The organism is Candidatus Zixiibacteriota bacterium (genome assembly GCA_040753875.1).
Taxonomy (GTDB): Bacteria; Zixibacteria; MSB-5A5; order GN15; family FEB-12; genus DATKJY01.
Window position 1 is genome coordinate 173,015 of the sequence record JBFMDV010000025.1, and the last position, 50,432, is coordinate 223,446.

The 50,432-nt window shown below is 57.0% G+C and carries 40 protein-coding genes (1 of these 40 cut by a window edge); 5 read left to right on the plus strand and 35 right to left on the minus strand.

Features of this window, described 5'->3' with window-relative positions; genetic code table 11:
* The 6 genes from AB1644_09770 to AB1644_09795 form a co-directional block, all read right to left on the minus strand.
* On the minus strand, positions 1-881 hold the 5' portion of the coding sequence (locus AB1644_09770) for a tetratricopeptide repeat protein (GenBank protein MEW6051331.1). The gene continues 949 nt to the left of window position 1, outside the view; only the first 881 of its 1,830 coding nucleotides appear in the window; the start codon lies at positions 879-881; its stop codon lies beyond the left edge, outside the window.
* On the minus strand, positions 878-4,276 hold the full coding sequence (locus tag AB1644_09775) for a DUF4175 family protein (GenBank protein ID MEW6051332.1): 3,399 nt from the start codon (positions 4,274-4,276) through the stop codon (positions 878-880). The genes AB1644_09770 and AB1644_09775 overlap by 4 nt, the downstream gene beginning before the upstream one ends.
* Positions 4,277-4,332: 56 nt before the next feature.
* Entirely contained in the window at positions 4,333-5,085 is a 753-nt protein-coding gene (locus AB1644_09780; protein ID MEW6051333.1) for a DUF4159 domain-containing protein, read from the minus strand.
* 121 nt (positions 5,086-5,206) lie between these two features.
* Positions 5,207-6,133, minus strand: a complete 927-nt coding sequence (gene secF / locus AB1644_09785) for a protein translocase subunit SecF (GenBank protein MEW6051334.1) — start codon at positions 6,131-6,133, stop codon at positions 5,207-5,209.
* A 15-nt stretch (positions 6,134-6,148) separates the two neighbouring features.
* A complete protein-coding gene (gene secD, locus AB1644_09790) occupies positions 6,149-7,867 on the minus strand; it encodes a protein translocase subunit SecD (GenBank protein ID MEW6051335.1) in 1,719 nt (572 codons plus the stop codon).
* Positions 7,868-7,961: 94 nt separating this feature from the next.
* A complete protein-coding gene (locus tag AB1644_09795; protein MEW6051336.1) occupies positions 7,962-8,408 on the minus strand; it encodes a hypothetical protein in 447 nt (148 codons plus the stop codon).
* A gap of 158 nt (positions 8,409-8,566) precedes the next feature.
* On the opposite strand from AB1644_09795, the gene AB1644_09800 reads away from it, so the two are divergent.
* Entirely contained in the window at positions 8,567-11,308 is a 2,742-nt protein-coding gene (locus tag AB1644_09800) for a pitrilysin family protein (protein MEW6051337.1), read from the plus strand.
* Positions 11,309-11,363: 55 nt separating this feature from the next.
* Here the strand turns inward: AB1644_09800 and AB1644_09805 are convergent, their stop codons facing one another.
* The 19 genes from AB1644_09805 to AB1644_09895 form a co-directional block, all read right to left on the minus strand.
* Entirely contained in the window at positions 11,364-12,740 is a 1,377-nt protein-coding gene (locus tag AB1644_09805; GenBank protein ID MEW6051338.1) for a sigma-54 dependent transcriptional regulator, read from the minus strand.
* Between the two features lie 19 nt (positions 12,741-12,759).
* On the minus strand, positions 12,760-15,033 hold the full coding sequence (locus AB1644_09810; protein ID MEW6051339.1) for a HAMP domain-containing sensor histidine kinase: 2,274 nt from the start codon (positions 15,031-15,033) through the stop codon (positions 12,760-12,762).
* An 85-nt stretch (positions 15,034-15,118) separates the two neighbouring features.
* On the minus strand, positions 15,119-16,330 hold the full coding sequence (locus AB1644_09815) for a sodium:calcium antiporter (GenBank protein ID MEW6051340.1): 1,212 nt from the start codon (positions 16,328-16,330) through the stop codon (positions 15,119-15,121).
* A 39-nt stretch (positions 16,331-16,369) separates the two neighbouring features.
* Positions 16,370-17,275 (minus strand): CBS domain-containing protein, encoded by a 906-nt coding sequence (locus tag AB1644_09820; protein ID MEW6051341.1) that lies wholly within the window; start codon positions 17,273-17,275, stop codon positions 16,370-16,372.
* Positions 17,262-17,924 carry a DUF502 domain-containing protein gene (locus tag AB1644_09825; GenBank protein MEW6051342.1) on the minus strand — a complete coding sequence of 221 codons (663 nt, stop codon included), beginning with the start codon at positions 17,922-17,924 and terminating at the stop codon, positions 17,262-17,264. The genes AB1644_09820 and AB1644_09825 overlap by 14 nt, the downstream gene beginning before the upstream one ends.
* A 72-nt stretch (positions 17,925-17,996) precedes the next feature.
* Positions 17,997-19,508: an NADH-quinone oxidoreductase subunit N gene (locus tag AB1644_09830; protein MEW6051343.1), complete on the minus strand. Its 1,512-nt coding sequence runs from the start codon at positions 19,506-19,508 to the stop codon at positions 17,997-17,999.
* Positions 19,509-19,512: 4 nt separating this feature from the next.
* Complete coding sequence (locus AB1644_09835) at positions 19,513-20,997, minus strand: NADH-quinone oxidoreductase subunit M (GenBank protein ID MEW6051344.1); 1,485 nt, start codon at positions 20,995-20,997, stop codon at positions 19,513-19,515.
* 28 nt (positions 20,998-21,025) lie between these two features.
* Positions 21,026-23,110 (minus strand): NADH-quinone oxidoreductase subunit L, encoded by a 2,085-nt coding sequence (gene nuoL, locus AB1644_09840; GenBank protein ID MEW6051345.1) that lies wholly within the window; start codon positions 23,108-23,110, stop codon positions 21,026-21,028.
* Positions 23,111-23,115: 5 nt separating this feature from the next.
* On the minus strand, positions 23,116-23,415 hold the full coding sequence (nuoK, locus tag AB1644_09845; GenBank protein ID MEW6051346.1) for an NADH-quinone oxidoreductase subunit NuoK: 300 nt from the start codon (positions 23,413-23,415) through the stop codon (positions 23,116-23,118).
* On the minus strand, positions 23,415-23,921 hold the full coding sequence (locus AB1644_09850) for an NADH-quinone oxidoreductase subunit J (protein ID MEW6051347.1): 507 nt from the start codon (positions 23,919-23,921) through the stop codon (positions 23,415-23,417). The genes nuoK and AB1644_09850 overlap by 1 nt, the downstream gene beginning before the upstream one ends.
* Positions 23,918-24,526, minus strand: coding sequence for an NADH-quinone oxidoreductase subunit I (locus AB1644_09855; protein ID MEW6051348.1), 609 nt, complete (start codon positions 24,524-24,526; stop codon positions 23,918-23,920). The genes AB1644_09850 and AB1644_09855 overlap by 4 nt, the downstream gene beginning before the upstream one ends.
* A gap of 1 nt (position 24,527) precedes the next feature.
* Positions 24,528-25,595: an NADH-quinone oxidoreductase subunit NuoH gene (nuoH, locus tag AB1644_09860; protein MEW6051349.1), complete on the minus strand. Its 1,068-nt coding sequence runs from the start codon at positions 25,593-25,595 to the stop codon at positions 24,528-24,530.
* Positions 25,595-26,698, minus strand: a complete 1,104-nt coding sequence (locus tag AB1644_09865; protein MEW6051350.1) for an NADH-quinone oxidoreductase subunit D — start codon at positions 26,696-26,698, stop codon at positions 25,595-25,597. Before AB1644_09865 ends, nuoH begins: the two co-directional genes overlap by 1 nt.
* Before the next feature lie 2 nt (positions 26,699-26,700).
* Complete coding sequence (locus AB1644_09870; GenBank protein MEW6051351.1) at positions 26,701-27,171, minus strand: NADH-quinone oxidoreductase subunit C; 471 nt, start codon at positions 27,169-27,171, stop codon at positions 26,701-26,703.
* A 1-nt stretch (position 27,172) separates the two neighbouring features.
* Positions 27,173-27,685, minus strand: a complete 513-nt coding sequence (locus tag AB1644_09875; GenBank protein MEW6051352.1) for an NADH-quinone oxidoreductase subunit B family protein — start codon at positions 27,683-27,685, stop codon at positions 27,173-27,175.
* Positions 27,676-28,029, minus strand: coding sequence for an NADH-quinone oxidoreductase subunit A (locus tag AB1644_09880; protein MEW6051353.1), 354 nt, complete (start codon positions 28,027-28,029; stop codon positions 27,676-27,678). Before AB1644_09880 ends, AB1644_09875 begins: the two co-directional genes overlap by 10 nt.
* Before the next feature lie 321 nt (positions 28,030-28,350).
* On the minus strand, positions 28,351-29,589 hold the full coding sequence (locus AB1644_09885) for a cytochrome c3 family protein (protein ID MEW6051354.1): 1,239 nt from the start codon (positions 29,587-29,589) through the stop codon (positions 28,351-28,353).
* A gap of 9 nt (positions 29,590-29,598) precedes the next feature.
* Positions 29,599-30,729 carry a cytochrome bc complex cytochrome b subunit gene (locus AB1644_09890; GenBank protein ID MEW6051355.1) on the minus strand — a complete coding sequence of 377 codons (1,131 nt, stop codon included), beginning with the start codon at positions 30,727-30,729 and terminating at the stop codon, positions 29,599-29,601.
* Positions 30,729-31,178, minus strand: a complete 450-nt coding sequence (locus AB1644_09895; protein ID MEW6051356.1) for a ubiquinol-cytochrome c reductase iron-sulfur subunit — start codon at positions 31,176-31,178, stop codon at positions 30,729-30,731. Before AB1644_09895 ends, AB1644_09890 begins: the two co-directional genes overlap by 1 nt.
* Before the next feature lie 160 nt (positions 31,179-31,338).
* On the opposite strand from AB1644_09895, the gene AB1644_09900 reads away from it, so the two are divergent.
* The 4 genes from AB1644_09900 to AB1644_09915 all read left to right on the plus strand — a co-directional run bounded on the left by AB1644_09900 (position 31,339) and on the right by AB1644_09915 (position 36,939).
* Positions 31,339-32,637, plus strand: a complete 1,299-nt coding sequence (locus AB1644_09900; GenBank protein ID MEW6051357.1) for an NAD(P)/FAD-dependent oxidoreductase — start codon at positions 31,339-31,341, stop codon at positions 32,635-32,637.
* Between the two features lie 507 nt (positions 32,638-33,144).
* A complete protein-coding gene (locus AB1644_09905) occupies positions 33,145-34,278 on the plus strand; it encodes a glycosyltransferase family 4 protein (protein ID MEW6051358.1) in 1,134 nt (377 codons plus the stop codon).
* 122 nt (positions 34,279-34,400) lie between these two features.
* Positions 34,401-35,624 carry a glycosyltransferase family 4 protein gene (locus AB1644_09910; protein MEW6051359.1) on the plus strand — a complete coding sequence of 408 codons (1,224 nt, stop codon included), beginning with the start codon at positions 34,401-34,403 and terminating at the stop codon, positions 35,622-35,624.
* A gap of 73 nt (positions 35,625-35,697) precedes the next feature.
* Positions 35,698-36,939, plus strand: coding sequence for a PD-(D/E)XK nuclease family protein (locus AB1644_09915; GenBank protein MEW6051360.1), 1,242 nt, complete (start codon positions 35,698-35,700; stop codon positions 36,937-36,939).
* Between the two features lie 357 nt (positions 36,940-37,296).
* Here the strand turns inward: AB1644_09915 and AB1644_09920 are convergent, their stop codons facing one another.
* The 10 genes from AB1644_09920 to AB1644_09965 form a co-directional block, all read right to left on the minus strand.
* Positions 37,297-38,019, minus strand: a complete 723-nt coding sequence (locus AB1644_09920) for a pseudouridine synthase (protein ID MEW6051361.1) — start codon at positions 38,017-38,019, stop codon at positions 37,297-37,299.
* A 54-nt stretch (positions 38,020-38,073) separates the two neighbouring features.
* Positions 38,074-38,889 (minus strand): SMC-Scp complex subunit ScpB, encoded by an 816-nt coding sequence (gene scpB, locus AB1644_09925; GenBank protein MEW6051362.1) that lies wholly within the window; start codon positions 38,887-38,889, stop codon positions 38,074-38,076.
* A 3-nt stretch (positions 38,890-38,892) separates the two neighbouring features.
* Complete coding sequence (locus tag AB1644_09930; GenBank protein ID MEW6051363.1) at positions 38,893-39,693, minus strand: segregation/condensation protein A; 801 nt, start codon at positions 39,691-39,693, stop codon at positions 38,893-38,895.
* Positions 39,690-40,721: a tryptophan--tRNA ligase gene (gene trpS, locus AB1644_09935; protein MEW6051364.1), complete on the minus strand. Its 1,032-nt coding sequence runs from the start codon at positions 40,719-40,721 to the stop codon at positions 39,690-39,692. The genes AB1644_09930 and trpS overlap by 4 nt, the downstream gene beginning before the upstream one ends.
* Before the next feature lie 302 nt (positions 40,722-41,023).
* Positions 41,024-41,542 (minus strand): HNH endonuclease, encoded by a 519-nt coding sequence (locus tag AB1644_09940; protein ID MEW6051365.1) that lies wholly within the window; start codon positions 41,540-41,542, stop codon positions 41,024-41,026.
* A 108-nt stretch (positions 41,543-41,650) separates the two neighbouring features.
* Positions 41,651-44,278 carry an ATP-binding protein gene (locus tag AB1644_09945; protein MEW6051366.1) on the minus strand — a complete coding sequence of 876 codons (2,628 nt, stop codon included), beginning with the start codon at positions 44,276-44,278 and terminating at the stop codon, positions 41,651-41,653.
* A 34-nt stretch (positions 44,279-44,312) separates the two neighbouring features.
* Positions 44,313-45,689, minus strand: coding sequence for a sigma-54 dependent transcriptional regulator (locus AB1644_09950; GenBank protein ID MEW6051367.1), 1,377 nt, complete (start codon positions 45,687-45,689; stop codon positions 44,313-44,315).
* A 647-nt stretch (positions 45,690-46,336) separates the two neighbouring features.
* Entirely contained in the window at positions 46,337-46,801 is a 465-nt protein-coding gene (locus AB1644_09955) for a hypothetical protein (protein ID MEW6051368.1), read from the minus strand.
* A gap of 213 nt (positions 46,802-47,014) precedes the next feature.
* A complete protein-coding gene (locus tag AB1644_09960; protein MEW6051369.1) occupies positions 47,015-47,683 on the minus strand; it encodes a thermonuclease family protein in 669 nt (222 codons plus the stop codon).
* Entirely contained in the window at positions 47,667-50,075 is a 2,409-nt protein-coding gene (locus AB1644_09965; GenBank protein ID MEW6051370.1) for an SMC family ATPase, read from the minus strand. Before AB1644_09965 ends, AB1644_09960 begins: the two co-directional genes overlap by 17 nt.
* Between the last annotated feature and the right edge of the window lie 357 nt (positions 50,076-50,432).

Consider the following 50,432-nt stretch of genomic DNA (forward strand, 5'->3'; position numbering starts at 1 on the left):
TACAGCTTCCGGTCGGAGCATTGGCGCATGAAATAATCGGGAGAGCCGCCAGTCAGCCCCTCGAGTGTGTCACGACGCAAGCAGTACTCGAAGGCGCGGTCAAACCGCCCGGAGCGAATATAGTAATCGGCGAGAAGTTTGACGGCCCGCGGCGCGCCACCGACCCTGGTGTGCTCGAGGAGGAGCTTCTCAACCTGAGGCGACGAATCCTCGAATTCCAACATTGCCAACAGGCGACGTTCCCCCTCCATGGCCTCGCGCGTGGTGTCTTCGGCCAGAAGCGGCAGAAATTCGTTTGCGGCATCATGGTATTTCTTCCGGCTTTCAAGCAGACTCCCTCGTTCAACCGCATACAGCAGCGGATTACCTCGAACCACTCGAACCGAATCAATCAACTGCAGCGCATCGTCCGGCAAGCCGTGACGGATCTGGCTCTGCACCAACATCAGCATCGTACTCTGATCCGTCGGGGACAAAAGTCCGATCGCCGCACGATACGCCGACCGGGCGGAATCGAGCTGCCCCTGTTCGGCCAGCACTTCGGCCAGATCGAGACGATAGCCAAATACGTTTGGATATCTCTCGACCAGCCGTCGGTCAAGAAGCTCCAGTTTGGCGTATCGTTTGAGCTGCTGATAGCAGTTGCGCAGAAGATTGGCAACATTCATGTCACCGGGATTGGTCTCGTACAGTGCTTCCAACATGAGGGCGGCGGCTTCAGGATTGCTTTGCCGCAGGAACGCTCGTGCCGCCGCCATCCGCTGTTCGGTCTCTGTCATTATAGGAGTCGCCGGTGGCTGGTCGGGCCGAGATTCCTGCGCCACGACCGGACGGCCAGCCAGCGCCGCGACCAGCACGATGGCTGCGAGAAACGGCGTCACTTCGCAGGAACCATTGGCTGAGGTTCGTTTGAAGGTGTGCTTTCGATCTGTAACAAGGCCCGGAAGTACGCTTTGATCTGCTCTTCGTACTGCGACGGATAGTCGTTGCCGAGGAACTGCCGGAGCCGGTCCTCGAAATGGGCCCGGTCGTTTAGCAGATCGGACGGAAGATTCGGGGGGATATACACCGGCTGCTCAGCGGCCGTGGTGGCTTTTCGCTGTTCGGTGAAATCCTTGCGTTGCAGCGAGCGGGAAGCCTCGAGCATACGCGAGTAGATATTCAACTGGCGGGCGGTGGTCTCTTCGCCCGCGCTGCCTGTCGCCAGGTCCTCTTCGACCTTCTTCATTTCCTTGGCAATATCGTCGAGCCGTCCCAGTACCTGTCGCGAGTTACCGAACTCTTGCGCCAGGTCCTCAAGCGACTTGCGGATCGCTCCTTGTTCGCCGGCCAACCGTTGGAGGCTTTCTCGCCCCGGCTGTGGATTGTTGCATTGCTTCTGTGTCTCCTGGTTCAGCATGTTCTGCTTGTCGCACATGCCTTCCATCTGGGAGATGTTCTTGTTGCAGTTCCCGCCCTTATTGCACTGGTTTTGCTGCTCCAGTGATTCCATCAGGCGTATCGAGGCGCGGTTGAGCTGTGACATGGCGTCGCGCTGCTCGCGTACGGCGTTCGGACCCCGCTGCTGGTCGAATTCCTGCATCGCCTGCGCCATGCTCTGGGTGGCTTGATCGACGATTGACCCGAGTTCAGCCGCGACAAACGGCGACTGCTTGCCGAGCTCGCTGATACTGTTTCTGAGGCCGCTGCACGAGGCCGATAGATCCTGCTGTTGCTGTGCCAGGTCACGCATCATCGATGATTGCGGACTCATGGCTGCGGCTTCCTTAAGCAGCTCCTCCTGTGATTTGGAGAGATAGTTGGCATCATCAATTGCCCGACGCATCGCCTGCTTCAGCTTCTCCTGGTCCCCTCCTTTGAAGGCCATCTGCTGGTTCTGCATCTCACCCAGCATTTCGCGCACGCGGGCGGCGGCTTCCTTGCCTTCCTGCTGAGCGCCGGATTTCTGCTTCTGGCTCAAGGCATCGGACATCTTTTGCATGTTCTGATCCGCCTGGTTCTTGCGGACCGCCTCAGCAAATTTCTGCGCCGCCTCGTTCTGCTCCAGTTTGGCCTCATTGATCAGCTTCTGGAGTTCCTCAGATGAATTCTTCAGCTCCTGCATAGCCTGCGTAACGGCATCTTCCTTTGGGGCCAAGGAAGGCAACTGCTCATTACGGGCGCTGTCGGTAGAACTGTTGGTCTGTTCCTGGCGCTGGAGTATCTGCTCGGCCTGGCGCACCATCGCTTCCATCTTCTGCTCGACCTGCATCCGCTTGAGAAGGGCCAACGTGCGTTCCAGCCGCTCCATCAGCTCCTGCTGCGACATCTGGAAATCCTTCATCGCCTGTTGGAGTTTCTGGGGATCCATGTTCTTGAGCGCATCCATCAGCTTCCGCTGCGCCTCTTTCATCTCGGGCGTCGCCACTTCCTCGAACAGCTTCTGAATCTGCGCCATTTTCTCCATGATCTCGCGGCTCATAAGGGAGTTTTCTTGCAGCTTCTCCAGCGAAGAATCCATCTTCTGAGCCATACGCTGGATGTTCTCCATCATCTCGGCGTTCTTGCCCGCAATGGACTCCAGCTCTTTTTGCTGCTGCCAGTCATTCTTCTTGGCGTCGCGGGACTGGCTGTCCAGTTTGCGGACCGCCGCTTTCAGCCGCTCCACCAGCTCTTTGCCCGTTTGCAGGAGCTGTTCCGTCTGATTTACCCGCTCGGAGTTGTCGCGGTCGGACTCTGCTATCAACTCCTCAAGCGAGGGGAGCCGCGCGATGAAGGACCGGGACTTGGTCACCTTGGGTCCGGAGATACGGTCGTTGTCCGCCACCTCGAAATAGTAGGTGACATAATCGCCGGGGAACAACGCCAATTGGTCCATGTCCCAGTTGAGTTCCACGTCCCCTTCGGTTTTAATCCGCTCGCTGTAATGGAGTACCGCCACGTGCTCCTCCGATGTGCGCCCCTGGGAAGAGACAGTAAACTTCATGACCAGTGAAGAAAAGCCGTAATCATCGGCAATGTGCACCTTCAGCGGGAGGATCATCTCATCGGTCAGGTTCGCATCGAATCCCGGCCGCAACACGTCGACGGTCGGGTACTCGTCAGGAATAGCGGTGACATAGTATTCAATTGGGTCTGGGTTCGTCTCCTGGAGTCGATCCAGAAGGCGCACGTGGTACGAGCGTGACTTGTCGACCACCAGTGAGCCATCGGCGTTCTTGCCGGCGACCGCCAGTAGCTGGCGACTGGAATCGGAGAACGTCAGTTCCACCCGTTCGACCGGCAGATTGGTTTCCACTTTCAGATTGACACGCGTGCCCACGACGGCAGAAAATGAGCCGTTGTTTTCCGAAATAGTCTGCGGCGAAAGTCCGGTGTAGCTCGGATAGAACAGCGATAGGGAGATGTTGTTAACTCTCGGGCGGTCCACGACATCCACTCGCTGCACGTCGGTCTTCACCCGACCGGCCTCCACGTAGTAGTCAAACGACTTGTTGATCTGTCGGATGGTCAGACCGATGCCAAGCGAATCTCCGGTCGACACCGCCTGGCGTCGTATGGTCCTGAGATCGAAGGGGGACTGCTGCCAGCTTCCCCCGGCAAACCGAAAGTAGAGCGTGGCGTTCTCCGGCAGTCGTTGGCCGAAAATCGAAGCCCCTATCGTGATGTCTTTGTATTTGATCCACTCGGTCGAGCCGGGGGTCGCCACCACCTTGTAGCCAAGCGGTGGGGCGATCTCGGTAGTCGGATTCGAGAACACTTCATAGGAGTAACTGAAGAATCCCGGGAAAAGGACCAGCAATGCCAGACCCGCCAGCGCCGCTACCGCCATCAACCGCCCGGTCTTCAGAACCGGATGGAAGCTGACCACCTCGTTGAGGTTTAACAGTCCCGCCTGTTCGATTGCCTGTCGTTCGGTAAATGCGATCAGTTCTTCGGAATAGCCGGGCCTATGTTCGGTGCGAGCGAATTGCACGGCGGCGATCAGACGCCCCTTGAGATCGGGGTGTTTCTCTTCGAGCGCCAGAGCTACCTGGTCGATGTTACCCCCGAACAGACGGCGCAGGGCATAGCTGACAAAGAAATAGGCCGACGCGCCCACCGCACCAAGCAGCAACACCACTTTGAACCACACTGGCAGTACCATAACATTGGCGACAAGTGACAGGAGTATCCAAACGGCCAAAGCGGCGGAGCCGGTAGCGAGGAGCCCTGCCGAAAAGAGAACCAGCCGTTGCCGAATGAGGACGGCCCGAAGGTGTCCCAGCAGTGATGAACTCGAGGTGATCCTGGTCATGCGGTCATCCTTACAGCAAAATCGTCATATTCGGCCCGGGTGATTCAGCGAGTATTCTAATATAACAACGCATACGTCAGCAGGTTCAGCCCCATCCGCATTGCTTCCGCCCGCTTGTCGGGCGGGTCGTTATGCACCTGCGGGTCCTCCCACCCATCCCCTATATCGGACTCTACCAGAAAATAGAGCACAACCCGACCGTTGATGATGGTCGCATATCCGCGTGGCGGCTTGTTATCGTGCTCATGGATTTTGGGCGGCCCGGCCGGGAAATCATAGAAACTGTGGTAAAGTGCGTGGGAAAACGGCAACTCCACCACTTCGCGCTCCGGAAACAGCGAGGCCATCTCTTGCCGGAAGCTCTTGTCCATGCCATAGGAATCGTTCACGAACAAGAACCCTCCCGCCTGCAGGTACTGCCGCAACCGTTCCTTCTCATCCGGCGAGAACTTGATAATGCCGTGTCCGGTGGCGAACAGGAAAGGGTACTTGAACAGGTCCGGATCGTTGACGGTTACCTGGTATTCCATGGTGTCCACCGCAAAATCCGTGTTGTCCCGTACGAACTTCAGGAAATTGGGGATCGCCGACCCGCCCCAGTACCAGTCGCCTCCGCCGGAGTAATGCAGTCGGGCGACCCTGACAGCCGATGGATTCTGGTTTAACCTGGGGGCCTGGTAATTGGGTGGAGCGCCGGGCAATACAGGCAGGATGTCCCCTGTCCTCTGCTGGGCACAAGCAGTTGCAACCAGCACCGACACCAGAACCGTCGACTTCCAGAGTATAGGACACAACTTCCCCATATGCATAATATACACCCGAACTCCCCTTTTTGGCTGAGAAAAGGGGCCGGATCCTCAGCGAATCCGGCCCGTTTAATACAATTTCGCCTCACGATTGCACGGGCGGCGCCAAACAGTTCACTATCCGCTACTTGAATCGGCGGGGTCTGCGTGCCTCCCATTCGACGACAATCGGGCTGGCGACAAAGATCGAGCTGTAGGTTCCAACGATCACGCCCATGACCATAGCCAGTGAGAAGCTCCGAAGCACCGGTCCGCCAAACAGGAACAGGATAAGCACGACAATCATAACCGTCATGGCAGTATTAATCGTCCGAGAAAGCGTCTCATTGATCGAGCGGTTGACCGACGGAACGAATTCCGCCTTGCTCCGGTATTTCTTGAGATTCTCGCGGATTCGATCGTATACGACCACCGTGTCGGTGAGTGAATAACCGGCCAGAGTCAGCAACGCGGTAACCACCAACAGATCGAACTCGACGCCGATCAGCCAGAAGATGCCGAGGACCGCCAGGACGTCGTGAAAGGTTGCTACTGTTGCGGCCACACCCGCTCGGAAATCGAACCGGAAGGCGATATAGATCAGAATCCCGATGAGCGATAACAGTACCGCCCAGCGGGCATCGCGGCGCAGTGTTTCTCCAACCGCCGGGCCGATAATGTGTTCGGAATCGGTAGTGAACTGGTTGCCGGCGAATTTCGTGGCCAGAAGGTCACCGATCACTTTCACCCGTTCTTTCCCCTCGGATTCCGTCTCCGGGCGCTTCGTCTTGATAATGAACGCGTTGGGATGGGTGAAATCCGTCATTTCATTCACGATCGCATCGGGGAACGTAACAATAAGGGCACCCCGCAGGTCGGCGATATTGACCGGCTGGGCAAAATGCCCCTGCACCATGACACCGCCGGCAAAATCGATTCCCATCGGCGCTTTGCCGAGGCTGATCATGAGAAACGCCGTCAGCCCCAGGAGTACCAGGACAGAGGAGAAACCAAACGCGATCTTCCGTTTCCCGATAAAGTCTATATTCGGTACACCAATCAGTGAAAACATGTCTATCCTCGCTCCTTAGATACTCAGCGTTTCATACTGTTTACGGATGTCGAACATCGCCTTGGTAATGACGTACGCCGTGTACAGCGAGATCGTTACACCCCAGAATAATGTTACCGCAAACCCCTTGATCGGTCCTGACCCCAGAAGGAAAAGTGCTCCGGCCGTGATCAGTGTAGTCACGTGCGAATCGACGATGGTCACCCAGGCCCGGTGGTAGCCGGCCTCAATCGAGGCACGCACCGTCTTGCCGGTGCGCATCTCCTCGCGGATTCGCTCGAATATCAGGATGTTCGAATCAACCGAAATACCGATGGTAAGAATGATTCCGGCTATACCGGGCATCGTAAGCGTGGCGCCCAGCGCCGCCAGGATCGCCATCAGGAAGAACACGTTGAATAACAGGCCGATATCGGCAATGAGGCCGGAGATCCGATAATAAAAGGCGATATACGCCAGCACCACGAGCAGCCCGAACAACGACGAATAGAACCCCTTCTTGATCGAGTCCGAACCGAGCGTTGCACCTACTACGTTCTTCTCAATGATTTCGACCGGGGCCGGCAGGGCACCCGCTTTGAGGACGATCTCCATATTGCGGGCTTCATCGAAGGTCGCGGATCCCCCCATCTCGATCTGACCACTGTTGCGGATCTTGGAATTGATCGTCGGCGCCGATTCGACTTTGTCGTCGAGCACGATTGCCAGCGGCTTATCGATATTGGAGCCGGTCAACTGCGCAAACCGCGCCGCACCATCGCTGGAAAGTTTGAAGTTGACGGCGAAACCACCCATGTTCTCGCGGCCAAGCGATATCCCCTGGAGAAACCGCCCTTCGAACTGGACTTTGCGTTTCAGAAGATACAGATCGAACACTTCAAGACTCTGACGAATCTCCGAACGGGTAGACCAGGCAAACTGGACGTCGGGCGGAATCTGCGCTTTGACCTGCGGAAGGTCGAGCCATCGTGCGACCTGCGCTTTGTCTTTGGCCGCCACTGCCCATCCGGGCCACTGAGCGCCGGTGCGCGGCGTCACCAGGAATTGCTCCAGGCGGGTCGTAAACGGTTCTGTCTCGGAGTCGAGGCCGGCATTCTCGTCGAAATCGTACTTGCCGGCTGTGTCTGCTTTGGCAGTATCCTTCATGAGTTGCGCCAGCACATCTTCCGAGCCGGTCGTATCTGCACCCTTCGACGCAGTGGTTGTCGAACTCGAAGCAGTCGTGGCTGCAGCGCCGCTTTTTGATTTCTCGTACGCTGCTACCGCCGTATCAATACGCGCCAGGATGAGATTGGCATTATCCATAGTCTCCAGCAACTTGAACTGGAGTAGTGCCGTCTGGCCGATCAGCTCCTCGGCACGGGCCGCATCGGTGTAACCGGGAAGATCCACGATGATACGGTCTGCCCCCTGTTTTTGAATGATCGGCTCAGCGACGCCGAGCCCGTCGATACGGGCGCGAAGTACTGAGATCGCCCGATCAACGGCCCCTTCTTTGGCAGCCTTGTCCAACTCTTCCGTCTTCACACGGAGTACGACGTGGATCCCACCCTGCAGATCCAGACCGAGCCGGATCGCCTTCTGCTGCAAGCGGGTCAATCCGCCCGGTTCCTTGTCATCCAGGGCCTTCTTGTCGGCATCGCTCATGGTCCACAGCTTGAAGGTGTTCCAGAACGCAACCAGGGCAAGGATCACCAGCGCTGCGGTGAGCACCATGCGCCATTTTTGAGACATATCATAATCCTCTCGAATAACGATTAAATACTATGTTGACTGCTGAATGAGTTGCCCGAATGAACGGGCGCCCTCCGAAAGAGGGCGGGTACAGTTAGCTGGTACCGGACGGCTTGGCGCCAACCAGAGTGAACTGGCGGCCAGCCTCAGTGGAGATCAGGCAGATGCTGCTCTGGAGCTCCCGCGGACCATGAGCCGGAGCGTCCGTCGACACAACTTCGAATGCCGCCGGTTTTGGGGATTCGGGAAGCTTCTTGTCATTCTGGCTCTGATTGACATATGGAATCGAGAAACAGGCCACCTGATGGGTGGTTGGTTTCCCCTTGGGTGTCATGTTATTCCGCGGCTGTTCCACCGAAGGCGTACCGGGGGTCAGCACGACCCCGTCAACCACCGGTATTGGCTCCGGTTTGACAACTACGCCGTACGATTCCGGCCGTGATGCCCAACCGGCTGTCGAAACGGTCAGGGCTGCCACGATGACGGCTACCGCCGATCCATGCGCGACATTGACGAGATGTTTGATGATCTTGCTCTTCATGCGATTTGGCCGAATATACCTGACGAAATCGGCAAGTCAACGTCCTTTTTCCAGCAGTCCTTGACACGCTACTCTCTGTTTCCTACTATAAGCTGATGTCAGGTCGCGACATGGATAACAACTGCTCACGGATTGAACAGCTTCTTCGGGAGTCCCTGATGAAACTCTTACAATATAGTCTTACTGCCCTTGTGGCCGTAACGGTCATCGTTCTTGCATTCGTAGTGGCGCCAGTCGCAGCCGATGAAACCTATCGCCTGCCCAACGGCATGGAAGTCATTCTCAAGCCGAACCACAGCGCGCCCATGGTCGCCAGTCTCGTCTTTGTCCGCTCCGGCAGCAAATACGAGAGCACATACGAAAACGGCATTACGCATTTCCTCGAGCATTTGCTGTTCGACGGCACCACGCATCTCACTCGACAGCAACTCGATCAGTCGATCCGGGACCTGGGTGGCTACATCAACGCTTTCACCCAGAAAGACCTCACCGGATATCTGGTCCTCCTGCCCCGGCAATATGCCGATTACGGCATGGCCGTGCAGGCTGACATGCTCTTCAATTCCGTTTTTCCGGATTCGGAGTTGGTCAAGGAACGGAATGTCGTAATCGAAGAGATCAAGCGGGATACCGATGCGCCCGGATCCGCGGCCGATGATTTCTTCACGCAGAAAGCGTATGCCGGCACCGATTACAGTCGCCCGGTACTCGGATACAAAGCGTTTATCGAGAATATCCCGCGCGCCGCTGTTGTCGCCTATTGGAAGAAGTACTATGTACCGTCGAATATGACCGCCATGATAATCGGCGATTTCGAACCTTCCGAAATGAAGCGAACGGTGGCCTCCATCCTCGGTGATATCCCTGCTGCCCTTTCCGGCACTCCGACGGAAACTCGTCCGGTGACGACTGGTGACGTACTGACCGGCCAACACCGATTTGACACCGCGGCCGCCGTCACATCGACCTACGTTAACTTCTCTTTTGCCGCTCCTCCCTTCGGCGACTCCGCGTATCTCCCCTTTGACCTGCTCACGCAGTATCTGTCGCTCGATGAGGTCTCGCCTCTCCTGAAAGCACTCAAGGGAGGGGCCGACCCACTCGCAACGGAGGTCTCGGTCTCGCTTGGCACCTACGACGGATTCTCCCGTCTGGACATATCTGCAATCTCCGAGAAGTCTGACAACAGCGACAGCATTTGCAGGTTGATCATCTCGACCGTAGAGCGTCTGGCGGAGTTGGAACCGGATGAACAAGCGCTTGCCGGTATCAAAACGTCGTTACTTTGTGAGGAGATATATAACTCGGAGAAGCTGCACTATTATGGCTTCATGATCGCCCCGCGCCTGATGACGGCCGGCTGGTCGTTCATTCAACAGTATCCTGAGCTGTTGAGCCACGTGACCTGGGCCGAATGCCGGATGGCTGCCCGAAACTGGTTGTCCAAACCCAACTACATAGCCACGGTGGTTCGACCGCCGCGTGACTCGGCCGAGCCTCAGTACACTCCAACAGGCTTGACCGCCGAACAGGTCACCGAACATTTCGCCAAGGTGTCGTTCCCGGAATTTGATCTCACGACCGGCGTTCCGCTCGTGATTCCCTCTACTGAATCGGTCGGACTCGAATATACTGATCGGTCACAATACTGCCGCGAGGCCTTACCCAACGGCCTGACGGTTATCGTTAAGTCGAATCCAGACAGCCGCGTGTTTGCGGTAGATGTCCTGGGCCGAGACCGATCAGCCAATGAACCGCCCGACAAGACTGGTATTTCTGATTTCGTCAACCGCTGCCTGGAAAAAGGAACCCTGACCCGATCGGCGGCCGAGCTGTCGACGGCTCTTTCCCGGATAGGCGCCAATCTTACGCTGTATGACAATCCATTCATTCCCTACGACGACCGCTATACGACACCCCAGTTCACGTTCGTCAAGTTCGAGACAATTGACACCTTCGCGCGCGAGGGTTTCGCTCTCTTGTCCGAACTGCTCTTGCGTCCGTCGTTCGACAGTGTTGAAGTCGAGAAGGTCCGCAAAGGGATGCTGGGAACACTTATGCGCGAAGCCGGCTCGCCGGGGCCGGTAGCGCGGGGATTATATTATCGCACGATGTTTGGCGATGGCGCCTACGCACATCCGATCATGGGCACACCTGAGACGATCAATTCGATCTCGGTCGATGATTTGCGCAAGTACCATGCGCACTTCTATGCGCCCAACAACACGGTTCTTGTTGCGACTACCAATCTCGACACCGCCGCAGTCATGGGCTGGGTCCGGGAATCGTTCGGCGCCCTGCCCCGGGATGCCGCCCCATATGTGCGACCAGCCGCGCCAGTTGATGTCGATACGACACGAACCGCGCACACCGACCTCTCCAAAGCACAAATGAGCATCTATCTGGGGCGCCCGTTGCCGGGGGCAACATCCGACGAAGCGGTGGCGCTTGAAGTGGCTACTTCCATTCTGTCGGACAGACTGTACAACACACTCAGGGAAAAGCAGGGGCTGGCCTATTCGGTCGGCGCATCCATTATGCTCGATTCAGCCTTCGGATGGTATACCTGCTCGATGGGCACAGGCGCCGACAAGTACGAACAGGCCATCGCTGGCATTCTGCTACAGATCGACAAGCTGCGTCTCGACGGTCCGTCAACCGACGAAGTGCGCAAAGCCCGGAACCAGATCTGGGGCCGCCTGATGAGCGCCAAGTTATCACGTATCAACCAATCGTACTACCTGGCTGTCGACGAGTACCTTGGCCGTCGCCCCGGCCACGATGCTGATTACGTGCGGGAACTGGCACAAGTTACTCCCCAGTCGGTGCAACAGGTGATGTCGAAGTACTTTCGCACGGATGCTTATGTGTTAGCGACCGCCGGCAAGAAGCAGCCGTAATGCATGGCTGCTGACGTGGCGGGCATGACGACATCGTCGCGCTGAAGTGAACTTGTCATTCCTGGTCACGGCGCGGCAGCGGAATCTGCAGTAGTCGGATCTTCTTGAGTAAATTGGATCGGTCGACACCAAGGGTCTTGGCGGCCGCCGCCACGTTCTGATTTGACGCTGCGAGTGCTTCGACAATCAGTGAGCGTTCGAAATTGCGAACCCGCAGGCCAAGCGTGCGTGCTTCACCCATGCCGTTCATGGTTCCCTGGTTCAGCAGCTTGGCGACATCCTCCCCAAACACAACCTCCGATTCGCACAGCACGATAAGCGACTCCACCACGTCCACGAGCTGTCGAACATTCCCCGGCCAATCATAGCCAAGGCATACGTCGATCGCGGAGGCATCGAATAGCTTGGGCGGCAGCCCCTGTTCGACCGTGAACCGGCCGGAGAAACGCGCTACGAGAAGCGGGATATCTTCCTTGCGCTCGCGCAGGGGCGGCAGCGAGATGGTCACCCCCTTGAGTCGATAGTACAAATCTTCACGGAACTTCCCCTGCTTCGTCAGTTGCGCCAGATCACGATGCGTGGCGCAGAGGATACGCACATTCGACCGTTTCAACTCGGGCGAACCGATCTTCTGGTATTCGCCGGTCTCCAGAACACGGAGAAGCTTCGCCTGCGTAGCGGGATCGAGGTCGCCGATCTCATCGAGAAACACCGTGCCGCCATCGGCATACTCGAACAGTCCCACGCGGTCGGAGAACGCGCTGGTATACGCGCCGCGCAGACTGCCGAACAGCTCTGCGGCCATCAGGTCCGAAGCCTGTTCTTCACAATTGAGGATGGCGAACTGCTTCTCTTTCCTTCGGCTGTGGGCGTGAATTGCGCGCGCCACCAGTTCCTTGCCGGTGCCGGTTTCCCCCAGGATCATAACCTTATTGTCGGAAGCGGCAATTTTGCGAATCGTATTGAACACCTCCTGCATTACACTGGAGGTCGCAAATATGCCGTAGTCGGATGCCGCCGATTCGCTGAGCTCGGTTCGCTCGGTGCGGAGATTGAACGAATCCACCGCATTGCGCACCGACCGCATTAACTGGGGTATCGAACGCCCTTTCTGCACGTAATCGAACGGATGTTCCGAGCTGTCGATATCGCTTTCGTCGTATTCTCCGGGGTAGCCGGTGTGAAATATGATGGGAGCCACCGGCCGGAATTCCCGGATCCGCCGTGCCGCCTGAAGGCCATCCATGCCGGCCATTTTGATGTCCATGACGACAGCGGCGATTTCGGTTCCTTCCCGAGACTTCGCCACGGCCGCCTCTCCTGAATCGGCGAGTATCACCTCGTAGTCGTCCGAAAACAGCCCCGCGAGCATTTCCAATACACGTGGATCGTCATCCACTACGAGAATCGTTCGGCACGATCTGCCCGTCATTGTTGCTCCCGATGATAGCTCATGCAGTCGGCACCCGTCCGTCCGGTGACGACACTTTCATGCGAACCACGAACCGTGTCCATTGCCCTGGCTCGCTTGAGACGTCGATACTGCCGCCGTACAGCTCCACTATGCGCTTGGCGATGGCCAGTCCCAAGCCGTTCCCCTTGCTCGGTTTCGTCGAGAAGAAAGTATCGAACACACGCGGAAGGTCACTAGCGGAAATGCCGCACCCGTTATCGGTGACGCTTACCAGCACCTGACCTGCCTCGTGCTTCGCCTCGATGACAATACGCGGGTCCGGACACTCTGTCAAGGCATCGAGGCTATTGAGCACCAGGTTATTGAAGACCATATACAACTGGCGGTGATTCGACTGGACCCAAGGGCCACCGTCACCAGGCATCTCAATGGCCACCTGCTGTTCTTGTATGCGCATATGGTTTGCCTGGAATACCTCCGCAACAACCTTGCACAGGTCCACCGTCTCAAGCGCGGCTTCCGTATCCAGCTTTGTGTACTGCGAGATCAGCTCCGTCACGCCGATGGCGCGCGCCACTGCCTCCACGGCGGTCCTGGCAAACCGGTCGGATTGCATACTGTCCGGTACCGTCGGCGCCTTCTTCGCGAGCATCTTGTACAGCGCCGCCTCGGCGGGAAACAGTGCGTTTCGTATTTCGTGGGCGAATCCGCCGGCGATGTCGCGCGCCTGCCGGTACTTCTCCTGTGCCACTATTGTAGCCTGGGCCGCTTTGAGCGCCTGGTGAGTTCGTTCAAGTTCTTCTTTTTGCTGCGTGATAAGACGCGCGCTGGCCTTCGCCCGATAGCGAAAATAGTTGAGCAGCACCAGCGCCACAACCAGCCCTGACAGGGTCATGAGAATGGGTGTTTGATAGTTCACGTAGATCACTGTCAGCATTTCCACGATCCCGCGTCTTTGAAAAGATCCAACCACATAATTATTCGGGCCTGAAAACAAGAACACGCTCGTCTTGCCTGCCGAATCCAGGTAAAGGGACTGAACTTCAGAGACATTGATCGGAATAGCGGCCAGTTGGTCGAACTCCGTGGTAAAAATCCCGCTTTGGAAGATCAGCACTGGTTCATCAATGCCGGAAACCCGGAATTCGCCCATGAATTTCCCTAGTGACGCCGTGTCAGTGACCGCCAGCAGGTTAAGGGCGGTATCGTAGATCTCGACGCGACTCCAGGCAGGCATCAGCCATATGGCCTGCTGCGGAGGGCGCCCATACTCGCGACTCCACAGGTCATCGGCCGCGCCATTGACCCGCAGGCTCCGGAGCGCCCGCCCATGCCGGTCGATCTTCGTTAATATGGAACGGCCGGGGACGAACGTCTCGCTATCCGAACTCTCGTAGTCCACATTATGCCCCACGTAAAAGTACTCGTGAGATTCTCCCCGCCGAAGCATGGGGGTGGATGCCCGGTGCACGACCGTGCGGCAGAACGTGATCTCGCCGCGAGCATTCACCACTGCGAGTTGGCCTATATTATCGTCGAAGACGCTGTCGGTGAGACCGATCGCTTGTCGACTGGTGCAGAAGATCACTCCGGGATCGATAGAATCCCGCAGGTTCATGAAGTTGTACCACAGCACGGGAGTCGCCACTGGGACCGACCATTCGACCCGCCGTGCCTCCATATCGACACAATATACACCCCGGGGGTCGCCTGGACGCGGCGAGTACATGTAGACAAACACCTCACATTGCCCGTCGTAGTCATAGTCTTCGGCCAGCAGCATGAGCATCCGCGGCTCGCCGGCGCCGCCGGTATGACGCGACAGCGAACAAAGAAAAATGCTGTCCATCGTCCCGGTCTCCGGATAGAGCCGTATCACCCATGCTGAGTCCTCGCCAAGCATGGCAGCCGCCACTTCATTCTGGCCGGTTCTGGAATCACGATACGCTAAGACATCTGTGACCGGCAAAGGGATACGAACCTGGCTTTTCACTCTCCAGGGATATTCTATATTGGACGCAATGGCTGCCGCTTCGGGAGAACCATACGGATTGAGAACGGCCACCATCCTGGCCGGCGACTCCCCTACATGCCCGACCTTCAAAACGTGGGCAGGACGAATCGTAGCGGCACGACCTATCCCTTCCTCACGGGTAAACACAACATCGAGCGTGTACGGTAGCCAGGTATCGTCATAGGCGTATCTTATGTGAAGCCGTTCAACCGCCGCTGTGTCAACGGTCCACAAGAACAACAACGCAAGAAGAGTTATGAAGAATGGGCGAAGATGGATGCGAGAGTACCGATTCATCTTTGACTCGCTGACACGTGAACGGGCGAGCCTGGCTGAAGTATGACGAATACGCACATCGAGCCGACTCACTTTCAAGAAAGGGCTAACCTTTCGGAGAATTCTTCAACCCCAGCCCGATACGGGCTGCCGGCAACAACGTCTTGCGATGTACCACGTGGAATATCAGCGCCAGCACTACATAAGCCGCGGCGACCTCCATTCGGATATGCGAAACGACCAACTGCAATGTGAACAGCACCACCAGCAGAACCCCTTCCCAGCGGTTCAATCGTAGGTTCACGAGTACCGCGACCGCAAACAACGATTGAGCGGCCGTCAGATACAACTCATGGTCTTGCAGTTCATCAAGCGGGAATGGCTTGATCGCGCCACCGGCGATTGCGTACACCAACGGAATCGTGCCGACCAGAAGGGTCCATTGATTGACTTTGGATGAAATCAGGGCCTTTAGAGCAGAACCTGCGGCGCCACGCAGTGTCCATGTCGCCGCAACGATGAACTCGGGAGACTCGGATGCTATCGGCGCCAGCCATTGTACAAGCAGAAACTCCTGAATTCCCAACGCCCGTCCCGTTCCGAGAAGTGACTCCGCGAACGGCTCCGCTACAAAGAAGATCACTGCTCCTGCATACAAGAACATGATCGCTGTCGTTATGCGGCGAGGCACTGTTCTCAGATTAGCCACAATCTTCACCGGCCCCACCAGTTCCGGCTCGTGCGACTCCATCTGCGCCGCCCGACGCGTGTACAGAATGAACAGGGTCACCAGGATCACGGTGTCGATCAGGTTGAGACTCCCCTTGAGCGGAATGGTGAACGAGTACAAGGTCGCCATCGCCAGATAGAAGATCTCCACACGCTGGGACTCATCCAGCACCAGTTCCTTCTTCTTCGTCACCATGACATACAGGAACAGGATGAACGGCCACCCCAGGCCGACCAGCAGACGGTTCGCCCCGGTCATATTGGCAATGGCATAGTGTGACTGCGTGGGGTCATGGGCCGATTTCCAGGTGAACACGAAATCCACCGCGTACTCCGGGAGCACCGCGATAAGCGCGAGAATCGCCACCGCCAGGGATTCTGAGATATCGATCTGCGCCGCCTCTGCCGCCCACGACAGAATGAACGCCCCTCCGAATATTGCGATGCCAAACAAGAACACGCCCAGCACCGGACCGACATGAGCATGCGTGGCGCCCGTGATAAGACCCGGGACAGTTATGATGAGCGCGAACAGCAGAATGAGATACAAATACGGATCGATGTCATACGAGCGATCGCGAGATCTCATGGGCGGAATCTCCCTCGAGTAACTATCAATGTCCAGTCTTCAACCACGGATCACCATGCTGACAATGTCTTTTCGCAAAAGCACCCCCACCAGCATGTCTCCTGAAACTACGAACACCCGCCGCACATCCTTGAATATCATCATGGCTGCCACCTCCACGATACGCGTCTCCGGGCTGGTGACCTCGTAATCATCCCGATAGAGCTGCGAGACCTTTATCTTGTCCTCTTGTTTGAGCAGCTCCTCGAACGGCTCCACGTTCATGGTGTAGTTGATGTTTGAGACCAGCGCGTGGTAGTCTGGAAGCGCCGCTTTGATCAGATCCCGGTCATTGATAACCCCCACCAGCTTGCCGTTAGTGTCCACCACCGCCAGGGCCGAAAGCCTGTGTCGGAACATCTGATTGGCCACCTCGCGGAGTGTGTCATCTGGCGTCACTGAGGCCACCTTGTGGCGCATCACATCCTTCACCAGCAGTTCTTTGTCGACGCAGACGTGAGTATCGGCTACCAGTTTAACCAGATCCGCCGGCTGTTCCATCACGAGTATTTTCTCCAGCACGCCGGGCGTTCGCGCCACCCTGGCCAGACCGGACAAAGTCTGCAGATACAGTTTAGCAATGGTCGATGGGGTCAGAAGCAGGCAGACCACGTGCAGCGGAACACGGTCGGCCGTTCTCCCTTCCAGGCCTTCCTTCGACACGCCGATCACGACATACATTTCCCGAACGGCATCGGTGCGCGCATGGGGAAACGCGAAACCGTGACCATACGAGGTGTCCTCGATCTCTTCACGCTCCCGGATCGAACGCAGGACTTCCACGAAGTCGAATGTCACTCCTTCTTCGCGGATCATCTCGAGGAGTTCCACCACCGTCTCCGCCTTGGAGTGAGCCCGCAAGTTCAGATTGATGCGGTGCTCCATGAGCAGATTAGCCAGCTTCACGACCCACCTCGGTTTCCTGCTTCCACTGTAGTCCCTTCTTGTTTCTTATCATCGGCGGCGCCACCACTCCGCCTGAGACCACAAACTTGATCCCGGCTTCCACCGTCATGTCCACAGCCAGCACGTCTTCCAGCGGGATCAGCATCGCCCAACCAGTGAGCGGCGTGGGCGTCGACGGCAGAAACACCGCCACGAACCGACGCAGCTTTCCCTCCAGATTCAATTCCACATACTGTGTTACAAAACAAAGGGTGTATACGCCGTGCCGGGGGTACTCCACCAGCACCACTTCCTTGAACGACCCGGTTGACGACGTGGTGGTGGCCTCGAGCAGTTGTTTTGTCCCGGAATACACCGGGCGGATGAGCGGCACGCGCGCGAGAATGCTGTCCCACAACCGGAGCAATCGGTTGCCGATGTAATTGCGGGTCAGGACCCCGGCAACGATAATCAGGAGAATAGTGGCGGCTACCCCGATCCCAGGCACAGAAAATCCCAACAGCCTGGCCAACAGCGGGCGAAGAATGTTGTCAACCGTCTCGAATAAGAAACGGAGAACGACGTACGTAAGAATCAGCGGCACCACCACCAGGACGCCGCTGACAAAATTCCGCTTGAAGACCGTGCCAACCGTTTGAAACAGGGACATACTGTGACCGGAATTCAGCGCTCCGGCTCGCTGGGAGTATATGCGGCCGTGTTCGCTCTGTCAATCCCAGGTTCAGCGCGGCATGAAGCCGAACGAATACGGAATCGAGGAAGCGAACTCCAGGATCGGGCCCGGATAGAGACCGAACAAGAGTACGCCTGCCAGCCCGATCGCCACGACCAGCGACGCCGGGAATGGGGCGCTCAGCTTGTACGGAGAATCCTCGGCGGCGAAGTACATCGTCTTGATGACATACGCATAGTAGTAGAGCGCAAACACCGAGGTCAGCAGGCCGACCCCCACCGGCCAGTAGAGCCACTGATTGTACGGCGAGGACCCGGCCAGTTTGATGGCCGCGGCGAACACGTAGTATTTCGCCAGGAATCCGGCGAGCGGTGGTATCCCGGCCAGCGACAACAGGAAGATCGCCAGTGACGCCGCCAAGAACGGCGAGCTTTTGGAAAGTCCTGCGTAACTCTTGATCTCGCACGAGCCGGTCTTGTCCTCGAACAACGCCACCACTGCAAACGCCCCCATATTGGCGAACATGTAGGTGAACATGTAGAATCCAACCGATGACAGGCCAAGATCATTCAGCGCCAGCATGCCGATCATGATATACCCGGCCTGAGCAATCGATGAGTACGCCAGCAGCCGCTTGATATTGTGCTGCCGTATCGCCACCACATTGCCGATCACCATCGCCGCAATCGCCAGGATCGACGTCAGCAATCCCCAATCATTAGGGGCCATAACCGGATCCCAGAAGGCAAAGAGACTGGTCAGAAATATTCTGGCAAACGCCACCAATCCGGCCGCTTTCGAGCCTACTGAGAGAAACGCCGCAATCGGCGTCGGCGACCCCTCGTATACGTCCGGCGCCCACTGATGAAACGGCGGTAGAGCGAGCTTGAAGCCTATCCCGGCCGCCGTCAGCACTACCGACAGCACCAGGATGAGGCCGATATTCCCCTGATTGCTCAGTTGGGTAATGGCCAGATTGATGCGGATTTGCATCAGGTCGGTCGTGCCAGCCAGTCCGTAGACGAATGACAGGCCATACAGCAGGAGCGCCGAGGAAAACGCTCCCACGATCAGATACTTGATGCCGGACTCCACCGAACGTTTGTCATCTTTGAAGAACGCCGCCAGAACAAACAGCGGCACCGTGGTCAATTCAAGCCCGATATACAGAGTCAGAAGTTCGCCCGCCGACGCCAGGAACATCATGCCTACCGTCGAGAACAGGATCAGCCCTAAGAACTCGCCGCGGTGATTTACGATCTTGGTCTGCATCACTCCGAACGAGCTCCCGATAGCCATAAACGCCGCGCCGAGGAATATGACCTTGAAGAACACGGCCAGAGGCTCGCTGAAAAACATCATGCCGAACCCTTTGCCGTAATCCGTGACCGAGAGAATCACGCCTGTTATCAGGAGGCCGAACAGCGCCAGATACCCGACCGCCGAGCCGGAACGCCGGCGTGTGACCAGGTCAAACGTGAACACCACCAGCGCCCAGGAAAAGAGAAACAGCTCAGGCAGCATCAAAGTAAGATTCAGATCGGGCAGCTTCGGTTCCATTGCGTTATCGAGCCATCAGCGTGATCAGGTTCTGCAAGGTCGCATTCATCAGGTCGTTGAGTGTCTTGGGGTATACCCCCACCCAAAGCGTGAACACGATGAGCGGCGCCACGGTGATGATCTCGCGAGTGTTGATCTCTGTCAGACCGCCCCACTTGGCGAGGTTGAATTCGCCCAGGAACACCCGTTGCACCATTCGCAGGATGTACGCCGCGCCCAGCACCACACCCAGCACCGAGATCCCCACCAGCCATTTGTTCACCTGGCTGAACGCCCCCAGGAACACCATGAACTCGGACACGAAACCGGACATCCCCGGCAGCCCCAACGAGCCCATGGAGAAAAACACCATGATCGACGTGTAGACCGGAAGTTTCGAGCCAAGGCCGCCGAACGCCGCAATCTCGCGGGTATGAGCCCGGTCATACAGGACGCCCACCAGCAAGAACATAGCCCCTGTCAAGAGTCCGTGCGAGACCATCTGGAACATGCAGCCGGCAATTGCTTGCGCCGATGAGAACGCCGCCAGCGCCAGCATGCAGTACCCCATGTGAGAGACCGAGGAATAGGCCACCAGTTTCTTCAGATCTTTTTGCGCCATCGACACCAGCGCGCCGTAGATGATCGCTATCGCACCCAGCACTGCGATCCAGAATGACAGACTGTGCAGTGCCGAGGGAAACATAGGCCAGCTTACCCGAAGCATGCCGTAGGTCCCCATTTTCAGAAGCACACCGGCAAGAATGACCGAAACCGCCGTGGGCGCCTCGACGTGCGCGTCCGGCAGCCAGGTATGGAACGGCCAGACCGGCACCTTGATGGCAAATGCTACAAAGAAGAAGATGAAACAGACCATCTGAAGCGTGTGCGACAAATTCGGGCTGGTCTGCAGGAGGGTCAGCATATTCAGGGTGTGCGGTTCCGTGGTAAAATACAGGATCAGGATCGATACCAGCATGAAAATCGAGCCGAACAACGTGTACAGGAAGAACTTGATGGCTGCGTATTCCTTCCGCGGTCCGCCCCAGACACCGATAAGGAAATACATCGGCACCAGCATCACTTCCCAGAAAACGTAGAACAGGAAGAAATCAAGCGCCACGAACACGCCCATCATCCCTGCTTCCAACAGCAGGAAGAATGCAAAATACTCTTTGACGCGGTTCTCGATATTGAACGATGCCAGGATAGACAACATACTCAGTAGCCCCGTCAGGAACAGCATCGGCACCGAGATGCCATCGACACCCATGAAATATTGCACGTTGAGCGCCGGAATCCAGTTGTAGGGTCCCTCGACATACGCCATCGCCGACGACCCGGAATAATTGACGAAATAATCCCACGTGATCCAGAACGACGTCAGCATGGGAATGATGCTGAACACGAGCGAGGTCCATCGGATCACCTGCTTGTTCTCCTTAGGGAGAGCCATCACCACCAGCATGCCGAGCAGTGGGATGAAGACGGTCAAGCTGAGTATGCCCATAGCGCTATCTATCTCTTTTCAATCAAAACTACTTATCGTCATCAGTCGACGTCTCGGCCGCGTGCTGCCGCGCCACCAGGCGCGTCAGTATCGCCAGTGTCGGCACGCCGATCACCAGGGCTATTGTCAAAAGCGGCCAGGCCGAAAAGGCCCTAGAGATCTCGAATTTGTACAGACCGACCAGCACGATAATGATCAGTATGAACAGCACGTAGAACTGGACCGCGCCGGACTGAAGCAGCCTGAGTCCGCCGCCCAATTTCTGCACCAGCCAGCCGGAACCGTTGACGGCGCCGTCGATAATCCACTTGTCGAACCACATCTTGATATCTGACCAGACTACCGTCAGCCAGGCGGTGCCGTTAACCGCCCCATCCACCCCTTTGGCGTCAAATCGCCACAGGAAATCCCCCAGGCGCATTACCGGGTCGATCACCGTCTTCTGATACGCCTCGTCGAAATAGTACTTGTTATACAAGAGCGTATAAAGCGGCTTGAACCGCGATGCCACCGCGTCGGGTGACAGCGATCGCTTGTAATACATAGCGTATGCCAGACCAATTCCCGACAGCGCCACCACCGTACCGGTCAGCATGAGCAGGTAGTTGGGTGCGGCGTGGTGCACTTCCTCAAAATACACGAACGACGAGTACCCGTGCGGCAGCCATGGCAGCGCCACCCATCCCGAGACAATCGACAGGACAGCGAGGAATATCAAGGGATAGGTCATGGTCTTTGGAGATTCGTGGGCGTGCTCGAATCGGTGCTGATCACGCGGTTCGCCGAAGAATGTCAGGAATACCAGGCGGAACATGTAGAACGACGTCATGAAGGCGATCAGCAGTGTGAACACGAAAAAGACTGGGTGATGTGAGGTCGTGACAATGATCTCATCTTTGGACCAGAAGCCGGAGAGCGGGAAAATGCCGGCGATCGCCAACGACGCCACTACGAAGGTCCAGCTGGTGGATTTCATTTTCCGGCGAAGGCCCCCCATCTCCTGGATGTCGTTAGTGTGAACCGCGTGGATGACCGAACCGGCCCCAAGGAACAACAGTCCCTTGAAAAACGCGTGTGTCATCAGATGCAGTGTGCCGGCCACATACCCGGCCGAATGATGTCCGTTGGCCGTATCATAGCCGAACAGACCGAGCGCCATGATCATGTAGCCAAGCTGACTGACCGTCGAGTAGGCCAGCACCCGCTTGATGTCATTCTGAACTAGACCGATCGTGGCAGCGATGAACGACGTTATCAAGCCTATCGTGGCGACTACCAGCGATGCCTCTGCCGAACCAACATAGACCGCCATCGCCCGCGCCACCAGATAGACTCCCGCAGCTACCATAGTCGCCGCGTGAATGAGCGCCGACACCGGCGTGGGACCTTCCATGGCATCCGGAAGCCAGACATGCAGCGGGAATTGCGCTGATTTACCGATTGCTCCGCAGAATAGAAACACCGCCGCAACCGTCAGAATCCCCACCGGGATCGCACCGACGCCAACTTTCTCGAACACTTCCTGGAAATTGAACGTCCCGGCCGCCAGTGCAATCGTCAGAAGACCGATGATGAATCCAAAATCACCAATCCGGTTTGTAATGAATGCCTTCTTGCCGGCGTCGGCCGCCGACTTCTTCTCGAACCAGAATCCAATCAGGAAGTAGCTGCAAACGCCGACCAATTCCCAAAATATGAAGATCATGAAGAAATTGTTGGCCAGCACCAGACCCAGCATCGAAAAACAGAAAAGAGACAGATACGCGTAAAACCGGCTGAATCGCGGGTCGTCTTTCATGTACCCCAGCGAGTAGATCTGCACACAGGAGGCGACCGTCGTCACCACCACCAACATGATCGCCGTCAGCGAGTCCACCCAGATGCCGATTTCGAAATTCATAGCGGCAAACGATGTCAGATGGATTGCCGCCTGATACGGTGCCCCGTGACGGACCAGTGTTTCGATCAGGACGACGAGTGACATTACCCAGCCCGCGACAATCGAGCCGATCGACCAGTACGATGACAGCTTTTCGTTCCAGCGGAAAAAGAAGATGATCAGCGTAAACGAAAGCAGCGGTAGCAGCGCGATGATGTACGCAAACTGTGTCATAGCCGTCACCACTTCATGATGCTCACGTTGTCGGAGTCAATCCCGCGCCAGTTGCGGTAAATGAGCAGGACGATCGCCAGGCCGACGGTCGCCTCGGCGGCCGCCACGACTATAATGAACAGCGCGAAAATCTGTCCGGTCAACCCGGCGTTGGCGATATATTTGCTAAAGACGACGAAATTGATATTCGCGGCATTGAACATTAGCTCCAGCGACATGAGGATGCCAATGGTGTTTCGCCGCGTGATGACGCCAAACAGCCCGATAGCGAACAATACAGCCGCCAGGTTCAGATACCAGTTCATTACGATCGTTCCCCTCTCGCCAGCACGATCGCTCCGATCATCGCAGCCAGCATCAGCACGGAGACAATTTCAAACGGCAGCATGAAATCGGTCATGAGCAGTTTGCCTATAGCGAGCGTGTTCTGGTCCGGCAGCGGTGCCGCCTGCTTGTTCCAGATGTGGGTCCCCTCGACGAGGATAAACCCGACGATCACGAACATGAACGAGGCCAGCAGCGCCAGGAGCCAGTTGCGATTAGTCTGGATGATCGCCTTCGAGGCCAACTGCGAAGTGAGCATGACCGAAAAGATCATAAGCGTCGCTACCGCGCCGACATAGATCAACACCTGTACGGCTGCGAGAAATTCGGCATTGAGCAAAATGTAGATGCCGGCCACCCCGGATAACGCCACAATCAGCGCCAGCGCACAGTGGAAAATGTTCTTGAGCGTGACGACCATGATCGAGGACGCCACGATCACGAAACCGAGTATCCAGAACATCAGACCAACATGTGGTTCGGTCATGACGCCGCCTCGCTTCGCTTATCCGGTTCTGATACGGAGGCCGGTTTTTCTGGTGCCGACAGTCCGGGATTCGCAACCGCTGTCTCTGCATGGGGTGTCTCGCCTGCTGCTGATGCCGGCTTCACTACCGGTTTTGGCTCGGCCGGAGCCTTCTTCTTGCGCGTATCCACGTACGGCACGTCTCGCCCCATCTCCTGGAGTTTCTTCACGTCCCAGACCAGGTCTTCTTTACGTATGGTCGAAAACTCGTACTTGGCCGCCATTTTAATCGCCGAGAAATTGCACGCCTCTTCACACAGGCCGCAGAAACAACAGAGTCCGTGATCCACGGTGAACGAATTGAGCGTCCGCTTCTTGGTCACTTCATCGCGCGGGGCATCGATGACGATCGCCCCGGTCGGGCACGCTTTCATGCACAACAGGCAAGAGGTACAGTTGAGTTCGCCGGTCTCCTTGTCGGACAGAAGCACCACGATACCGCGCGAACGCTCCGGCATGGTCCATTTCTCTTCCGGGTACTGGATCGTGACGGCGTGTCTTCCCAGATGCTTGCCGGTGATCTTCATGCCCAGCAGCAGATTCTTGATGTCCTTCAGCAGTCCCATACTACCAATGCCACCCGGCGTATTTGAACCAGCCGGCGAGGATCAGATTGGCAAACGTTACCGGCACCAGAAACTTCCACGAGAACTCCATCAGCTGGTCTACTCGCAGTCGCGGGAAAGTCCAGCGAAACAACATCAGGATAAACACCACAAACATCGATTTGAGCATGAACCAGACCCACGATGGGAGCAACGGGCCATTCCACCCCCCAAGGAACAGTGTCGTGGCGATTGCCGAGACCGTGAACATGTTCACAAACTCGGCCAAAAAGAACATCGCAAACTTCATCCCGGAATACTCGACATTGTACCCGGCCACCAACTCCTGTTCAGCTTCCGGAATATCGAACGGCGTGCGGTTGGTCTCCGCCGTGCCGGTGATCAGGTATGTCAAAAACGCGATCGGTCCAAACGGCACCCTGAATATGAACCAGTTGAAAACGCCATGTCCCTGCTGCGACGTGACAATGTCGACCATCGACAGCGACCCGGTGAACAGGATCACGGTGAGGATCGATGTCAGCATGGGAACTTCATAACTCACTACCTGTGCCGCCGAACGCATCCCGCCCAGGAGCGCGTACTTGTTGTTGGAACCCCAGCCCGCCATAAGAAGCGAGATGATAGTGAACGTCGTGACCGCAATGATATAGAGTACGCCGATGTTCAGATCCGATACGATCAGCCCGTTGCCGAACGGCATCACCACATAGGCCAGAAACGCGGCGACAAAACAGAGAACCGGAGCCCAGAAAAACACCGGCTTGTCGCGGGTATCCACCCGCACATCTTCTTTCTGCAAGAGTTTGACCGCATCCATGATCGTCTGGTACCAGCCGTGCCAGCCGACCCGCATCGGGCCGTACCGCTGCTGAATATGCGCCGAAATCTTCCGCTCCCACCAGACCAGGAACAGCGCCACCAGCGCCAGGAACACAAACACCAGCACGCCAAGCACGGCGTAGCTAATAATACCGACCCACAGCTCCGGCAATCCGGTTTCGACCAACAGCTCATGGAGCCATTGGAAAACGGCAATCAGCTCGCCGCTGGCAATCAGCCCTAACATCAGCGGTCCACCTCCGGCATGATGATATCCAGCGAGGCCATAATCGCCACGATATCGGCAATGAGAAGCCCCTTACCAAGTTCCGGCAGCACCTGCAGATGATTGTACGAGCCCCCGCGCGCTTTCAGACGCAGCGGTTTGTTGGAACCGTCACTCTGCACGTACACCGCCAACTCGCCGCGCGAATTCTCGACGCGGGCGTACACCTCGCCGGCCGGCGGCTTGAAGTTGGGGGATACTTTGGCCTTGATGTCCCCCTCTGGAAGACCATCAAGCGCCTGACTGACGATTCGCAGCGACTGCTTGATCTCCTGCAAACGCTGGATATATCGATCGTAGCAGTCACCATTCGGCTGCGTCGGAATGTCGAAATCGAACCTGTCATATATTGAGTACGGATCGTTCCGCCGAAGATCGTATTTCACCCCGCTGGCGCGGAGCGGCGGACCGGAAACCCCGTACGCTATCGCCAACTCGGGTGACATCACCCCCACCCCTTTGTTACGGACAATCCAGATTGGATTCTCGTTGAGCAGCCCCTCATAATCGGCCATCTTCTCACCAATCGTCTTCACCGCTTCGCGGCATTTCGGGATAAATTGCGGGGGAATATCTCGCGACACGCCGCCAATCCGGATATAGTTGTAGGTGAGACGCTGACCGCAGGTCATTTCAAACAAATCGAGGATCAATTCCCGCTCGCGGAAGCCATAGAGAAACGGTGTGATCGCCCCCAGATCGAGCGCCGTCGTGCCATACCAGAGCAGATGCGAAGCCATGCGATTCAGTTCGAGCATGATGACCCGCAAGTACTCAGCGCGCTCCGGCACCTGTATCTGCGCCAGACGTTCGGCCGCCAGTGCGAAAACATAGTTGCACGACATGGCGGTCACATATTCGAATCGATCCAGGATCGGAATGCACTGCGGGTACGTACGGTTTTCACAGATCTTTTCGAGCGCCCGGTGCAGGTAGCCGATATATGGCTCGATCCTGATCACGCGCTCCCCCTCCATGGTCAACAGCAGTCGACACACCCCGTGTGTCGAAGGGTGGTGCGGCCCCATGTTGACGACAAACTCTTCGGTGCGAATCGCCGACATGCTCAAAACTCCGGCAGCCTGACAAAATCCGGCGCATCCCAGTTCTTGAGCATGGGGTGCCCCTGATTCCAGTCATCGGGCAGGAGGAACCGTTTCAGATTCTCATGGTTGCGAATATCGATGCCGTACAGCTCCCACATCTCCCGCTCGTACCAGTTGGCAGCCGGCCAGATCTCCTGCACCGAATCAACTGCCGCTTGCTCGTATGGCATGATCAGTTTGAAATCGAGCCTGAGATTTTTGGAAACGGAAGCGAGCGAATAGACAATCTCAAACCGCTCGCGGGTATCCACGGCGCCAAGATTGCACAGGAAGTCGAATCTCACATGTTCATCGTCACGAAGAGCCCTCGCGACAGCCAGCAGATCCGCCGGCTTCACTTCGAACATCGGGTCGTACCGACCGGTCTCAAGCGGCTTCAGCATGCCGTCAAAATGACCCGTCACATAGGCCTTGAGTTCTTCCCTAGTCATGCTACTTTTCCTGCCAGTCCAGAAGCTTCTGCTGCTTGATCTTCTTCTGGAGCGTCAGACACCCCTCGAGAAGTGATTCGGGACGAGGCGGACAGCCCGGGATATACACATCCACCGGCACGATATGGTCGATTCCCTTTTCGACAGCATAACTGTCATAATAGAACGGCCCCCCCTTCACCGTGCAGCCACCCATGGCGATGACATACCGGGGCTCCGCCATCTGGTCATACAACTTGCGGAGTCGCGGCGCCATTTTCTTGGTGATCGTCCCGGCCGCTATGATCAGGTCCGACTGTCTTGGCGAGGCGCGGAAGATCATCCCCAGGCGGTCAAAATCATACCGTGAGGCGCCTGTCGCCATAAGTTCTATCGCACAGCAAGCCGTTCCAAATAGCAAGTACCACAGCGACGAGGCCTGACTGTGATGAAGAATACCTTCCAGTGAAGTGGTAACTAACGCGCCTCCTGGAATTTTCTCCGCGTAAACCGGAACCTTCTTGATCAGACCCATTTCAGTGCCCCCTTCTTCCAGGCATAGTAGAGGCCGAACATGAGGATAAGAATGAAGAGGATCATCTCAACGAGCGCATACAGCCCCAACTGACCGAATGCTACAGCCCAGGGGAACAGGAACACCGCCTCGACATCGAACACCACGAAAATGAGCGCAAATATGTAGAACCGGTTGTTGAACTGGATCCAGGAACTCCCCACTGGTTCTTCGGCGCACTCATAATTGACGTTTTTCTCGGGATAGGGGTGATGCGGTCGGATCAGCCGGTTGATGAAGAAGGTAATAAGGACTATTCCTGTCCCCACTACCAGGAAAATCGGGATCGCCAAGAAATCCGACAAATTTACTTCTCTTTTCCGACCCAGTCACATCATGTGACCGAATTCACAATTTTGAGGGTTCAAGAAACCGGCTTTCGGTGGGTTGTCAAGCGCTTTTTTGTTCGCGACAATCACCCAAGTCCTTTTGCCACAAACGGAATGACCGTCACAAAGTTAACAAAAAAGTACACTTTCGACTATCGGTGCGATTGTGGACTAATCACATAAACTATGGTGCTTCTATCCTGTTACCATGACCTCAAATACAGATCTCGGCCGCCACTCGCGACCCTGAATAGCTAATATAATGTAAACGCAGGATTGGGGTAAAAAGAGAGAGCGTTAGTCGAGTCTGCGGATCTTCAGGTACAACCCGATTGCCACGATGGTTATGAACAGCGTCGCCAACCCAAGCCCCTTGCGACGGAAATAGTATTCGTCGATGAGCGATTCCGAATTGGCGCGGACCGTATCCGCCTTCGCCAACCCCTCATTTGCCTTCGGCGCCAGCTTGCTCAGATCAAACGAATGCACAAGGACCCGAGCCTGGATCAGCGCCTGGTCAACTTCCTGCAAGCGGAAATCCTCGTCGGTGGTCATCATCCCCTTGGTACGGGCGTCGGCCAAAATCACCGCCGCCGAATCTCGACGGCTGGACAGCGTACCGAGAGCCGTCACCATCCCTTCGGCGGTAGCGAATCCCTTCGTGCCGTCATCGGCCGAATGGCAGTTGACACAGAGCGCAGGCTCGCTGGTACCGATAAGCGTGTCCCCAGGCGGCACGATGCGATGATTCGAGTGACAGGTCTCGCACATCGGGTAATTGTTCTCCGCGAACCCCTTTTCGTGCGGGGACTGTAGGAACAGTTCGGCCTGAAACGCATGGCAGTTGCCACACACAGCCGACAGGCTGGTGACTCCGGGTGGAGCCGCCCCGTGGTTGCCGTGACAGTCATTGCAGGCCGGCGCGCCGAGGTCCTGTTTTTCAAGCAGCGCATGCCCGTGCACCGACGCCACAAAACCGGCATACTGGTTGGTGGGAATACTGTACTCCGCCATGTACGCACTGTCGGCATGGCACCGGGCGCAGGTCCTGGGTATATTCAGTGGATAGGTGCTGGAATGCGGCATTTTCGCGTCACCAATCTCATGCACCGAATGGCACGACACGCAATTGGCCACCTTGGGGTCTTTTCGCCCAAACAGACGCTGCCCGTGCACCGAGGTTTTGTACTTTTCGAGTTGGTCGGTCGGCAGCGATGGATTGTGATTCCGCATGTACACGGCATCGCTGTGGCAGCGCGCGCAGAATTCCGGTACCTCCAAATGACCCGGAATGCCGCGATACCCCTTCACCTTGCGAACCAGATCCATGTCATCGAGCGACTCGTCTCCACCGTGGCAGTCCACGCAACCAAGCCCCTTCTGAAAATGGACGTCGCGAGTGAACTTGTGGGCGGGACCTTCCGGTTCCTCGACCTCGAAATGACATGTTTCACAATTGCTCTGTCGCTGCCCCAGAATGACCGATGGATAGAGCGGCAACGCAAACAGCACTACGATATAAAACAGCCGTCTCACTTCACCACCTCATTCCAGGATATATCCTGCTATGGTCATACCGATCATGAACAGAAGCACCAGGATACCAAATAGTGTGAACGGGGTCGATGGCTTGCCCCGATGTGCTTTCGTGTTGAGAAATGGGGCCAGCGCCCAGATCAGACCGCCCAGCGTGAATGCGCCTATCCCGACCAGTTCCCCTTCCAGGCCGAACAAATGAGCCGGAAGAAACTTGAGCGCCTGGAACGCAAACATGAAATACCATTCGGGCCGGATCACCGGAGGCGGTGGAGCAAACGGGTCCGCCTTCGTTCCGAGCGGCCAGTGAATCAAGCCGATCCCGTCCGGCAGGAACACCGCCAGCACAGCCAGAATATTCAACACGATCAGCCAGACCAACAGATCCCTGAGAAGAAAATTCGGAAAAAACTTGATGTACTTCTTTTCGCTTTCCGGTTTATCGGTCCAGTCGATCGGCTCGCTCATTCCCTGCCGCTGGATGAACACCAGATGCGCTGTCAGCACCACCGTAAAAATGGCCGGCAGAATGGCCACATGGAGACCGAAGAACCGGCCTATCGTAGCTCCGGTAACTTCTTCTCCTCCCCGCATGATGACGAGCAGATTTTCCCCGATAACCGGTACCGCTCCCGCCATGCCGGTGCCGACACGGGTGGCGAAAAACGCCAGCTCGTTCCACGGCAGGAGATAGCCCGAGAAACCGAATGTCAGCGCCAGTCCGAACAGCACGATCCCGCTCACCCAGGTCAGTTCTCGCGGCTTGCGGTACGAATACTCGAAATAGACGGAAAACATGTGGATGAACACTGCGAATATCATCAGGTTGGCTGACCATGAATGAAGCGCCCGGATCAGCCAGCCAAAGGACACCTCCGATACGATAAAGCGCACCGACTCATAGGCGGAATCGGCACCGGGGCGGTAGTACATCAGCAGAAGTATGCCGGTCACCACCTGGACGATAAACAGAAAGAGGCTGATACCACCAAAATAATACCATATTGAACGACCGTGTCGAGGCACCGACTTGTCCGACATGTAATCGACCAGGGCTTTGATATGGAACCGATCATCCAGCCACTGGAAGGATTTCTGTCCCAGGGTTGACGGCGGCTTGGTGCCGGTGGTTGTCGGCATCAGGCTTTCTCCCGCGATACGAAAATATCTTCGCCGACGACATTGACCGCGAACTGCTCGAGCGGTCTTGGCGGCGGGCCCGAAATATTCCGCCCCGAATAGTCGTACCGACCGTTGTGACACGCACACCACAGAATGCCGAGGTCCGGGCGATTCTGGACGGTACAGTCAAGATGAGTGCACCGAGCCGCCAGCGCCCGAAGTTCTCCCGTGTCGGTGATCAGGATGATCCCCAGGTCCCGACCGAACTTGAACGTCTTGGCTTTCTTGGGGTCCGCTTCAATGTCAGATCGCTTGAACGCGAGCTTAAGTTGCGTAACATTCGCCTCGCCCGAGGCCGGCGGTGTGATGTATTTGATAGTCGGGTAGAGAATGGCGCCCAGAGTTGCCAGGGTTCCGCCACCCAGAAGTAGATTGAGAAAATCGCGTCGGCTCTTCTGCTCCGCCACCACAAATCCTGATTGATTCGGTGTTCGTTTTGCCCGGCAGTATAGTGGGGTGACTCCGGTCTGTCAAATATAATCCAAATTGTCTTTCTTTGGTGGTGATCAACACTGGAACAGCCCAATAACCCATGGCGTTGTATGGGAAAACCAGACTGCACCGGAGATGAAAGTTACGGACAAACACCGGATAGTCATTGTGGGAGGAGGCTTTGGCGGACTGGAAGCTGCCAAGGGACTCAGGAAAGTGGCCGCCCAGGTCACCCTGGTCGACCGACGCAATTTCCACCTGTTTCAGCCGTTGCTTTATCAAGTGGCTACCGGTGGTCTCTCGCCGGGTGACATTTGTTCGCCGCTCCGGTCCATCCTCAAACACCACAAGAATACGCAAGTACTTCTTGGCGAAGTGGTCGATATCGATCCTCGGACTCGGCGGGTGACACTTGGCGACGGTGAGATCCTGTCGTATGACACGCTGGTCCTTGCAACGGGCGCCAGCCACGACTACTTTGGGCAATCGCAGTGGCAGGCAATCGCTCCCGGTCTCAAGAGTATTGAGGATGCACTCGATATCCGCAGTCGTATCTTTCTCGCCTTTGAAACCGCAGAACGGCAGGCCGATGAATCCTGGCGTCGCCAGTGGTTGACGTTTGTTGTCGTTGGCGGTGGCCCGACCGGCGTGGAACTGGCCGGCGCCCTCGGTGAGATCGCCAACGAAACACTCCGGAAGGATTTTCGGCGGATCGACCCACGTGAAGCCCATATCTACGTTATCGAAGGGCGCGACCGGGTGCTCAGCACCTACCCACCCAAACTGTCACAAAAAGCCGCTCGCTCGCTTGGCCGACTCGGTGTCACCGTCATCACCGACAGCTTGGTGACGGCCATTGATGCCACCGGCGTCTCATACCGGTCGGCGGAACTCGATCACCGCATCGATTGCCGCACTGTGCTCTGGAGCGCCGGCGTCAAAGCATCGCATCTGGGACGATTGCTCACCAACGATAGTCCCGCTTACCTTGATAAGGTCGGTCGGGTCAAAGTCACGCCTCACCTGACCGTGCCCGGGCACGAGGAGATATTCGTGATCGGCGACCTCACGGTTGCTTTCGACAGACATGGGCAGATGCTGCCCGGGGTCAGTCCGGTTGCTATGCAACAAGGTCGGTATGTCGCTGGCATTATATCTCGCCGTCTTACGGGGAAATCCGATGCGCGTCCTTTTCGTTATCTCGACAAAGGCTCGATGGCTACCATAGGCCGCGCCGCAGCCGTCGCCGAGATCTTCGGTTTCCGGCTTTGGGGCTACCCGGCCTGGCTGGTCTGGCTCTTTCTGCACCTCATGTATATTGTCGAGTTCGAGAATCGACTGCTCGTGTTCGTCCAATGGGCGTGGAACTATTTGACGAAGAACAGAGGTGCTCGACTCATCACCGGCGAACATCGCCTCCCTCGCCGGGATTGAACCGGCGCTGTTCCACCTGTTGCAGTCCGAATCAGACTGAAACGCTCCCATTTCCGTACTGAAACATCTGTTACCCAAGAAACTGCCCTCGCCTCAGTCGTTGTGGCTGCAATTGCGGCAGTAATCAACTGTCGGACAGTCAGTTATTCGTCCCCTCAATAAAGCGCTTGTCGTTCCCGCAAACAGGCACGGTTCTTTCTATAGTATCCGTTGCCTTGGTCAGCATCTCGCACCGCAACGTGGCGACCCAGGGCGTATCCAGGGGGAGTCTTGAGGGGGACAAGGGCTTCAAAAGGGGGCGAATTGGGGGAAGGACGGTTCTCAGGCGGGGGACGTGAGAATCGAGACAGGGCTCGACATGCCGGGGAGTGCTGTGAAGGCATCGAAAGTCTCACAGCGTCGAGTTGAGAGGGCAGTCTGTCCCAAACAGGTTGCCCTCTTACCTTTGGCCTCAACCGATGCAGGTCTGATTTGTATAAGAAGAAGGTCCTTTTGGACCGGGACGATATGAATCAGAACACGGAACGCATCGTAGTCTATTCCCACCCCGGATCAGTTGAGGCAGAATTCGATCATGCAGCGACTGCTCGGCGTGAAACGATGGTTGTCGTTGGGGTTACCGCTGCCGAGCTCGAAGATACTGCTCCGCAAACCGCTCTTGTTCTGCGTCAGATCGCCTTAGAGCGGACGTATATCGAACACTGTTCAGTCGACCCGGCGCCTGCTGCGCCCCGGCCCGGGTGGCTCTTCGGCTTGTCGCATCGTCTTCGTTTCCTCCTGACCATGCTGAGAAAGCTGCGGTCCGCCGAAACCGTCTGTGTCGTTCCCCTGCCAGACCGTTTCGGCGTCGCTCCAGCCATGATCACGCTGGTTTTCGCCCGGTTCCTTGGCAAATATACCGTGCTCGATTGCACGTCCTACTATATTGAACCTGTGCTCGAAAAATGGCGTCGCCCGTTGGTCCCACTCATGCGGTGCGCTGACCGTATCCTTGTAACTTCCCCGTCGCTGGCCGAACGGATCGGGAAATACGGCCTCGACGCCCTGGGCGTGGGACCTCTTTTGGACAGCGACAGTTTCGAATGCCGTGAGGTTCGTGAAGTCCAGCCAAAGCTCCTCTCGGTTCTGCCGCTGGAACCGTCGATGAACGTGGGTTGTGTGATTCAGGCGTTTCGACTGGTCAAACAGAAATATCCGCGCGCTGAGCTGCTGATCGCGGGTGAGGGCTCTCAAAGAGATGCGCTCGAATCGATCATTGCTGCCGAGCGGATCGGTTCTGTCACATTTATCGGCCACGTCCGACACGACGAAATGGAATGCTTCTTTCAACAGGCGGACTTATGCGTCTGTGGCGCCTCCCGTGACGACCTCCCTTATTCGTTGTTCGAGGCGTTGGCCTCCGGCCTGCCGGTAGTTACTACCGATGCCGGAGCTATCCCTGACTATTTGACCGATGGCCAAACGTGCCTGATGGTGTCACTCAATGATCATGTCGCGATGGCCGAAAAAGTGATCGCTCTGGTCGAGAATCCTGAGCTCACTGCTCGCCTTTCCCGGAATGGCCGCCGCCTTGCCGAACAGTTCTCCTCTGACCGCAAGGGGTCGGACATTCGCCGGCTCTATCGCCGCCCCGCCAACTGACCTCCCCTGCCGCTCGGCGTAGTTTAAGACTTGATGTTCCTCCGGACATCAGGCATACTGGTTTTCCAAACTTCCGGTTCACTGAGCAGTTTATCGCGTGCAACCAAAACGGGGCTGCGGAAATGAAAGTTGTCTGGCTTAAATCAGAGTACCTGTTTCCACCGGACACAGGCGGCAAAACGCGCGCCTATCACCTGCTCAGGCATTTGCACAAACAGATCGATGTTGATTACCTCGGTTTCAGGCCCGCTGCCCAGGACCGCCAGGAACCATCGTGGAAAGAATGCGCCAATCGCGTGCACACGATCCACAAGCCTGAAGAGCAGAAGTCCGGCGCAGCCTTCTACGGGCGTGTGGCCGCCAACCTGGTATCAGCTACTCCGTACTTCGTCAAACGCAATTGCTCGCCAGAGCTGCGGGGCGTCCTGCGCGATCTGGAAACAGGCGGTGTCGACATCGTGGTATGCGACTCCCTCGATATGGCCTGCAACATCGATTTTGCCACCCCGGCCAGGAAAATCCTCTTTCACCCCAGTATCGAAACGAGCCTCTGGCGGCAGCGGTATGAATCCACGACCAGCCTCATGCGCAAGAGCTATTTCAACTATGAGACCAAGCGGATGGCTTCGTTCGAATCCGCCATGTGCAACCGGTTCGATCTGGTAGTGGTGGTGAGCGAGGATGACCGCCTGACTCTGCAGAGCGAGTTCCATGTAAAGGCGCCTATCGAAATCATCCCTGTCGGTGTAGCGTGCGACTATTTTGCGCCACAGCCGTCACGGGCGGTTGTGCCCAAGCGATTGATGTTCTCCGGTTCGCTGGAATTGCTGTCGAATATCGACCAATTGCTGTGGTTTGCCTCCGAAATCCTTCCGCTCATCAAACGTCGCCATCCCGATGTGACCCTGGATATTGTGGGCAAAGATCCTGCCGTGGAGATCATCGCCCTTGGCATGAAAGACGCCTCGATATTTGTCACCGGGTGGGTTGACGATATCAGGCTCTACCTGGCTCAGGCAGATATCTACATCGTTCCGCTCCGAGTTCCCGGCGGCAGGCGCGTCAAAGTGTACGAGGCACTCGCCATGCGCAAACCGGTGGTCGCTACCTCGTACGGTGTCGAGGGACTTCTGCTCAAGCATGGCCGCCACCTCCTGGTGGCGGATACTCCGAGGGATTTCGCCGATGCCGTCTGCGCATTGCTCGATGACCCCCATCAGAAGGCCACATTAGCCGACAACGGGTGGCGTCTCATGAACGAGCAGTTCGATTACTCCATCATGGCCCGCTTGTTCGTGAATCTGCTTCACCGGGTGGCCGCGTCCCCGGCGCGTCCTCGTCGTTGACTGTTTCCCGTTCTTATAGAGGTTGTCCGTTCCCCCCATTGCCTTCTCGGCAAGTCTTGCTTTATATTTCACCATGTTAAAATCCTTCAGCCATTCTGCCCTTAACACGTTTCAGGCCTGCCCGCGCCAGTTCAAGTTCCGCTATATCGACAAGCCCGATGTCCCCGAGATTCTCTCTGCCGATCTGTACCTGGGAAGTAGTGTCCACCTGGTACTGGCGCAATTGTATAAACGAGCCTCCGATGGCGTCCTGTGGCCCTTGCCCGATGCTCAATCAGCCTATCTTGCCGAATGGAACAAGCCGCGACGTGACCTGATCCGAGTCCCACAGGAACATATGACGGTCGACGATTATATCCGGCGCGGTCAGGAGATGTTGAGCGCCTTCTATAAAAGATATCAGCCGTTCAACAATGGCCGTCTGCTGGGAGTCGAGACCAACCTTCGTGCTACGCTGCCGGGCACGCTGTTTCGAATTAACGGCAAAGTCGACCGCCTCTGGCGACGCCCCGATAATGTTGTCGAGATAGCCGACTACAAGACCGGCAACCGGTTCCCCGCCGGTCCCCACGACAAGGGATTTTTCGGTCAGATGGCGTTCTATCAGATACTCGTTCAATGCACCTGGCCACAATTCACGAATATCGAGGTGGTTCAGTATTTCCTCAAACCGCAGGAGATTATCCCATATCGGTTTTCGCCCGAAGAGCTCGACCAGGCTACCGAAGATATTCGTCTGGCGATCAACGATATCCACAACGCCGCGCGACGCGACGATTTCCCCGCAACGGAGGGCAGCCACTGCAACTATTGCGACTACTTCAAGCTCTGCCCCGCCAAGCGCCACGAGTTGCTGCTTGCAGCCGAATCCGGGTCGGACGAAACCGCTGAACAAACTTCCATCCTGACAGCATCACGACTTGCCGACCGCTACATCGCCATCGATGCTCAGATCAAACAATTGGAGGCCGAAAGAGACGCTCTCAGAGACGACGTCATAAGGACCGCGAAGGAGCTTCAACTTGTGAAGCTCAGCGGGCAGGAGGGAGCGGTATCGGTAAAAGTGAGTCTCGATGAAAAGTTCATCGGCAAGTCCAAAGATGCCGACAAATTCGCGGAGCTTTCGTTTCTGGCCAGGCAGTTCCAGCTCGATGATTGCTTTAAGCTGGAAACGAACGCCCTGATGGACCTCTACGAAAAGCAGCGCCTCACTTCGGCGCAGGCCGAGGCGGTCAAACCATTTATTATCACCGAAGAATCCGCACGCGTCTCAATCCACCGCAGGAAGAAGGACCCATCAGAAGACGACAATTGAAGCTTCCGCAGGTTATCAATGAATCAAGCGCGAGTCATTGTGCGCGAAGCGAAGTTGAGCCGTAGGTCGTGGTTCCGAGGTCGCTTCGACCGAGAAACCCGACATTCCATTGGAACTCTGGGACAGGTGGGATAGGCGTAAGTCGGCGTTTCGAGCGGCCTAACGAACCGGAATCGTCAAGCTTTTCGCATTGAACATCGATACGGCACTCCGGCGTTCGACACGAATGGAGCGAGAAACCCGACATTGCATTTGGGGTCAGTGACAGGTGGCCCAGCCGCTTGCGGGTGGGATAGCAGTCGAATGTGAATGCATAGTTCACGCGACCGCATGAAACCACGACCTACAACACTTCCCTCACTTCAACCCCACCATTTCCATCAATCTCCTTACTTCGGAATCTGTCAGCAGCCGCCATTCGCCGAGCCCGAGCCCTTTGGCCTTGATCCCTGCAAAATCCACCCGCCGCAGTTGCTCCACGGCGTGCCCCACCAGCTTACACAACTGCTTCACTTCCCGCTTGCGCCCTTCGGTCAGAGTGAGACGGAGCCGAGTGCTTGTCTTCACGAATCCGAGAATATCGACCGATGCCTTCCCCGTAGCTCCGTCTTCAAGCTTGATGCCGTCTGCGATCCTGACGGCGTCCTCCGACTTGAATTGTCCCTTGACTCGTGCTTCATATACCTTCGGCACCTGGTATTTTGGATGCGCCAGTCGAAACGCCAGGTCACCGTCGTTGGTGAGGATCAAAACCCCTTCGGTGTCAAAATCGAGCCGTCCGACGGGATACACGCGGTGTGGCAGCTTTTTGAGAAACGTCGTTATGGTCTTTCGTCGAAACGGGTCCTTGAGTGTGGTCATGACGTTGGGGGGTTTGTTGAGCACCACGTAGATTTTCCGCTCGACCGGCTTTACCTCAAGACCGTCGACCAGAACCACGTCAGTGCTCTCTTCGATGACCGTACCCACCTTATCGAGCGCCACTCCGTTCACCCGCACCCGCCCCTCCTCGATCAGCGTCTCCGCGCCGCGGCGCGAAGTCACGCCACACAAAGAGAGAAATTTGTTGATACGGATCATGCTCATACCTCCGGGTTCGACTCGGGAAAGTGCGGGAGAATCGCCGAAGCGTGGCTATTTGGTGTCGCGATTGTGTGCTTCGGCGTGGGTGGTCGATTCAAGATCTTCGACTGAGACACGGGCGATCACAGGCTCAGTTCCCGACGCGCTCAGGTCTGTTTCGCCGTGTCTCTCGGTCTCGCCGCTATCTGAATCTGCAGGGACCGGTTCGTAATCGGGTTCATTCATTCGCGCGGCGCGGACCGGGTCAAACGTGCCGTCGGCGATGTTCAATTTCACATCACCGGCCGCCCCTGCCGTATCCGGCAACGCCAGCTCGACCTGTGAGCGCGGCTGCGATGCCGCGATGAGCTCCTCGATCTCGGACATTTTCGGCAGCGCCTCCAGACCGGACAAACCGAAGAACTTCAGGAACTCATCGGTCGTCCCGTACTGAAGCGGTTTGCCGACCGTGGATGCTCGGCCAACAATCGTGATGATGTTCTTCTCCATAAGCGTCTGGATCACGCCGTCAGCCGCCACGCCCCGGATGTGCTCAATCTCAGCCCTCGTCACCGGCTGCCGATAGGCGATTATGGCAAGCGTCTCCAACGCTGCCCGGGTCAGGCGCATCTTCCGCCGACGCGTGAACAGCTCCTCAACGTACCCGATGTAATCCGGCAAAATATGGAACTGATAGCCGCCCGCAATCTCGCGAATGCGAAACGATGAGCCCGCCTCCATGTAACGATTGTTGAGCGTGGCGATTGCCTCGTTCACCAGTGACGGCGTGGCGTCCTCAAGCAACTGCGTGATACGCCGTACCGGCAGCGGTTCCGGTGACGCCAACACCAGCGCTTCGATGATCGATATGAGAGAACCGTTATTCATAGCTTATACTTCCACCTGTTCGGTCAATTGCGTGTAGTCGATCGTGTCAGTGGCCAGCTGTGTCGCCTCGAAAAACTCCCCCCGGTACACGCGAAGCTCGGAGAACGGCATCGCCTGCATGATTCGAATGCGGCGTGTCCGCGCCAATTCGAGCAACGCGATGAAGGTCACCACCGCAATGATCCGTTTCGGCACATCGGCGAACAGTTCCTGAAACGTCGCCGACTCCCGCGCCTTCAAAAACAGCACCACCGCCTTGATGCGATCCTCGATCGATATCTCCTCAGGCACCACCTCGTGCACGATCTCCTCGCGCTGCGATGCCATTACGTCCTTGAAAGCGGCGAGCATATCGAACAGCGATGTCGCCGGACTCAGATCCACTTTCCCCTCAATCTTACCAAGCGGCGAGGGCGGCACGTAGGTTTGGTCTTCCAGAAGCGCCCGTTCGCGAAGCAGCTCACCGGCTTCTTTGTATTTCTTGTACTCGACCAGCGCCATGATCAGTTCTTCGCGCGGATCCTCTTCCTCAGGCTCGGACTCATCGCGCGGCAACAGAAGACGCGTCTTGATCCGGATTAGCGTCGCCGCCATCAGAATGAACTCGCCGGCGACCTCCAGATTCAAGGTTTGCATCAGCTCAAGGTATTTCAGGTACTGCGACGTGACCTTCGCGATCGGGATGTCGTATATGTCGACTTCCTCCTTGCGGATCAGGTACAACAGCAAATCCAGCGGGCCGGAGAATACCTCCAGATTGACCTTGTAGTCGCTCGTGAATGTCTCGACGGCAGCGTCCATCATTTCTTCTTCCGATAGTTTGTCTTCATTCGGTCACGCACCTTCTCCATAACGTTCTGCGCGCGCGTACGTGCCCGGTCGGCGCCGGTTTTCAGAACGTCCCAGACGAAATCCGGCCGCTTCAGCAGCTCCGTTCGGCGCTCGCGGATCGGCCGAAGTGCCGTATTCAAATTATACACCAGCTTCATCTTGCAGTCCACGCATCCGAGTTCGCCGGTCTTGCAGGGAGGCGCGATCAGATGCTCGGCATCCGGCGTGTAAATACGGTGAAGCAAATAAATGGGACATTTCTCGGGATGCCCCGGGTCCCCTTTGCGCACTTTCTTGGGGTCAGTGTAGAACGTCTTCAGTCGCTTCTCTGTCTGACTCTCGCTGAACTCGATCGGAATGTGGTTGTCGTACGACTTGGACATCTTCCGATTATCCGAACCGAGGATCAGCGGGATGTCAGTGAACAGTGCTTCCGGCTCTACAAACGTCTTACCGTAGATGGCATTGAACCGTTTCGCCAGATCATTGGCCAGCCAGACATGCTTCTCCTGATCTTTTCCCACGGGGACCTTGTGTGCGTTGTAAAGACAAATGTCCGCCGCCTGAAGCACCGGATACCCCAAAAAACCATAGGAATCCAGTTGGTCCTTCTTCTCCAAATAGGTCGGCAGCCGCTTGAGCGTGGGAACGGTGATCAGCATTGAGAAAATGAGATGCAGCTCGGCGTGCTCTTTGACCTCCGACTGGACAAAGATAGCGCACTTCTCCGGGTCGAGCCCCACTGCCAAAAAATCCACCGCCATCTGATAAATCTTGTCTTTCAATCCGGCTGTGCTCTCGAACTCTGAGGTCAGCGAATGCCAGTCCACAATGCACGTGTACATCCAATATTGGTCTTGCAGGCGGACCCAGTTCCGAAGCGCTCCCTCCAGATTGCCGATATGCAGCGCACCGGTCGGTTGCATGCCGGAAAGAATCGTCTCTTTCTTTGGTAGGGACGGATGACTCTCGATGCTCTGCGCTTTCTGTGTCTCGGTCATAGTACACCCTTGGCGGGACTGTCGATGGTACGCCCGGCATCCATTCAAATCAACTAAAAATCCCGGCGCTCAAAATCTCCGCAGGACGACTGGGGCAAACTGTTTGTGGTCCTACCGCTTCACCCGTTACTGTTCCGGCGGTTCTCGCTCGCCCGAGACTGAGACAGGTCATGCCATACTTTGTAGTGACAGCGATGTCGAGGGCGAGTGTGAACAGCCGGTCAAACGTCCGACTGAGGCTAATATCGATGCAACCGTTGCCGGAGCAAACCCTCCCCCGGCAATGCGGCAATACTAACGGGCTAATCCATGAAGAGGTATCGGCGCCAGCGAACGTCGGAGACGCCAATATATCGCTGAATGAAATGAATATGCGTGGGCCGAGTGGGACGGCGCACCAGCGTCAGGCCCGCTTTTTCTGGTGTCCGATCCCCTTTTCTGTTGTTACAGTCGACGCACGCACAGACTAAGTTTTCCCAACTGTCCTTGCCATGCATGGTCTTGGGCATCACGTGGTCCACGGTCATCGGTCCCCGGCTCGTGCCGCAGTATTGGCAGCGGTGACCGTCTCGCATCAGGATGTTCTTGCGCGTCAACATGATCCGTTTGAACGGCACCTTCTTGTACTGCCAGAGCCGTACAACCGACGGCAGCGGGAAACTGCGGTTGACGCTATGAATCTTGAAACCGTCAGCCGTCTCAATCATCTCGGCCTTCCCTTGAAACAACAGCAGGAAGGCGCGGCGAGCCGTACAGACGGTCAGCGGCTCGTAGTTCTGATTGAGCATCAGCACATTGCGGGTAATCAGCGAGCTACTCATACAGCATGTATAACACGGGCTCCCGTGAGCAGGTGCTATTAAAGCCGTAAGTTAGCGGTGATTGACGCCAAGTCAACAGGAATCTGCCGACAACCGCGTCCGAGTTGTTCATCTGCTTGCAGTTGAGACACTTTGAGGTGCCTCCCGATTCATCCCGATCGAGCGCGTCGTGCGATCCAATTCCAGGCGAACCGCTTTCGCCAACTGCTCGCGAGTGTACGGCTTCCGCACGAATTCGCCCGCTCCCAATTGCTGCATCTCGTCCACGCGCTCCGTAGGCGAGAACCCGCTCACGATGATCGCCTTCTGATTTGGCCGCACCTTCAGGATCTCCTGGTACGTCACCAGTCCGTCGTACTCCGACCCCATAATCATGTCCAGCACCACCAGCTCCGGCGGCTGTTCCATCACCAGGCGAACCGCCTCGCGCCCTTCGGCGGCCGCGACTGTTTGATATCCCAGACTTTTCAGCAACAGCGAGGTCATCTGACGCTGCTCGACATCGTCATCGACGATCAGGATCGTTTCCGACCCGCCGAATGCTGTGGCCTCACTGACCTTTCGGTCCTGACCATCGGCGAACAGCGGAAACAACAGCGAGAAACGGGTGCCGTCCCCCGGCGATGATACGATGTCGTAGAATCCCCGGTGGTCTTTGACGATGCCATACACCACGGCCAGCCCCAACCCCGTGCCGCTTCGCCCCATCTTCTTCTTGGAATAATACGGCTCGAATATCTTATCGATATCTTCGTGCGAGATGCCGACTCCCGTATCTTCGACCGTAAGCACGACATATTCCCCCTTCTGGATAGGGCTGTTGCCGCTCGCCAGCTTGGTCACTTTGGAACGGCGTGTCCTCAGCGTGAGCTGTCCGCCCCGCGGCATGGCGTCGAAGGCATTGACCACAAGATTCATCAGCGCAGTAGAAAGATGGCTGGCCGAGCCGTTCACCCGAAGTTTCTCGGTTGACAGATCGATCACAGGCCGCACGAGCGGGCTCCGCTCGCAGAGGTCCAGATAACTGGGCGAATTCACATACGCCTCCACCACCTCATTCAGATCGATCGGCTCCATCTCATAGCGACCACGTCGCGCCAGCGTCAGAAGGTCGTATATGATCGCCGCCGCCTGCGACGCCGCCTTCTTGACCGTCATCACCTGCCCCTTCACCGGGCTGTCGACAGGCAGCTTCTCCAGAATGAGATCCGGATACGCCACCAGCGGCCCCAGGGTGTTGTTCAGGTCATGCGCCACTCCACCGGCCAGCATCGCCAGCGATTCCATCCGTTGTGCTTTGTCCAGCTGCGTTTGGAGTTGCTCACGCTCAAGCTGTGATTTCCATCGCTCCGTCACATCCCGCGCCACTCCCACGATCCCGGCCACTTTGCCGTTGTGGAAATACGGCTGCTCGCTCACCTCCAGCCGTATCCGCTGCCCCTGTTTGTGGTATATCTCCACCATGTAGGGAGCCGAGATGGTACCGTCGCGAAGCGTCTTCTCTGTATGCTCCACCACCTTCAGGTTGATCGGGTCATCCGTGAGATAGGTGGTATAGTGCTTAAACCATTCCTCCGGAGTGAAACCGGTGACGGTCTCGACCGACGGGGACATGTAGTGGAACACGCCGTAGGTATCGTGCCGATACAGGAAATCGCGCGTATTCTCCAGAAGCAGTCGCTGCTCCTCCAGAAGGGACTCATGCGACCTGGTCAACTCGATCAACGCTTCCTCGGCTCGTGCCCGCTCCCCTATCTCCTTGATCAGATCCCGCTTCTGTGAGAAGAACTGCGACACCAGGGACGACACGCGGCCAAACTCCGACCTGTCCTTCTCCAGTCCGGCCGTCAACGCTGCATCCTCATGGGCAAGCGCGGCAGAGATCATTGCCAACGGTCGAGTCACCCACCAGTACACGCTACAGCCGAGAAGGACAAGGAAGGCAGCTGCGAACAGCACCACGGTCCACATCTGGTTCGCCATCGCGCCGTACAGCTCTTTGAGAAAGTGCGACTCTGTCTCCCCGCAGAGCCGCCCAAGCGGTGTGCCATCAGCCTGTCTCAAGCGGTACGTGTACCGAACCATGCCCATCGACGGGTCGGATTCCCACATCTCCTGGCCTTGCCCGTTCACCTCAAGATGTAGCCGGGCGTCGGCGTAATGCGTCAATGCAGCCAGATAGTCAGCGTCCCAGTATCGGGCCGCAAACAAGTATCCGTACGGGTCGGACCTCCGGACGCTGTCGGCTGTCGGTTGAATCGGCGCTCCGATCACCTCCCATACACTGGAGTCCGAGATCGCAAAATAATGGCGGAAATTGTCCCCTGTGGTTCCGGACGATACTTGCGCCGACATGATGAGCGCTTCGGGCGCTGTGCCGCTTGCGTCCTGCCGCGAACTGTAAACGAGTGATCGATCCGGCCTCAAGACCCACAACGCCGCCGCCCCGTGCGTACCGAGCGGAAGGTCAAGATGCTCTTTGGCCCATTGACGGTCTCCTGTCGCCATGAACAGGACTATGTCATCGCCCCGGGAGTATTCCTTCGCCAGCGTGGTGAGGGGCGCCGTTCTCAACTCGACCATCCGCTGCAGATTGGCCGCCATGTCGGCTTCGCGAACGGTCAGGACTTCTGCGATATCGCTCTTCTCGTCAAAATACAGATACGACAACCCGGCCAGGAAACATACCAGAAACGCCACAAACACTAAGTGAAATCTTGCCTGTACTGTTTTCATGGCGTGACTATACTCTCCCGAATCGCCGTTGTGCTCAACCGGCGTTCAGTTCCTGGTCAATGCCGTATCGCTTGATTTTGTCGAACAGCGTCGTGTAATCGATTTTCAGAATCTGCGCGCACTTCCGCTTGTTGCCTCGTACCTGCTTGAGCACACGGAGTATCGTTGCCCGCTCAGCCGCCATCTGGGCCTGTGCCCCGATCTCTTTCAGACCGGCACCCTCGCGAAGCTGCACTTCTTCGGTCCGCTGCAGACGGATCGCCAACTGGTCGGGCGTGATCTTCCGGCCTTCGCTCAGAATCACCGCTCGCTCGATCGTGTTCTCAAGTTCGCGGACGTTCCCCGGCCAATGATATTTCTCGATAAGGGTCAGCGCCTCTTTGCTCACTGTCTTCACCGGTTTTTTCATATCGCGGCAGTATTTCTCGACGAAATATTCGGTCAGCGCCGGAAGATCATCGCGGCGTTCCCGGAGCGGCGGGATTACCAGCGGAAACACTGACAACCGATAGTACAGATCCTCGCGGAACTTCTTGGCCGCGATCAATTGCGACAGGTCCATATTGGAAGCTGCGATCACCCGCACGTCCACGTCGACCGTCTTGGTCCCGCCCAGCCGCTCGAAGTTCTTCTGTTGCAAAACCCGCAGAAGTTTCGCCTGGAGCGCCAGTTCCATGTCGCCGATCTCATCAAGGAAGACTGTCCCGCCATTCGCAATCTCGAACTTCCCCATCTTGCGGGCGTATGCTCCGGTGAACGCTCCCCTCTCGGAACCGAACAACTCGTTTTCAAGCAGCTCATGGGGAATGGCGGCACAATTGATCGCTATATACGCCCCCCCTTTTCGCATAGACAATGAGTGGATCGCCCGGGCGAACAGTTCCTTGCCGGTGCCGGACTCCCCTTGCAGCAGAACGGAGGCATCGCTCTTGGCAACTTTCTGAATCATGGCCGCCAGTTCCACCATCTTCTCATTCTTGCCGATGATACTGCTCAGACCGGACGTATCCAGAAGCTCCTCGCGCAACAGAGTATTCTCTGCAACCAGTCGCCGATTTTCAAGCGCCCGATTGACCAGGACGCACAGATGTTCGGTATCGAACGGCTTGGTGAGAAAATCATACGCACCGTTTTTCATCGCCGTCACCGCGTCTTCAATCGTCCCGTACGCGGTCATGACAATCACGGCGGTCTCGCCGTCCAGATCCTTGATCTGCGACAGCACTTCCAGCCCGCCCACATCCGGCATCTTCAGATCGGTAAGTACCAGGTCGTAGGTTTTGTTGCGCACCAGATCGAGCCCCTTCTTGCCGTCCTCGGCCTCGTCTACCCGGTGTCCTTCCTCCCGAAGCGTCTCGGTGAGCATGTTCCGCATGGAGTCTTTATCATCGATGACAAGAATATTGGGCATGTGTACACCTCGATAATCCCGGTCCGGACCGGTATATTTCTCGACCCACCTTCCAGCTGGACCAACCCGCTGCCCGTCCTTGTATCCCGTCAGGTCGTTGACCCGACAAACGAGCGGTCCACGTCAACATCCCATATATCGGATTCTCCCCCCACCCATTGACCTCAAACGCTGCTGAATTTTAGAACAGGCTCGGCCGGTTCGACCGCAAATACTCACGGGACTCTGCCTTGCCGAGCTCTTCCCGTTCCGCCAGGTCCTGATCCCCTGAGGCATTCAGCCGAAGGGGATTGTGACCTGGCGGTTCTCGTGCCACCGTATCGGATTTTGTGGTGTCGGGCGTCCCCGCCCGACACCCGCTTCGACCCGAACGAACCGTCAGGCCGGGACGCCTGACGGCACACTGAAATCATCTTCCCCTCTCCCCCCGGGGAGAGGGTTAGGGTGAGGGGCTTGCAGGCAGCCCGCTCCGGGCTGGACCCCAGCTTTCGCTGGGGTGACAAAAAGGAGGCTGGGGCGACAAGGAGGAGCCTGGGGGATAAGCGTGGGGAGTGAATGGCGGCATCCCCCGTTCCGCTGGGTCTTGATCCCCTGAGGCGTTCAGCCGAAGGGGATTGTGACCTGACGGCAACCAGTGACTCGATCCACTAATCGCGGCTCACGTACGCCGTACGCACGCTTCCGCAACTCTCGGCTTTGAGAAAATATCTCCCTCTCGGAAACTGAATAAGGTCAACCCGGCTGAAATCCAGCGTCAGCTTGTAGTAGCCGGGCGAAAGGTCTTTCACCAGCAGTGGTCGAAGTAACCGTTGGCGACCATCGAACAGATTCACTGCGGTCGGGCAACCCGAACGGACCACCTGAAACACTATCGATGGTGACTGCCGCGCTTCTCGTATAGGTCTGGTCAGCAGAAACGAATCGACCCGTTGCGAGCGAATAAGTGTGTAGAGGCTGTCCGTCGCCACGATCTGCGGGTCCACCCAGGTCGTTTCCCAGGTCCCTTGTCCTTCTGCTCGCTCTTCTCCCGGTCCCCCCCGCCCGCGACCGCATCCTCCTAAGAAAACGAGGAGCAATAGAATTCCAGAGACGATGTAAGCAAACAGTCTCATAAGCCGAACATTATACACGCAACGAAAGTCGTCAAGAGTTGCGTCGGTGAATATCTTGTCCACGGTTTCGGCGGGTCCTGCTTGCCCGGGACCATGCGGCGCTCCATCTTCTTGCTCATCATTAAGTGTTGAGGGCGAGTGTGACCCGCCGATTCAGGAGTTCGTGTCAAAGCAGGCATGCCCAAGAGCCACGAATCGAAGTCACGGAAACTCCTACGGCTTGCAATTCCGGCACGGTGACAACCCCTCCGCCAGCCCTTCCTCACGACTCGCAAACGTCCGGTAATGCCCCTCTCTCAGCTTGCGAATATCGGCGCATCCGGGTCGATGTAGTCGGAACGACCCTTCGGTCGCCAGATACTCCTTCTCCCGCTCACGCCGCACCGACCAGAGCCCTACCTTCCGCTCTATGGCACGCCGTTGTGCAGCCAGTAGTTGACGGTATTCATCGCGCTGCAAGTTGTCATCCTTGAACAAGTACACATACGCCAGCCCACTGTCCACCAGCATGCGATTGACGAACAGGGTGTCATCAACAAACGCAAACCCGAGCATCCGGCCGTACCTATCGCGCCGCTGCCGGTCATACTCTATACGCAACGGCCGCTCCCGGGTCAGACGTGCCAGGAGCCCCAACGCCTCATCATGGAACGGCTCCCTTTTCTCCGGCGTGTCGATAGCCAGAAGCCGGAGCCTGTCGCCACCGGTCAATTCTACGGTGTCGCCGTCGATCACCTTGCGGACCGTGAACCGGTCGGCCGGCTTTCGCTCATGCCCGACCTTCTCGACCAGCCGGTACGACACGATCAGCACGGCGATCACCAGGACCACCAGCGTGGTCAGCCAGCGTCTCGATTTGCGTCGTCTACGCGCGGCTGCCATTGCGCCTCACGTCGGACCAGCCGAGGCCCGTCGGCAACACGTCGTACAGCACTTCCACCCGGTCTTTTATTTCCGGGATATGCGTAATCAGGAGTATTTGCGGAAAGCGATTCTTCAACCCGGACAGCCCCTTCAGGATCAACTCCCGGCGGATATCATCTTGCGAAGCAAACACCTCATCGAGGATCACAAACGAGCTGCTCAACCCGGCCGCTTCGGTCAGCGACAGCGAGATCGCCAGCCGAAGACACAGGTTCGCCAGATCCTTTTCGCCGCCGGAGAACCGGTCGATGCCGAAAAACTGACCAGTGTCCAGGATCCGAATGTTGTACTCCTCGTCAAGCTCTATCAGATTATATCGACCGTCGGTCATCTCATCGATAAGCTGACCGGCAATCTCTCCCAGCCTTGGCCGAATCCGTGCGATAAGAAGCTCCCGAAATTCCGTCAACAGCCCCCCCAATTTGACACCGTAATAAAGACCGTCGCGGCACGCCTCCAGTTCCTTTTGAGCTGCCTCCAGGCGCACCAATTCCTCTTCCTTGTCCGCAAGTTCTTGCCGCGCCAGTTCGAGATCTCGGCTCACTGCGATCTGCCCGGCCCGGGCATTCTCAAGCTTCTTCTGCGCATCTTCAAGCTGCCGAGCAGCAAGCGCAAATGCCGTCTCATCAAAGCCAACTTTGGTCAGGTCTTCCTGCTGCCGTTTCAGATCAGCATCCGCGACACGGAGTTTCTCCGCCACCTCTACGATGTCCGCCTCCACTTTCCCGAGGTGCGAAACAAACCCCGCCAGCCGGTCGTGCTCTTGCCGCGCGGATTCGAGCTGTTTCAGCCGAGCCTCGACCGTCGCGAATTGCCGCGCGTCGAACGTCACCTCGCCAATCTCAAGCAGTCGCCGCTGGAGTCGTTCCAACTCGTCGATGAGTTGTCTCAATCGCTCCGCCAGTGTCGATTCCTCCGCCCACAAACTTGTCAGCTTGACTTCTATTTCGAACCTTCGCTTGCTCTGCCGCTCCCAGTCCTCGACCTGCCCCTTCAGGACCTTGCCGCTCCCTTTGAGTGTCTCCAACTCCGCGCGCATAGTCCTCTCAGCCTTGAGCGTCTCCGCAAGCTCCGCCTCGAGATGCGCCTTGATCATCGGCAGGTCGTTGCCGTACGGACGGCGGCACCGGTCGCAGACCGTGTCCGGCCCGATTCGGTCTATCGAGACCACCTGCTTTTTGAGTTTCCCGATCTCGGCAGCATGCGCTTCCACGCGCCCGTTTAGTTTGGCGAACTGCTCCCGCGCTTGCTCCAACTGTTGCTTCCCCTCCGCCAGTTTCTTGTCGAGTTCGGGTACTAACCCCTGCCGCTCCTGATCGAGCCTGGATATTTCCGTCTGCAAGGTTTGCAGCTTGCCCACAACTAATTGCCGGTCCTGCTCAGATCGAACATGTTGCGTGGCCAGTTCTGTCTTGAGAGCAGCCCGGGCTTTCGCCTGTTTCAGATTCTCAAGTTCTACCGTAACGATTGGGAGCTGCGCCAGTGACGGTGCCAGTGTCTCAAGCGCGCTCCGGCTCTCGATCATCTGTTGCTTCTGGCTTGTCAACCCCTGATACTGCTCGGACAAATGCTCCCGTCCCTTGCGTGCTCCGTCGATGGCCGCTGTCAGTCGGGAGCATTCTGCTTTCTTCGCCTCATGCTCCCGGAAGCACGTTGTCAGCGTGGTAGTTGCGGCCTCCGCTTGCGCCTGCTCCTGCGTGCGCGCCAATACCAGCTCGTACAGCTTAACGGATTGCTCTTTGAGGAACGCCACTCTCGCCGCCACTGTCTCCTGCGACGGCAACAGCCGCTCCAGCGATTCCTTTCGCCCCTCCGTGACCTTCATCTCTTCTTTGAGTCGCTGAATCCCCTTGTCCAGTCGCTCGATACCAAGCATCCCGGCCAAGTGGTCCCGCCGTTTCGACGGCTGCAGATCCGAGAGCGCGTTTAACTCCTGTTGGCGCGCCAAAAATGACGTCAGAAACCCCCGCCAGTCCAGCCCCAAAAGCTGCCCTACATACCCCTTAGTTTCAAGACTCCCCACCGATTCTGGCTTCCCATCTCGGAGCAGCTCCACTTCAGACCGCTCCGTCTTGCCGATCAATCGCCGTACCACCGTGTACGTCTGGTCGTGGAGCACAAACGTCAGCCGCACCTCGGCATTCTCGGCGGGAGCAGCATAGGTCGCCTTGATCTCGTCCTTGCCGGAGCGGGCCACCTGGTTGCCATAGAGCGCCCAGGAGATCGCTTCTATAATGGAGGATTTCCCCGCCCCGTTGGGGCCGATTATCCCGATCACCGCATCCGGAAACTCGAAATGCGCCTCTTTGATGACCCGGAAATTCGTGATGTCCAGTGAAACCAGCCGCATGGTGCCACAACTACCGGAGTTGTGGTCAGCCTGTCAAGCCGGAACCCGGGCAAGGGGCCAGATGTGACGTACGAAGCCGAATACCGTGAACGGCACACGTCCTCGTGTGCCGACAGGCTTGTAGGTCAAGGCCGGGTGCCGGGTGCCCCACCCGCTTGCGGGTGGGTTCCTCGTGCAGACCCGGAGGTCTGCCGTTCACGTGCCGGGGGTGGTGTGGGGCGTCCCCGCCCGACACTTTTCGCGAGCTCGTGTAGGTCAAGACCCCACCAGAGGCCAAACAGGGGTAGGGGTCTTGACATCAACCGCCACCGATGCTCCCCCGAATCGTCAAAACCCCTCTCCAAAAATCCTCCGTTG

Coding starts and splice junctions, on each gene's coding strand:
- AB1644_09865 (MEW6051350.1), bottom strand. CDS start 26,698: ATGTCGGCGATTCGCACCGAAGAGTTTGTCGTCAACATGGGGCCGCAC.
- nuoH (MEW6051349.1), bottom strand. CDS start 25,595: ATGTTAGGGCTGATTGCCAGCGGCGAGCTGATTGCCGTTTTCCAATGG.
- AB1644_09855 (MEW6051348.1), bottom strand. CDS start 24,526: ATGGGACTGCTGAAGGACATCAAGAATCTGCTGCTGGGCATGAAGATC.
- secD (MEW6051335.1), bottom strand. CDS start 7,867: ATGTCTCAAAAATGGCGCATGGTGCTCACCGCAGCGCTGGTGATCCTT.
- AB1644_09780 (MEW6051333.1), bottom strand. CDS start 5,085: ATGCATATGGGGAAGTTGTGTCCTATACTCTGGAAGTCGACGGTTCTG.
- AB1644_09815 (MEW6051340.1), bottom strand. CDS start 16,330: ATGAGATCTCGCGATCGCTCGTATGACATCGATCCGTATTTGTATCTC.
- AB1644_09915 (MEW6051360.1), top strand. CDS start 35,698: ATGTTAAAATCCTTCAGCCATTCTGCCCTTAACACGTTTCAGGCCTGC.
- nuoL (MEW6051345.1), bottom strand. CDS start 23,110: ATGACACAGTTTGCGTACATCATCGCGCTGCTACCGCTGCTTTCGTTT.
- AB1644_09775 (MEW6051332.1), bottom strand. CDS start 4,276: ATGACCAGGATCACCTCGAGTTCATCACTGCTGGGACACCTTCGGGCC.
- AB1644_09955 (MEW6051368.1), bottom strand. CDS start 46,801: ATGAGACTGTTTGCTTACATCGTCTCTGGAATTCTATTGCTCCTCGTT.
- AB1644_09965 (MEW6051370.1), bottom strand. CDS start 50,075: ATGCGGCTGGTTTCACTGGACATCACGAATTTCCGGGTCATCAAAGAG.
- secF (MEW6051334.1), bottom strand. CDS start 6,133: ATGTTTTCACTGATTGGTGTACCGAATATAGACTTTATCGGGAAACGG.
- AB1644_09890 (MEW6051355.1), bottom strand. CDS start 30,729: ATGCCGACAACCACCGGCACCAAGCCGCCGTCAACCCTGGGACAGAAA.
- AB1644_09795 (MEW6051336.1), bottom strand. CDS start 8,408: ATGAAGAGCAAGATCATCAAACATCTCGTCAATGTCGCGCATGGATCG.
- AB1644_09910 (MEW6051359.1), top strand. CDS start 34,401: ATGAAAGTTGTCTGGCTTAAATCAGAGTACCTGTTTCCACCGGACACA.
- AB1644_09930 (MEW6051363.1), bottom strand. CDS start 39,693: ATGATGGACGCTGCCGTCGAGACATTCACGAGCGACTACAAGGTCAAT.
- nuoK (MEW6051346.1), bottom strand. CDS start 23,415: ATGAACTGGTATCTGAACCTGGCGGCTGTATTGTTCGCTATCGGGCTG.
- AB1644_09900 (MEW6051357.1), top strand. CDS start 31,339: ATGAAAGTTACGGACAAACACCGGATAGTCATTGTGGGAGGAGGCTTT.
- AB1644_09905 (MEW6051358.1), top strand. CDS start 33,145: ATGAATCAGAACACGGAACGCATCGTAGTCTATTCCCACCCCGGATCA.
- AB1644_09870 (MEW6051351.1), bottom strand. CDS start 27,171: ATGACTAGGGAAGAACTCAAGGCCTATGTGACGGGTCATTTTGACGGC.
- trpS (MEW6051364.1), bottom strand. CDS start 40,721: ATGACCGAGACACAGAAAGCGCAGAGCATCGAGAGTCATCCGTCCCTA.
- AB1644_09805 (MEW6051338.1), bottom strand. CDS start 12,740: ATGACGGGCAGATCGTGCCGAACGATTCTCGTAGTGGATGACGATCCA.
- AB1644_09875 (MEW6051352.1), bottom strand. CDS start 27,685: ATGGGTCTGATCAAGAAGGTTCCGGTTTACGCGGAGAAAATTCCAGGA.
- AB1644_09920 (MEW6051361.1), bottom strand. CDS start 38,019: ATGATCCGTATCAACAAATTTCTCTCTTTGTGTGGCGTGACTTCGCGC.
- AB1644_09825 (MEW6051342.1), bottom strand. CDS start 17,924: ATGTCCCTGTTTCAAACGGTTGGCACGGTCTTCAAGCGGAATTTTGTC.
- scpB (MEW6051362.1), bottom strand. CDS start 38,889: ATGAATAACGGTTCTCTCATATCGATCATCGAAGCGCTGGTGTTGGCG.
- AB1644_09850 (MEW6051347.1), bottom strand. CDS start 23,921: ATGACCGAACCACATGTTGGTCTGATGTTCTGGATACTCGGTTTCGTG.
- AB1644_09800 (MEW6051337.1), top strand. CDS start 8,567: ATGAAACTCTTACAATATAGTCTTACTGCCCTTGTGGCCGTAACGGTC.
- AB1644_09810 (MEW6051339.1), bottom strand. CDS start 15,033: ATGAATCGGTACTCTCGCATCCATCTTCGCCCATTCTTCATAACTCTT.
- AB1644_09945 (MEW6051366.1), bottom strand. CDS start 44,278: ATGAAAACAGTACAGGCAAGATTTCACTTAGTGTTTGTGGCGTTTCTG.
- AB1644_09960 (MEW6051369.1), bottom strand. CDS start 47,683: ATGGCAGCCGCGCGTAGACGACGCAAATCGAGACGCTGGCTGACCACG.
- AB1644_09830 (MEW6051343.1), bottom strand. CDS start 19,508: ATGGAACCGAAGCTGCCCGATCTGAATCTTACTTTGATGCTGCCTGAG.
- AB1644_09940 (MEW6051365.1), bottom strand. CDS start 41,542: ATGAGTAGCTCGCTGATTACCCGCAATGTGCTGATGCTCAATCAGAAC.
- AB1644_09835 (MEW6051344.1), bottom strand. CDS start 20,997: ATGGGCATACTCAGCTTGACCGTCTTCATCCCACTGCTCGGCATGCTG.
- AB1644_09950 (MEW6051367.1), bottom strand. CDS start 45,689: ATGCCCAATATTCTTGTCATCGATGATAAAGACTCCATGCGGAACATG.